Annotated in this window: 60 protein-coding genes, 1 other RNA gene and 2 pseudogenes (2 of these 63 only partly in view); 31 read left to right on the forward strand and 32 right to left on the reverse strand. The window is 42.4% G+C overall.

Annotated features, from left to right (window positions below; translation table 11 throughout):
- The 14 genes from C3007_RS06305 to C3007_RS06375 form a co-directional block, all read right to left on the reverse strand.
- On the reverse strand, positions 1-38 hold the 5' end (the start) of the coding sequence (locus C3007_RS06305) for a hypothetical protein (protein WP_103853642.1). It extends 607 nt beyond the left edge of the window; 38 of the gene's 645 nt are visible here — the first part of the coding sequence; it begins with the start codon at positions 36-38; its stop codon lies beyond the left edge, outside the window.
- Positions 39-43: 5 nt separating this feature from the next.
- A complete protein-coding gene (locus C3007_RS06310; RefSeq protein ID WP_103853643.1) occupies positions 44-1,102 on the reverse strand; it encodes a beta-ketoacyl synthase N-terminal-like domain-containing protein in 1,059 nt (352 codons plus the stop codon).
- 2 nt (positions 1,103-1,104) lie between these two features.
- The gene (locus C3007_RS06315) at positions 1,105-1,389 is read right to left on the reverse strand and encodes an acyl carrier protein (RefSeq protein ID WP_103853644.1); all 285 of its coding nucleotides are present in this window, start codon (positions 1,387-1,389) and stop codon (positions 1,105-1,107) included.
- Positions 1,389-2,633, reverse strand: a complete 1,245-nt coding sequence (locus tag C3007_RS06320) for an ABC transporter permease (RefSeq protein ID WP_103853645.1) — start codon at positions 2,631-2,633, stop codon at positions 1,389-1,391. Before C3007_RS06320 ends, C3007_RS06315 begins: the two co-directional genes overlap by 1 nt.
- On the reverse strand, positions 2,633-3,349 hold the full coding sequence (locus tag C3007_RS06325) for an ABC transporter ATP-binding protein (protein WP_103853646.1): 717 nt from the start codon (positions 3,347-3,349) through the stop codon (positions 2,633-2,635). The genes C3007_RS06320 and C3007_RS06325 overlap by 1 nt, the downstream gene beginning before the upstream one ends.
- 4 nt (positions 3,350-3,353) lie before the next feature.
- A complete protein-coding gene (locus tag C3007_RS06330; RefSeq protein WP_103853647.1) occupies positions 3,354-4,457 on the reverse strand; it encodes a Shedu anti-phage system protein SduA domain-containing protein in 1,104 nt (367 codons plus the stop codon).
- A 35-nt stretch (positions 4,458-4,492) separates the two neighbouring features.
- Complete coding sequence (gene darH, locus C3007_RS06335) at positions 4,493-5,494, reverse strand: BtrH-related acyltransferase DarH (RefSeq protein WP_103853648.1); 1,002 nt, start codon at positions 5,492-5,494, stop codon at positions 4,493-4,495.
- 233 nt (positions 5,495-5,727) lie between these two features.
- Entirely contained in the window at positions 5,728-6,165 is a 438-nt protein-coding gene (locus C3007_RS06345) for a hypothetical protein (RefSeq protein WP_103853649.1), read from the reverse strand.
- Positions 6,152-6,712 carry a DUF4747 family protein gene (locus C3007_RS06350; protein ID WP_103853650.1) on the reverse strand — a complete coding sequence of 187 codons (561 nt, stop codon included), beginning with the start codon at positions 6,710-6,712 and terminating at the stop codon, positions 6,152-6,154. Before C3007_RS06350 ends, C3007_RS06345 begins: the two co-directional genes overlap by 14 nt.
- A gap of 12 nt (positions 6,713-6,724) precedes the next feature.
- Positions 6,725-7,048, reverse strand: a complete 324-nt coding sequence (locus C3007_RS06355; RefSeq protein WP_103853651.1) for a hypothetical protein — start codon at positions 7,046-7,048, stop codon at positions 6,725-6,727.
- 25 nt (positions 7,049-7,073) lie between these two features.
- A complete protein-coding gene (locus C3007_RS06360) occupies positions 7,074-7,466 on the reverse strand; it encodes a DarG family dialkylresorcinol biosynthesis protein (RefSeq protein WP_103853652.1) in 393 nt (130 codons plus the stop codon).
- The gene (locus C3007_RS06365) at positions 7,453-8,616 is read right to left on the reverse strand and encodes a beta-ketoacyl-ACP synthase III (RefSeq protein ID WP_103853653.1); all 1,164 of its coding nucleotides are present in this window, start codon (positions 8,614-8,616) and stop codon (positions 7,453-7,455) included. Before C3007_RS06365 ends, C3007_RS06360 begins: the two co-directional genes overlap by 14 nt.
- Before the next feature lie 2 nt (positions 8,617-8,618).
- Positions 8,619-9,545: a hypothetical protein gene (locus C3007_RS06370; RefSeq protein ID WP_103853654.1), complete on the reverse strand. Its 927-nt coding sequence runs from the start codon at positions 9,543-9,545 to the stop codon at positions 8,619-8,621.
- A 137-nt stretch (positions 9,546-9,682) separates the two neighbouring features.
- Positions 9,683-10,108: an excinuclease ABC subunit A gene (locus C3007_RS06375; RefSeq protein ID WP_103853655.1), complete on the reverse strand. Its 426-nt coding sequence runs from the start codon at positions 10,106-10,108 to the stop codon at positions 9,683-9,685.
- A 148-nt stretch (positions 10,109-10,256) separates the two neighbouring features.
- Between C3007_RS06375 and C3007_RS06380 the strand changes: the two genes are divergently transcribed.
- The 19 genes from C3007_RS06380 to C3007_RS06470 all read left to right on the forward strand — a co-directional run bounded on the left by C3007_RS06380 (position 10,257) and on the right by C3007_RS06470 (position 26,912).
- Positions 10,257-10,670 carry a putative periplasmic lipoprotein gene (locus tag C3007_RS06380; protein WP_103853656.1) on the forward strand — a complete coding sequence of 138 codons (414 nt, stop codon included), beginning with the start codon at positions 10,257-10,259 and terminating at the stop codon, positions 10,668-10,670.
- Positions 10,671-10,676: 6 nt separating this feature from the next.
- Positions 10,677-11,429, forward strand: coding sequence for a beta-ketoacyl synthase chain length factor (locus C3007_RS06385; RefSeq protein ID WP_103853657.1), 753 nt, complete (start codon positions 10,677-10,679; stop codon positions 11,427-11,429).
- Positions 11,414-12,175 (forward strand): lysophospholipid acyltransferase family protein, encoded by a 762-nt coding sequence (locus tag C3007_RS06390; protein WP_103853658.1) that lies wholly within the window; start codon positions 11,414-11,416, stop codon positions 12,173-12,175. The genes C3007_RS06385 and C3007_RS06390 overlap by 16 nt, the downstream gene beginning before the upstream one ends.
- A 5-nt stretch (positions 12,176-12,180) precedes the next feature.
- Positions 12,181-12,438: a phosphopantetheine-binding protein gene (locus C3007_RS06395; RefSeq protein ID WP_103853659.1), complete on the forward strand. Its 258-nt coding sequence runs from the start codon at positions 12,181-12,183 to the stop codon at positions 12,436-12,438.
- 8 nt (positions 12,439-12,446) lie between these two features.
- Positions 12,447-12,725: an acyl carrier protein gene (locus C3007_RS06400; protein WP_103853725.1), complete on the forward strand. Its 279-nt coding sequence runs from the start codon at positions 12,447-12,449 to the stop codon at positions 12,723-12,725.
- A complete protein-coding gene (locus C3007_RS06405) occupies positions 12,718-14,379 on the forward strand; it encodes an ApeI family dehydratase (RefSeq protein WP_103853660.1) in 1,662 nt (553 codons plus the stop codon). Before C3007_RS06400 ends, C3007_RS06405 begins: the two co-directional genes overlap by 8 nt.
- Positions 14,380-14,383: 4 nt before the next feature.
- Positions 14,384-14,947, forward strand: a complete 564-nt coding sequence (locus tag C3007_RS06410; protein WP_103853661.1) for a COG4648 family protein — start codon at positions 14,384-14,386, stop codon at positions 14,945-14,947.
- Positions 14,937-16,262 carry an AMP-binding protein gene (locus C3007_RS06415; RefSeq protein WP_103853662.1) on the forward strand — a complete coding sequence of 442 codons (1,326 nt, stop codon included), beginning with the start codon at positions 14,937-14,939 and terminating at the stop codon, positions 16,260-16,262. The genes C3007_RS06410 and C3007_RS06415 overlap by 11 nt, the downstream gene beginning before the upstream one ends.
- Positions 16,255-16,995, forward strand: coding sequence for a glycosyltransferase family 2 protein (locus C3007_RS06420; protein ID WP_103853663.1), 741 nt, complete (start codon positions 16,255-16,257; stop codon positions 16,993-16,995). The genes C3007_RS06415 and C3007_RS06420 overlap by 8 nt, the downstream gene beginning before the upstream one ends.
- Positions 16,992-17,924, forward strand: coding sequence for an LpxL/LpxP family acyltransferase (locus C3007_RS06425; RefSeq protein ID WP_103853664.1), 933 nt, complete (start codon positions 16,992-16,994; stop codon positions 17,922-17,924). The genes C3007_RS06420 and C3007_RS06425 overlap by 4 nt, the downstream gene beginning before the upstream one ends.
- Entirely contained in the window at positions 17,921-18,367 is a 447-nt protein-coding gene (locus C3007_RS06430) for an acyl-CoA thioesterase (protein WP_103853665.1), read from the forward strand. The genes C3007_RS06425 and C3007_RS06430 overlap by 4 nt, the downstream gene beginning before the upstream one ends.
- A gap of 18 nt (positions 18,368-18,385) precedes the next feature.
- Positions 18,386-18,970: a LolA family protein gene (locus tag C3007_RS06435; RefSeq protein ID WP_103853666.1), complete on the forward strand. Its 585-nt coding sequence runs from the start codon at positions 18,386-18,388 to the stop codon at positions 18,968-18,970.
- A 15-nt stretch (positions 18,971-18,985) separates the two neighbouring features.
- Positions 18,986-21,316 carry an MMPL family transporter gene (locus C3007_RS06440; RefSeq protein WP_115261432.1) on the forward strand — a complete coding sequence of 777 codons (2,331 nt, stop codon included), beginning with the start codon at positions 18,986-18,988 and terminating at the stop codon, positions 21,314-21,316.
- 26 nt (positions 21,317-21,342) lie between these two features.
- Positions 21,343-22,578, forward strand: coding sequence for an NAD(P)/FAD-dependent oxidoreductase (locus C3007_RS06445; RefSeq protein WP_103853667.1), 1,236 nt, complete (start codon positions 21,343-21,345; stop codon positions 22,576-22,578).
- 134 nt (positions 22,579-22,712) lie between these two features.
- A complete protein-coding gene (locus C3007_RS06450) occupies positions 22,713-23,261 on the forward strand; it encodes a DUF3261 domain-containing protein (protein WP_243397670.1) in 549 nt (182 codons plus the stop codon).
- 8 nt (positions 23,262-23,269) lie between these two features.
- Positions 23,270-24,490, forward strand: a complete 1,221-nt coding sequence (locus tag C3007_RS06455) for a beta-ketoacyl-ACP synthase (protein WP_103853668.1) — start codon at positions 23,270-23,272, stop codon at positions 24,488-24,490.
- The gene (locus C3007_RS06460) at positions 24,483-24,938 is read left to right on the forward strand and encodes a hotdog family protein (protein WP_103853669.1); all 456 of its coding nucleotides are present in this window, start codon (positions 24,483-24,485) and stop codon (positions 24,936-24,938) included. The genes C3007_RS06455 and C3007_RS06460 overlap by 8 nt, the downstream gene beginning before the upstream one ends.
- Positions 24,935-25,663, forward strand: a complete 729-nt coding sequence (gene fabG / locus C3007_RS06465) for a 3-oxoacyl-ACP reductase FabG (protein WP_103853670.1) — start codon at positions 24,935-24,937, stop codon at positions 25,661-25,663. Before C3007_RS06460 ends, fabG begins: the two co-directional genes overlap by 4 nt.
- A gap of 10 nt (positions 25,664-25,673) precedes the next feature.
- Positions 25,674-26,912 (forward strand): beta-ketoacyl-ACP synthase, encoded by a 1,239-nt coding sequence (locus tag C3007_RS06470; RefSeq protein WP_207763691.1) that lies wholly within the window; start codon positions 25,674-25,676, stop codon positions 26,910-26,912.
- Between the two features lie 351 nt (positions 26,913-27,263).
- Here C3007_RS06470 and C3007_RS06475 read toward each other — a convergent pair whose 3' ends face one another.
- Together C3007_RS06475 and iolB are read right to left on the reverse strand one after the other, a co-directional pair.
- On the reverse strand, positions 27,264-28,727 hold the full coding sequence (locus C3007_RS06475; protein WP_103853672.1) for a catalase: 1,464 nt from the start codon (positions 28,725-28,727) through the stop codon (positions 27,264-27,266).
- 200 nt (positions 28,728-28,927) lie between these two features.
- Positions 28,928-29,761, reverse strand: a complete 834-nt coding sequence (gene iolB / locus C3007_RS06480) for a 5-deoxy-glucuronate isomerase (RefSeq protein WP_103853673.1) — start codon at positions 29,759-29,761, stop codon at positions 28,928-28,930.
- A 240-nt stretch (positions 29,762-30,001) separates the two neighbouring features.
- Here iolB and C3007_RS06485 point away from each other — a divergent pair, with 240 nt between their 5' ends.
- Together C3007_RS06485 and C3007_RS06490 are read left to right on the forward strand one after the other, a co-directional pair.
- Entirely contained in the window at positions 30,002-31,510 is a 1,509-nt protein-coding gene (locus tag C3007_RS06485) for a CoA-acylating methylmalonate-semialdehyde dehydrogenase (protein ID WP_103853674.1), read from the forward strand.
- Between the two features lie 60 nt (positions 31,511-31,570).
- Positions 31,571-32,707, forward strand: a complete 1,137-nt coding sequence (locus C3007_RS06490) for a Gfo/Idh/MocA family protein (RefSeq protein ID WP_103853675.1) — start codon at positions 31,571-31,573, stop codon at positions 32,705-32,707.
- Positions 32,708-32,779: 72 nt separating this feature from the next.
- On the opposite strand, the gene pnuC is transcribed toward C3007_RS06490, so the two are convergent.
- The gene (gene pnuC / locus C3007_RS06495; RefSeq protein ID WP_103853676.1) at positions 32,780-33,460 is read right to left on the reverse strand and encodes a nicotinamide riboside transporter PnuC; all 681 of its coding nucleotides are present in this window, start codon (positions 33,458-33,460) and stop codon (positions 32,780-32,782) included.
- Between the two features lie 246 nt (positions 33,461-33,706).
- Between pnuC and rapA the strand changes: the two genes are divergently transcribed.
- From rapA to C3007_RS06535, 8 genes are all read left to right on the forward strand, one after another.
- Positions 33,707-36,601 carry an RNA polymerase-associated protein RapA gene (rapA, locus tag C3007_RS06500; protein WP_103853677.1) on the forward strand — a complete coding sequence of 965 codons (2,895 nt, stop codon included), beginning with the start codon at positions 33,707-33,709 and terminating at the stop codon, positions 36,599-36,601.
- The gene (rluA, locus tag C3007_RS06505; protein WP_103853678.1) at positions 36,601-37,260 is read left to right on the forward strand and encodes a bifunctional tRNA pseudouridine(32) synthase/23S rRNA pseudouridine(746) synthase RluA; all 660 of its coding nucleotides are present in this window, start codon (positions 36,601-36,603) and stop codon (positions 37,258-37,260) included. The genes rapA and rluA overlap by 1 nt, the downstream gene beginning before the upstream one ends.
- A gap of 93 nt (positions 37,261-37,353) precedes the next feature.
- Entirely contained in the window at positions 37,354-37,920 is a 567-nt protein-coding gene (yihI, locus tag C3007_RS06510; RefSeq protein ID WP_103853679.1) for a Der GTPase-activating protein YihI, read from the forward strand.
- A 3-nt stretch (positions 37,921-37,923) separates the two neighbouring features.
- The gene (locus C3007_RS06515) at positions 37,924-38,358 is read left to right on the forward strand and encodes a DUF2489 domain-containing protein (RefSeq protein WP_103853680.1); all 435 of its coding nucleotides are present in this window, start codon (positions 37,924-37,926) and stop codon (positions 38,356-38,358) included.
- 10 nt (positions 38,359-38,368) lie between these two features.
- Positions 38,369-39,736, forward strand: a complete 1,368-nt coding sequence (gene hemN / locus C3007_RS06520; RefSeq protein WP_103853681.1) for an oxygen-independent coproporphyrinogen III oxidase — start codon at positions 38,369-38,371, stop codon at positions 39,734-39,736.
- A gap of 185 nt (positions 39,737-39,921) precedes the next feature.
- Positions 39,922-40,704: an amino acid ABC transporter substrate-binding protein gene (locus C3007_RS06525; RefSeq protein WP_103853682.1), complete on the forward strand. Its 783-nt coding sequence runs from the start codon at positions 39,922-39,924 to the stop codon at positions 40,702-40,704.
- A 22-nt stretch (positions 40,705-40,726) separates the two neighbouring features.
- On the forward strand, positions 40,727-41,410 hold the full coding sequence (locus tag C3007_RS06530) for an amino acid ABC transporter permease (RefSeq protein ID WP_370445395.1): 684 nt from the start codon (positions 40,727-40,729) through the stop codon (positions 41,408-41,410).
- Positions 41,411-41,419: 9 nt separating this feature from the next.
- Positions 41,420-42,169, forward strand: coding sequence for an amino acid ABC transporter ATP-binding protein (locus tag C3007_RS06535; protein WP_103853684.1), 750 nt, complete (start codon positions 41,420-41,422; stop codon positions 42,167-42,169).
- A 166-nt stretch (positions 42,170-42,335) separates the two neighbouring features.
- Here the strand turns inward: C3007_RS06535 and fis are convergent.
- The 12 genes and pseudogenes from fis to clpB form a co-directional block, all read right to left on the reverse strand.
- Positions 42,336-42,634, reverse strand: a pseudogene (fis, locus tag C3007_RS06540) (DNA-binding transcriptional regulator Fis).
- Positions 42,615-43,613, reverse strand: coding sequence for a tRNA dihydrouridine synthase DusB (gene dusB, locus C3007_RS06545; RefSeq protein ID WP_103853686.1), 999 nt, complete (start codon positions 43,611-43,613; stop codon positions 42,615-42,617). Before dusB ends, fis begins: the two are co-directional and overlap by 20 nt.
- Before the next feature lie 214 nt (positions 43,614-43,827).
- Positions 43,828-44,709: a 50S ribosomal protein L11 methyltransferase gene (gene prmA / locus C3007_RS06550; RefSeq protein WP_103853687.1), complete on the reverse strand. Its 882-nt coding sequence runs from the start codon at positions 44,707-44,709 to the stop codon at positions 43,828-43,830.
- A 17-nt stretch (positions 44,710-44,726) separates the two neighbouring features.
- On the reverse strand, positions 44,727-46,154 hold the full coding sequence (gene panF / locus C3007_RS06555) for a sodium/pantothenate symporter (protein WP_103853688.1): 1,428 nt from the start codon (positions 46,152-46,154) through the stop codon (positions 44,727-44,729).
- A gap of 13 nt (positions 46,155-46,167) precedes the next feature.
- Positions 46,168-46,431: a YhdT family protein gene (locus tag C3007_RS06560; protein ID WP_103853689.1), complete on the reverse strand. Its 264-nt coding sequence runs from the start codon at positions 46,429-46,431 to the stop codon at positions 46,168-46,170.
- A 288-nt stretch (positions 46,432-46,719) separates the two neighbouring features.
- Complete coding sequence (accC, locus tag C3007_RS06565; RefSeq protein ID WP_103853690.1) at positions 46,720-48,066, reverse strand: acetyl-CoA carboxylase biotin carboxylase subunit; 1,347 nt, start codon at positions 48,064-48,066, stop codon at positions 46,720-46,722.
- Positions 48,067-48,123: 57 nt separating this feature from the next.
- Positions 48,124-48,585: an acetyl-CoA carboxylase biotin carboxyl carrier protein gene (gene accB, locus C3007_RS06570; RefSeq protein WP_103853691.1), complete on the reverse strand. Its 462-nt coding sequence runs from the start codon at positions 48,583-48,585 to the stop codon at positions 48,124-48,126.
- Between the two features lie 166 nt (positions 48,586-48,751).
- Positions 48,752-49,204 carry a type II 3-dehydroquinate dehydratase gene (aroQ, locus tag C3007_RS06575; RefSeq protein ID WP_103853692.1) on the reverse strand — a complete coding sequence of 151 codons (453 nt, stop codon included), beginning with the start codon at positions 49,202-49,204 and terminating at the stop codon, positions 48,752-48,754.
- Positions 49,205-49,293: 89 nt separating this feature from the next.
- Entirely contained in the window at positions 49,294-50,286 is a 993-nt protein-coding gene (menC, locus tag C3007_RS06580; RefSeq protein ID WP_103853693.1) for an o-succinylbenzoate synthase, read from the reverse strand.
- A 10-nt stretch (positions 50,287-50,296) separates the two neighbouring features.
- On the reverse strand, positions 50,297-50,755 hold the full coding sequence (locus C3007_RS06585; RefSeq protein ID WP_123772530.1) for a hypothetical protein: 459 nt from the start codon (positions 50,753-50,755) through the stop codon (positions 50,297-50,299).
- A gap of 62 nt (positions 50,756-50,817) precedes the next feature.
- Positions 50,818-51,675: a 1,4-dihydroxy-2-naphthoyl-CoA synthase gene (gene menB, locus C3007_RS06590; protein WP_103853695.1), complete on the reverse strand. Its 858-nt coding sequence runs from the start codon at positions 51,673-51,675 to the stop codon at positions 50,818-50,820.
- Positions 51,676-51,824: 149 nt separating this feature from the next.
- The gene (gene clpB, locus C3007_RS06595) at positions 51,825-54,398 is read right to left on the reverse strand and encodes an ATP-dependent chaperone ClpB (protein ID WP_103853696.1); all 2,574 of its coding nucleotides are present in this window, start codon (positions 54,396-54,398) and stop codon (positions 51,825-51,827) included.
- A gap of 228 nt (positions 54,399-54,626) precedes the next feature.
- Between clpB and dapF the strand changes: the two genes are divergently transcribed.
- Together dapF and xerC are read left to right on the forward strand one after the other, a co-directional pair.
- The gene (gene dapF / locus C3007_RS06600; RefSeq protein ID WP_103853697.1) at positions 54,627-55,451 is read left to right on the forward strand and encodes a diaminopimelate epimerase; all 825 of its coding nucleotides are present in this window, start codon (positions 54,627-54,629) and stop codon (positions 55,449-55,451) included.
- A gap of 59 nt (positions 55,452-55,510) precedes the next feature.
- Positions 55,511-56,401, forward strand: coding sequence for a tyrosine recombinase XerC (xerC, locus tag C3007_RS06605; RefSeq protein ID WP_103853698.1), 891 nt, complete (start codon positions 55,511-55,513; stop codon positions 56,399-56,401).
- Positions 56,402-56,434: 33 nt separating this feature from the next.
- Here xerC and C3007_RS06610 read toward each other — a convergent pair.
- The 3 genes and pseudogenes from C3007_RS06610 to C3007_RS06620 form a co-directional block, all read right to left on the reverse strand.
- Positions 56,435-57,009, reverse strand: a pseudogene (locus tag C3007_RS06610) (5-formyltetrahydrofolate cyclo-ligase).
- Positions 57,010-57,018: 9 nt separating this feature from the next.
- Positions 57,019-57,215, reverse strand: a non-coding RNA gene (ssrS, locus tag C3007_RS06615) — 6S RNA.
- Positions 57,216-57,300: 85 nt separating this feature from the next.
- Positions 57,301-57,379 carry the end of a cell division protein ZapA gene (locus C3007_RS06620; protein WP_103853699.1) on the reverse strand. Its footprint extends 224 nt past the window's final position, so the window shows 79 of its 303 coding nt (coding positions 225-303); its start codon lies off the right edge, out of view; the stop codon is at positions 57,301-57,303.

Genomic DNA, 57,379 nt, shown 5'->3' on the forward strand with positions numbered 1-57,379 from the left:
AATTGGCTTTGGTGCTGGAGATAAATATTTGATTTCATTTTAATTACACTTTCCCTTGCCAGTGAAGAATCCAAGCGATATTGCCGCCACCAAAACCTAAAAAGTAATTCAAATAATAGCCAGTGGGAAGCGGTTTCACTTGCTTTTCTATTACACCTTGTGGCGTGATGAACAGACAATCTGCGTTCTCTTGTTGTAATTGTTGCCAAAGCCACGCGGTTTCCATTGCCCCACTTGCGCCTAAACTATGTCCAAGGTAAGGCTTTGCTAACAAGCAAGGAATAGTCGAAAATTGCTGTTGTAAAAATGCCATTTCCATTTCATCGCTGTTTCCACCCACAGCGTGAACTTTAATGCCAGCCAGTTGGTGAGCTTGCAATCCTGCCTTATGCAAACAATTTCCGATCAGTTGAGCAAATGCGTCTGCGGAGCTATTGGTGAGATTATGGTGATCCGTAATGGTGGTGATGGCAGAAATTTCTAGCTTTTTCTCTGGATTTGGTTGATTTTCCAATGCCACACAAGCGATGCCTTCCCCTAAAATAATACCGTTACTTTGTACAAAAGGCTGATAGGGCAAATCTGCTGCCAGCAAGTGCATTGCGTTGAAATGTTCAAAGGTTAAACGGTTAAACATTTCAAATCCAATCACCAATGCGCGCTCACATTGTCCTTGTGCAATCATTTGATAGGCATAGCCCATTGCCTGTGCAGATGAAGTGCAAGACGTGGCAAAGCTGAAAACCTGTGTTTGATAGCGTGCTTTTAGTCGTTCCGCGATCACCACTAGGCTGTATTCTTGCGGTAAAGGTTGATTGTTTTGCCAACGAAATTCGCAATCACTCATTAAATACGCCGTTGAGCCTAAAAGAATGGGGGTATTGTGCAATCTATCAGCTCGCCAACCCCACTGTATTAATAGGTTGTCAATATGCTGTTCTAAATAAGTGCAGAGCTGATCGAAATTCAGCAACGGTTGCTCAAAAGCGCGAAAATAGGGCAAATCCTGCGTTTGCCCAAGCATTGAAGATTGTTGCCAAGGATTGAGTTTGGCAGTTTGTGCATTTTGCTGGCTGACTGCGGTGATATAAACTTTTTGCATAGTTAAGAATATTGGTTACGAATAAAGCTCGCTAAATCACGAATATTCATCATATGCTTACGCACCATTCGATCGCCATTTAATCTCACTTTAAAATGGGCTTGCAGTGCCACCGCAATTTGTAGCGCATCTAAAGAATCTAACTGGATACGGCTTTGTTCACCAAATAACGGCTCATCATCGCTAATTGTGCTGGGATCGATGTCCATTTTATCGCTTTCTTGCACGATCAAGTTTTTCAATTGTTGTTCTAACTCAGGTTGGCTGAGAGTAAAAATGTAGCTCATTAAAATCTCGCTTGTGTTTTGAGTTGATGGGCGTAAACCAGCACAGCAATCAATAGCATTGCTGCACCAAACCCCGTTAAAAGCCAAAGTTCAGGCTGAATTTGCATTAATGTAGCCTGATTTAATAATAGCTGCTGAAATGCCGTTAATGCCCACCCCATTGGTGAAAATTGGGCGATTTTTTGCATAATCTCAGGCATTACATAAGTTGGCACCATAATGCCACCAATGGCCGCCATAATGATAATGCCACCACCACCTAGCACCACGGCTTGTTCTGTGGTGCGTGCAATCACACTAATGAATAAGCCGTAACCTAACGCAGAAAGACTTACCGCAGCTGACAGCACCGCATAATGCCACCACTCACCATTTAAGCTAAAAGCGGGCATAGCAAGCATTGGTAGCACCCAATAGCCTAGGGCGATCATTCCAATAAATTGGCATTGATTGATAAAAAAATACGGCACTAATTTTGCCAAAATCAGTTGCAAACTTGAGGCTCTTGCCAAACGCAGACGAGTGAGCGTGTTGGTTTGTCGCTCCATCGCCATTACGTTAGAAAGGGGGATCATAATAAAAAACATACCAAAAATTAACCACGCAGGCACGCTATGTTGTACCGCATTAGGCTGATTAACCGTTTCCCCTTGACGGTTAAGATAAATTTCCTGCCAACGCTCTTGTGCCAAATAGGTATTGATTTCATTGAATTTTTTATTCAACGCTTGATTAACTTCTTGCTGAATTTGTTTCATCGGATTGCGTTGATTATTTTTCAACACAATGTGATTATCTTTCGAATAACGCTCAAGCCGCTGCTGGCTATAATGTTTCTGCAAGATACCTTTCACCCCAAGCAACCACGCACGATCCACACTAGGGTTAAGCCAAAGTTGCAAAGGCTGTTCTTCTTTTAGGGCATTTTTATCTTGATTTGGATTAACCACAATCAAAGCAAATTTTTCTTGCTGCAAATCTTGCTGATAAGCCGCTAATTGCGCAATATCCCCTTGTTTTACGAGCAATTCCTCTTGTTGTAGTGCACTAAAAAATCCGTCATTGAGGGGATCATTTGGCGTGCCTAGTAGCAAAATTTCGCCACGATTACCTAATTCCTTTTCACTGCTTAACGCTGCGGACATAATCAACATAAATAAAATCGGCATAATAAATAATACTGCTACACCGTGCAGATCACGGCTTAATAGGCGTAATTCTTTAAACATCGCAGCAATTAGCATTATTTTCCCGCCTGTTGTAAAAAATCCAAATAAAAATGCTCAAGGCTCTGCCCTTCTGCAAGAATGCCTTTTATTTCACCTTGATAAATCAATTTTCCTTCATTTAATAAAACTAATTTATCGCATAATTGTTCGATTTCTTGCAGATAATGCGAGGTGTAAATCACCGTGATGCCTTGCTGAGTTAATTCCGCCACGGAATTTAAAATAAATTGGCGAGATTGGGGATCAATGCCAACCGTAATTTCATCTAAAAAAATGACTTTAGGGCGATTAATTAAACCAATGGCGAAATTTAAACGGCGTTTTAATCCGCCTGATAAATGCTTTGCCAATCTTGATTTATAAGAAGTTAGCCCCACTTTTTCCAATAATTCAGTGAGCCAGTTTTTATCGTTGATATGATAAAGTGCGGCGAAAAATTTTAAATTTTCCCATACCGTTAATAAAGGATAAAACGCAAAATCCTGTGGCACTAAAGAAATTTGATGACGCTGCTTTTTGCTTAACTTGTGAAACGGCACGCCTTCAAAATAAATCTGCCCCTGCTGCACCGCTTGCAACCCACAAAGCAAAGACATCAATGTTGTTTTCCCCGCGCCATTAGGACCAAGCAAACCGATGGCAGAGCCTTGTTTGATAAATAGCTCTACCTCTCGCAAAGCGGAAGATGTTGAATTAGTGTAAATGTGAGTAATGTTTTGAATTTTAATCATTATTCTAATCTCTTATTACCCGATTAAGCCAAGAATCCCACGAGTCTAATTCAATCGGAATTGCATGATCTCTTTCGAACTTGTGTCTTTCTCGACTTTCATCATAATCATTTTGACTTCTTCCCCCTATAATTACGGTTTTTAAGCAAATATCTTTATTTGGATCTACTAGCAATTTTCCTTTAGGGCTTAATAGATGATGAGGTGAATATTTATTATTTTCAATCTTTTCTCGTATAGAATGACACTCTTTTCGAAAGTTATCATAATCATGGTAAACGGATATATCTATTCGATCTCTAAGCTGTTTAGCTGCTTTATGAATATCACTGTGAAAGTCTTTATATCCAGTTGAATTAATAAGATTAAAATTAGCTCCTTTTATTTCTATAAAAATAACATCCATTCGCGATCTTCCTGCAAAAACAACAAAATCAATAAATCCGCTCCCTAAAGGGAATTCGGGTATAACAATATATTCATCCTCAATGTGAGAATACATTTCACCAAGTAATGATAAGTCTGAACGTAAAAAAGGTAATAAATCTTTTCTTTCTTTACCTCCATTTTCTATAATATTTTTTAATGCCGCCTTTGTTTTCTTTTTATTTTCAATATCAAGAAATCTACGAGTGTAATCAGGGTTTTTATGATATTTACTAAATGAGAAATTTTTGTGTTGGGAAATCAACTCTTGTGTTTTTTCAAAAATCTTTCTGTTTTTAAGGCTGTTAGTGATTAAATCATCTTTATAAGAAATTCCTATCATGTCAATTAATTTTTGCAATGATATTCTTTCCCATTCAGGGCTAGTAATATTATTTTCAAAAGTTACTGAATTAAAACTAAATGGAGTATAACTATAACTGTTATATTCTTCATAATGCTCAATAAATTTTGCTGATGAGTCAAGAATAAACCCTTCTTCATACAAGCCTCTTACGATATCCTCAATACAATTAGTTATTGACATTCCATCATTATTATCTAGCTCAGTGAGAATAACTATAACTCCATCCTTTGCGGAAAATATTCTTACTCTACAAAATCCATTATTCGCATTCTTAATATTACTTTGAAAATCAAAAATAAAGTCTGATATTTTCATTTAGCTCTCCTCCTTAGTATATTTATATTATAAAGCTATAAATTCGATAATATTAGTTGCTTCCATAAAAACTTTTCTTTCTCCGCAATTTCACAAAGAGATTTTGCTACATCAAGATATCCCCCTGTAGTCGGCTCGCGACACTGCCTCACACAAAGGCTGGCAAATTGTCGCCATTGATCACCGATTTCGGTCATTTGTTGTGAGGCTTGTTTGAATTTTGACTCTTGGCAGATCTCTGCCGCTTGCTCTAGGAAATAGGCATAAATATAACGAAAGCCTGCACCACCTGTGCCAATTTCTTCTTGCATTCGCACGATATGACCGAGAAATAATTTCTTGTATTTTTCACTTTGTTTGCTATGAGCAAATTTTTCAATTTGCTTTGCAAGAGAGCACATTCCACGCACGCCAACAAACCAAAGTGGTGCGAGCATTTGTTTGGCGTTTTTGCGAATGGCTTTGCGTAAAATTGTGGGTAAATCAAGTGCGGTCAAATTTGGCGAAGTTTTCCAATAATACATCAACCCTTTCGCTGCTAACGCCCCTTTGGCAAAACGCGCACGTTCTAAATCCTGTACAGAACAGCGTTGCACCTGCTCAAACACAGGATCGCTAATTAAATATTCGTTCTCCTGTTTGCCATAAACTAATAAGTTATGTGCATTAAAATGAAAACGCATTTCGGGCGGAAAATAAGGCAACCAAAACACCGAAGTTTGTAACCCCACCAGCTTTCCTTGCACCAAGGCGTTATCTAAAGCCTGTTGCCCTTGTTGCGCCGAACGAAAACGTTTTAACGCAAGTTTCCCTTTTAATATTTTTGACACTTTTTTAAGAATTGACCCCGGCGGCATTCGATAAGAAATTAACGGCATTCCGCCAATTTTAATTTGTGGAATATAAACAAAGGTCAATGCGGAAGCCAAGCCAAATACCATTGCTTCGTTGAAATCAACGCCTTGCGATTTGAGTAAAGTGGACATCACCCCACTTTCGCAATGGGCGGTGTGTTGGTGTTCAAAATCGTGATTCATTTTTTAATTTTTTTGAAAATTGAGTTGTTTCTTTTTGAACTGTCAATTAAAAGTTGACGGTTGAATTTTCATCAAATTCACTTTTATCAAAACGACTTTAATATACTTGCTGATATTCTGTTTAGTGGTTTGACAAAGCTGTGCAATTTCCAACTGATTGAGCCAAAGTTGAGAACCTAATTCTCCTCGGTTATCTAGATTATAATACGGTTTTCTTCCATATTTAGCAGTTTTTAATGAATATCAATCAGCGCTTTTGCCGTATCACGCAAGATGGTTATTGCGTAACAAAATACAGTTATAAATAAGATACTTATAATATGCTTAGCTAATTCTGTAGATTTAGTTAATCCTATACATACTAAATTATCTATCTTTGAAGAGCATATAGATAATATTAATGCAGCAGCTATTAAAACCACTTGCTCATTTATAGACTTCCAAATTTCTTTCTTAGAATTGGCAAAGCATTTCATACTAGGATCGTGCACTGACATCCTAGTTAAAATTATTGATAATACAGCTATATTAATAGCTAACAATGTTGTTAGGATGCTAATTAAATTAGCTTGAAAAAATACTCTCGTAAAATCTACGCCAATCAAATATTCAAATAAATAGAATGCTACCCCAAAGAAAAATGCAATACAAAATATTTTAAATATCTCCATTATTTTCACCTTCAATTATGGATAATATAGTTTTCTTTATATTTTCCGGAGGTCCAATTACCTCCATATAGTCACAACTAAAAAAAGATATTTTAGTATTTAAATCAGTTAGTCTTCTTGCGCCTTTACATTGTACTCTAATACTGCCGCCGCCTTGACGACTATATTCAACAAGATCATTAATAAGTTGATTATCTTTATCTATAATTAAACTTGTATTTTCAGCAGCGTTCAGCCTTAAATCTGTTCTTGCTGTATTGGATGTTTTTGCTAAGTTTTTTAAGTCATCATTTAATGTCTTCGAAATATTAGACATATTTGGGGTAATAAGATTAAACTCAAGTTTCTTTATCGATTTCCCCTGGATGAATTCCCAAAATACTTTTTTATCATATATAGGATTAATATGAACACTTAGGTTATTAATCTCTAAAATTTTATTTAATCTTTCACTTAATTTACTTATTGCATTTTGGGTTTTTGGAAATGCAGTTGTTCTTTTTTCTATTGCGATAATTTGCTCATCAGGCTGATTTAATACAATCACATAAACTTTAGGCTAGTTTTCTAGTTCTTGAGTTGTAAACTCATTTGTTTCCATTGTTATAGACTTAGGTCTAGCCATTAAGTAAATATAAACATCACTTTTATCTAATTCTGTCTTAGGATAAATTTTTTTGAACAGGATCTTCTTGAGTCCTTCTATTTCATCTAAATATGAATTACTACAAAGATTATTAAAAGCCTCTATAAAATATGCATTCTTATTTTCCAATAACTCGTCGATACTCTTTTCTGAGATATTAAATAGATCTAATTGTTTACGTTCAATTGGAATGATTTGATAGCGATATAACTCAAAATTATGAATTTCTCTAAGCATATACATTACCTCAGTAGATGAAATATTACTTAACTAATATAAAACATTCTATTTCAGCCCCAAACACCCTAGCATATTTCTCTAACTTCTTCTGAGAAAGTTTTTCCCAAATCTCTGGTCTAAAATGCCGTTTTATTTGCCATTGCCAAAAGCCGGTGGCTTGGGCGAGGGATTGTTCATCAAAACGGTATTTATACATTAAATAATATAGCACGGACTTTTCCCCTTTTTTAACCGCCTGCAATGCCTGTTCAGTCAGTTCATTTAAGGCATCAACGGCTTGGTGGGTAGCAAATTCTTCCGTTTGCCAGCCTGTGCTAGTGCTAGGCTGGTAATGCCCATTTTGCGTGGCATAGATGATCTTTTTTTGTCCGCGAAAAATGCGGCTATCATCTTGGGGAATTTCATTCAGCTCCATTCACGACCTCAAGCAGCATAAAACACGAAGAAAAACGACCGCTCTCTGGAATATAGCACAGCACTTTCTGCCCATTTTTGAGTGGGAAGGTGCGCATAAACTCTTCTAAAATAATGTAAATGGAAGCGGAGCCTGTGTTTCCTTTTTCGGCAAGGTTGGTAAACCATTTTTCTTGCGGAATATCAAACTGAATGCGCTGTAACCCTTCCGATAATTTGTTACGGAAAAAGCCTGAAGAATAGTGCGGTAGAAAATAATCAATTTTTTCAGCGCTGAGCTGATATTTGTCGATTAAACGCGATAAGGCTTTTTCCACCGTGTAACTAACGATATTTTCATTGAGCAATTTTACATCTTGTTTAATTGCCATTAGGCTGTATTTGTCGCGGTGTTCGTTATCCACCGCTTTCCAGCTAATAAACTTGCCATTGTCGATTTCTGCCCCTGCATACATACAAACAGGCATTTCATTGGCGTAGGAGATGAGATCAATCCAATGAATTTTAAAGCTAATGCCCGTTGGATTAGGACGATGGCTGAGTTGGGCTGCTCCGGCACCGTCTGAAAGCATCCAGCGTAAAAAATCTTTTTCAAAGCCAATTTCCGGTTTCGCATTATCCAGTTGTTTTTGATTTATTTCAGGGCGAAAATTTTCGCTACGCATCACCGCGGAAGCCGCTTCTGAAGCCACTGCGATGGCATTTTGATGTTCTCCTGTGCGAATGGCATTATAAGCGTGTTTCATCGCCGCCATTCCTGCCACGCAAACCCCTGCGGTGGTTAGTACTTCGCAAGCTGGCGCATTGGGAATTAAGCCGTGTACCATCACCCCTTGCCCCGGCATAATTTGATCAGGGTAAGAGGTGCCGCAGGCTAAACAGTCAAGCTGCTGTATATCAAAGCCCTGTTCCACTAATTTTTCAATGGCACAGACTGCAAGTTCTGTGCTGCTGTGCGTAGTTTGCCGTGTTCTCGGATCAAGGGCGTAATAGCGCGTGCGAATAGCATTAGAACGTAAAATTATATTACGGACACGGGAAGGCACATCGCCGACCATTCCCAACACGGCTTCCATTTGATCATTGCTAATGGGATCATTTGGCAAAAAACTTGCCACAGAATTAATATAAACCTCAGAAAGTTGCGACATCATTATTCTCCAGATGGTGCAGCAAAATAGCGTTTTTGGCGTTCAAGTTTTTCTTTTAATAAAGGTTTTAGTAAACGTTTAATTAGGGCGGAAATTGGCACAACGGTAATAATTAATAAGACTAAAAAAGCAATATAAACATACAGCACCGCTTGGCGTAAACGTGGCGAAATTTGACCGCACTTGAGTAATAATTTTCCCCACAAATAAAAGCTGCGGTGCCCCACTTTTTCACTCATCATCAGTTTCTCATCAATTTGCACCGCCCCCATATGTTGAAATAGCGGTTGATCGAGCGAGGCGTTTTCTGCTAACTTTTCTGCAAGTTCTCGACCAAATCGCTGCATATCGGTAATATTTTCTTCACTAATGCCCGCGCTAGGTAAGCATTCATAAGGACGCTTTTTACCTGTAAACAGCCATAATGGCGTGGTGATAAAACTTGCCCACGCATTAGATTGATCGGTTTTAACAATATTACCAACCAGCGTTGCTCCAGCTTGATTTAACAAGGCTTTGACTTTTTCTTGCGCCATTAACCACATATTACGACAGCCGATCAAGGTGATCACAGGTGTGTTGTGCAAGACTTGTTTGCCTTGCTCACTTTGTAAGAACGCAGTAATGGGTTGGGAGGGGGAAAGAAACCAAACGCTATAAGCGATAATCACTAAATCATAGTGAGCACGCTGTAATTGCGGTGGCTGAATTGGCGCAGGTTGCAAGTGAACACTTTCAGGAAAGGTATTAAAAAACGGGGTGAATTTCCACGGAAAGGCATAATCTTGCAGCGGCTTTACCTGATATTCTTCAATGGTGATTTCTTGTTGTGAACGTAGCGGTTGTAGAAAATTTTCTACTAAACGAGAAAGTTGCCCTGTTTGTGAATAAGAAACCACAAGGATATGTTTAGGTGAATGCGTGTCCATAAAGTTAAATGCTAAAAAATGTGTGCCAATAAAATTCGGCGCGAAATTATAAATTTGATAATCTGATTGTCAAGCCAGCTAAAATGTTAAGTGCGGTGTAAAATTTCCAAATTTTCGACCGCACTTAAAGAAATGAATTAGCGAACAATATCGCCTTTTAAGGCAACGCCACTCATTAAATTACCAGCGTGGCATTCGTATTGTGTTGTGCTGCGATAAGGATTTTTCTTATAGAAGCTAATAAGGTTGCCCACTTTGGTTGCACCTTGTTTTTTTGCGGTATCTTGGAATTGTTTCACTACAGTTAGGAACGCCCATTGACAAGATTTTTCATCGCTCTTATTTGCCGCATTGGTTTTACGATTACTCACTAACCCCGCTTTGACAACTTTACCCGGCGCAGGTTTGCCGAAATAAAGTTTAATTTTTGGATCTAACACTTCTTTTGCTTCAGGGGAATTTAATGCTTCCTGAATGGAGTAATAATGGGTGGTATCTCTAGGGGCGCAAGCTGCGAGTAAAAGGGCTGTTAAAGCAATAGCAAGTTTTCCTGAATGTTTCATAGTTTTTCCTTTTTTGTGAGCATTAATAAAATGCGTGAGATTAGGTGATTATTCTATCGTAAACGGTTGCTTTTCCGCTTGGTAATTTAACGTAAATTAAGGTAAACTTCCACAATATTTTTTATTAATAACTAATTAGGTTTTGATAATGAAAAAATTATTTTCCATTTGTTTATGTGCCGCGACTTTAGCGGGCTGCGCCGCTGGTATTAGTGATTCACAACCTGTGCAATTAAGCAGTCTTAAACAGCCATTATGTGTTACCACTGATTTACGAAAAGCCCCTGAGGATTTTGCTGATGCGATTTTAGCGAGCCTAAAAAAACGTGGCATTAAGGCGAATTTTGTTAAATCGCGTGAATTAGCAGGCTGTACATCAATTTTGAAAGCAGGTGTTCGCGGTAATCGCACCATTATTGCCCGTGCGCGTTTAACTGTTGTGCAAGATAAGCAAGTGCTTGGCTCTATCACATACAAAAGACGTGGCGATGAAGCAGAGCGTGTAAAAGAAGTGGGCTTGCAAGGCCAAACAGATTTAATGATTAACGAATTATTTCAATAATAATCAATGAACACCGAAATTTGTCAGTTTAATTTTTCCTTGCGTGGATGGAAAGTGATTACTAACCGTGAACTTTCTCGCCAAGATTGGCAATTAGGCGAAGCTCATTGGGCGAAGAATAGCCATTTATGGCAGCCTTTTGCGCCTAAGTTAGCCTTTCTTCCCCCTTTAAAACGGCGACGTTTAAGTGAGCTGGCTCGCTTATTTTTTGAAGCCGCGTGGGATCTTATGGAAGAACAGCCTAATATCCCTGTGGTTTATGCTTCTGCCAATAGTGAAATCAATCGTAATTTTGCCCTTTGGCATAGCCTTTTAACAGAGGGTGATGTTTCGCCGACTTCATTCAATTTATCTGTGCATAATGCACTGGTGGGGCAATGGTCAGAAATGCGCCAAGTCAAAGCAGAAACCACGGCAATTATGGCGCAACAAGATAATTTGGAAGTGGCATTGCTCGAGGCTTATTTATTGTTGCAAGAAGGGCAAGAACGCGTGCTTGTGGTGGTAGCTGAATCCCCATTGGCAGAACAATATAATGCCGAACCTGTGGTGCGCCAGCCTTTTGGTTATGCGTTAGCCTTAGTAGTAGAAAAAGGCAACCAATATCAACTTAGCTTACATTGTGCTGAAGAACGTGGCAATCTTGCAGAAAAATGTAGCGATAATGCATTATTTTGGGTGCAGCAACAATATTTAGACCAATCTCAGTGGCAAACCCCAAGCTCGCGTGGAGATATTTGGTTATGGCAGAAAAATTAGATTGGCTACGTCGTTTTCTTGCCACTGCCATAGGGTTTGCTTTTTGGGGCGTGGTAGGAACATTATTGCAACTGGTGTTATACCCTTATGCACGTCGCCCACAAAACTTAGCTACGCAATTAAAAGTACGCCGCTTTGTTGGAAAAATTTGGCATTATTTTGTGCGTTTTACTGTTTGGAGTGGCGTGCTAGAAGTCAAATATCAAGGTTTTGAAAAATTAGGGCGAGCTGGGCAATTAGTTATCGCCAATCACCCCTCTTTGCTTGATGTGGTGCTGACCTTAGCGAAAACGCCAGAACTAAATTGCATTGTGAAACAAGATTTATTGCATAATCCGACAATGCGAAATCAAATTTTGGCTTGTGGATTTTTGCCGAACACAGAATCCCTTGAGCTGTTAGAACAATGCGATAACGTGCTGAAAGAACAGGCAATTTTGCTTTTCCCTGAGGGAACTAGAACAGGTTGGGACGGTGTGGTGAAACTTAACCGTGGTGCGGTATCTATTGGTTTGCGTAGCTCAAAAGTGATTACTCCTGTGGTGATCAAAATGCATCCGCTGAATTTCAAAAAAGGGCAACCTTGGTATCAATTACCTAAAAGCCGCATTACTTATGAGCTCTCTGTGGGAGAGGACATTGACCCACAAACTTGGCTTGCTGAAAAACCCTTACCGTTGGCAGCACGTCGCTTAACACAATATTTAAACGATTATTTTAATTCTCAAACTCAACAAAAAGGATAAATAAAATGGAATTAGAACAACAACTTAAAAATATCATTATCGAAAGTTTAGCATTGGAAGACATTAGCCCAGAAGATATTGAAAACGATACATTGCTGTTTAGCGATGAGGGCTTAGGGCTAGATTCTGTTGATGCGTTAGAACTCGGTTTAGCAGTACAAAAAGCCTTTAATTTACAATTAGATAGTGAACAGCACGCATTGCGCGATCACTTCACTAATGTCAATACTTTAGCCGCCTTTATTCGCTCACAACAAGGTTAATGACGATGATGACAGAACAACAAATCCAAGATTTGCTTTCTGAAGCCTTGGTATCTTTATTTGAAATTGATCCCAATAAAGTCACACCAGAAACGAATCTTTATGAAGATCTAGAAATTGATAGCATTGACGCCATTGATTTAATTGACTACATCAAACGCAACACAGGATACAAAGTGAAACCTGAAGATTTCCGCAATGTGCGTACGGTAAATGATGTGGTGCAAGCAGTGTTAAAAATGAGCCAAGAAGCCCAACAAGCCACAGACGACTCTCAGAATGCCTAATTACACGGAACATAGTCTTATCGCCACGCAGCCCGATTGGCGCTATAGCGATTTTGCTTACAAAGCCCTACAAATGGCGCAAGCGTTCAAACAGCAAAAGGTGAAATCCATTGCGGTTTGGTTGGAAGACGGCGCAAACCTTGCCTGCACCTTGCTTGCTGCTTGGGAGGCTGATGTACGCGTGCTTTTTCCACCCAATTTAACCCAAGAAAGCCGTGAATGGGTTGCGCAGCACGCTCAGTTCTGGTTGTGTGATAATGACGCTGAACTCTCACCTTATATGGCGTTTAAGGATTTTGGTGGCGATCAGCAGGTACAAAAACAAGAAAATTTTGCACCGCACTTTGATCGTAACGCACAAACAGAAATTTGGCTGAAAACGTCAGGTAGCACAGGGGAAGCAAAAACCATTGTGAAAACCGCTCAGCAAATGTGGCGAAGTGCACAAGTGTTGGCAGAGGCTCTGCCTTTCCCAGCGGATAATCAATGGCGTGCCATTAGCACGGTGAGCATTCAGCACGTTTATGGCTTAACCGTGCATATTATGATGTCGTTAGCGCTTGGCTGGCAAATTGGGCGTAAGCAATTGTTTTATCCTGAGTGTATCAAATCAGCGCTTAACCAATCAGAAAATGCCGTGTTGGTGAGTAGCCCTGCGATGTTATCAAGTATTGCTTGGGACACAATGGCAATGCCAAAAAGTCTGCGTGGTATTGTTTCTTCAGGTGGTGCATTGGCTGAAGATGTTTCAACTCAAATCCGTGCAGCAACTCACGCCCCTGTGGTAGAAATTTATGGCAGCACGGAAACAGGCCCAATTGCAATTCGTGATGATATTCATCTTTGGAAAAGATTGCCAAATAGCCAGCTTGGGCAAGATGAACAAGATGCCTTATGGATTGAAGCAGACTGGATTTCAGGACGCGAGCAAACCGCAGATGTAGTGGAATTTGAAGAGTCAGGCTTTCGTTTACTTGGACGTTGTGATCGCATTGTGAAAATTGGTGATAAGCGCACATCTTTAGTGAGCATTGAACGCCAGTTATTACAACATCCTTTTGTGGAAGATTGTTATATCGCACGCCACCCCGAGCAAAATCGTTTAGCGGCGTGGGTGGGATTAACGGAAGCAGGCATTAATGCTTTCCGTGAGCAAGGTCGCCGTGCATTAATTGCCGAACTGAAACAAGCTGTCGCTGCAAATCAAGATAAATCCGCCATTCCACGTTTTTGGCGTTTTACTGATAAATTGCCGCGCAATAGTCAATCGAAAATTAATAAATTAGCCTTTAATCAGGTTTGTTTGGAAAGCGTGCTTGATCCTATTTGGTCTAGGCCTGAGCGTGATGGCAATCAATATGTGATCAAAGGCAAAGTGCCGTTGGAATTGCGTTTCTTAAAAGATCATTTTGCTGAATTTCCCTTAGTGCCGGGTGTGATTGAGTTACAATGGATCAGCGAAAAAATGCAGGATTTTTTAGGTAGGGATCTTAATTTTTCGAGCATTGATCGTTTGAAGTTCCAGCATTTTTTACGTCCAAATGATGAATTTGAACTCACGCTTAGTTGGCAGCCTGAAAAGCGGCGAATCGCGTTCCAGCTTAAAGTTGCCGAAGAAACCTGCTGTAGCGGTGTGGCACTTTTAATGGAATAACATAATGAAAGCCTTAATTTCCGTTCTTATCACCTTATTCCTTGCAGTAAGTGCGGTGGCTTTTCCCATTGTTTTTTGGTGGCAAGGGGCAAATAGCCCCATCTTGTTTTATCTGCCGTGGATAATGGCGGCATTATGGGCGGTGAAAGGGCTACTACAAAAGCCCTCACCGCAGCGTTATTTCTCTTTTTGCCTAGCATTAATTTTAGTGGTAATCGCAGGCACACGCGCCTTAGTGGGAATGTTTTGGTATCCCGTGATTATCAATGGATTAATGTTCGCCTTATTTGCAAGTAGCCTATGGCAATCGCAAACTTTTGTAGAGCGTTTAGCCCGCTTGCAAGAACCGAATTTAACAGCAGAAGGTGTGCGTTACACCCGAACCGTAACCCAAGTATGGTGCGTTGTGTTTATTATCAATATCGTGATTACCAGCGCACTCATATTCGGGCAATATTATGATTATTGGGCATTATATTCTGGAGTGATTTCCTATGTGTTCATTGGTTTAGTGATGGGCATTGAATGGATCATTCGACAACAAGTAAAAAAACATCATGCAAATTAATTTTTCAGCAATGAAGGACATCACCTTAAATCCTTCTTGGTCAAAACAAGATTTTACCTTGCGTGCGTGGCAAATTAGTCAGCAATTACAGCAGCAACAGATACATAGCCTAGGTTTATGGCTTGATGATGCAGCACAAATGGCGTGTGTGTTGCTGGCGTGTTTTCAGGCAAAAGTGCGGGTGTTATTGCCGCCAAATTTATTAGCAGAAAACCAACAATGGCTAGCGCAAGAAAATGCGATGTTGATGGATAATGAATGTTTTGCTACCTTTGGTTTAGCACAACAAATTAATGCTGAGACTTTAGCCCAGCCTTTAATCGATCCCCATTGTCAAAGTGAAATTTGGCTTAAAACCTCAGGCAGCAGTGGCGAGCCAAAAATTTTAGTTAAAACCGCAGAAAAAATGTGGCGGGAGGCTCAAGCTATTGCGCAGAGTGTCGCATTTTCAGAGAATACACCGCTATATGTGGTATCAAGTGTATCTGCCCAACATCATTATGGTTTATCTTACCGCATTTTCTTACCGCTCTATTTAGGCTGGCCATTGGCACGCTTGCAATATCATTATCCCGAATATTTGATGAGCGAAAGTTTACACGCAGAAAATGTATTATGGGTAAGTAGCCCTGCCTTGCTGACTCACCTTAATTTAAAAGATCCCAAACTTGCTCGTTGTGGCATTCGTGCTGTTGTTTCCGCAGGCTCGCCCTTACCTTTGGATACGGCACAATGTATTCGTGATACCTTATCTTGCCGAATGATCGAATGTTACGGCAGCACTGAAACAGGGGCAATTGCGTTTCGTGAGCAAGAAACCTTATGGACGCCGACCATATTTACCACAGTAGGATTAACAGAAAATGGCACGCTTTGGGTGAAATCCCCTTGGCTTGATCAGTCAGAAATTATGGCAGACGCGGCGGAAATGCACGGCGAGCGTTTTTTACTGCTTGGGCGTGTGGATCGCATTGTCAAACTAGGCGATAAACGCATTTCGCTGGTCAATATAGAACAAGCCTTGCAGGAGCATTCTTGGGTGGTGGATTGCTTTATTGCGCAGCACCCTAATCAGGCTCGCCCTGCGGCTTGGGTAGCATTAAATGAAGAAGGGGTAAACTTATATCGCACACAAGGGCGTAATGCAGTCATTCATTCACTTCGCCAGCATCTTAGCCAAACTCAAGAAGCCGCAGCGTTGCCACGTTTTTGGCGTTTTACCGAGAAACTGCCACGCAACAGCCAATCAAAAATTTTAAAAGCGGATTTCGAGCAGGTTTTCCTCCGCCAGCAAGAGGAATTAACCAATGCATAATCAGCCAATAAATCAACAAGTGATTGCCCTTATTCCTCATTATAATCATTCCAACACTGTAGGCGCCGTAGCACATCAGCTACGCCAACTTAATTTACCTGTGCTGATTATTGATGATGGCTCAACAGCGGAGCACAAAGTGGCACTTCACGAACTTGCACAACAAGACGGTATTCAAGTTCATTTTTGTCCGCAGAATGGGGGCAAAGGCGCGGCAATGAAAGTGGGATTTAGGCTGGCGTGGGAACAGGGTTTTGCCTATGCTGTACAAGTCGATGCAGACGGACAACATCAACTTTCTGATGTGGCGATCTTTTTACAAAAAAGTGCGGAAAATCCCACCGCACTTATTTGTGGACGTCCTATTTATGGCGATGATGCGCCAAAATCCCGTTTATACGGTAGAAAGATTACCGATTTTTGGAATGCCATTCACACCCATTCACGGGATATTTTAGATGGAATGTGTGGTTTTCGGCTTTATCCTGTGGTGGCAATGATGGATTTGTTGAAACAGGAAAAAATTGGCGATCGAATGGACTTTGACATTGAAATTATTGTCAAAGCACATTGGTATCAAATTCCAATGGTATGGGTGGATACCCCCGTGCGTTATGATAAGAATGGCACATCACATTTCCGTGCTTTTGCGGATAACTGGAAAATCAGCAAAATGCACACCAAACTTTTTTGGCAAATGGTATGGCGAATGATACGAGGCAAACCGTTATGAGCCAACAAGAAAAACATTGGGCAAAGCAACAGGAGCGTGGTACAAGATTCTTTCTCAATCTCACTCGATTGATTGTGGCATATCTGCCTTTGTGGGCGATCCGCTTTGCGACCTTCGTGGTAGTGAGCTATTTTTTTGCCACTTCAAAGAAAGCGCGTCAATATATTGCTGAATATCAGCAACGTTTGTGTCAAACCTTTCCAGAAGTGAAATTACCAACTTGGGCGGTTTTTCGTCAATTTTTGACTTTTGGCGAAGCAATCACGGATCGCTTTGCGGTGTGGCAAAATAAAATTAACTATCACGATTTGCATATTGATGATGCGGATAATCTTTATCACGACATTGATCATCAAAGCCGTGGACAAATTTTATTATGCTCCCATTTTGGCAACATTGAAATTTGTCGTGCGTTAGTTGATAGCGGACATCACCCTAATTTTGTGCTGAACGTGTTAGTGCATAGCCACCACGCAGAGGCTTTTAATGAAGCTTTAGAAAAAGCGGGGGCAAAATCGCTTCCTGTCATTCAGGTAACAGATTTAGATGCACAAAAGATGTTTGAATTGCACCAACGTATAGAACGTGGCGAATGGATTGCCATTGCCGCAGATCGCATTCCTGTGCGTGGCGATAAAACACAAAAAGTCAATTTTCTTGGTAAGCCAGCGGATTTTCCGCAAGGCGCTTGGTTGCTTTCGGCATTGCTCAAAGCACCGCTTAATACGGTGTTTTGTGTGAAATCGCAAGGGCGTTATCAATTAAAATTGCGCCGTTTCAGCACTGCCATTTCAGGGCGAGGTGAAGTGCGCCAGCAACATATTCAACAGGCAATGCAGCAATATGCTGATGTATTGGCGCAAGCCTGCCGTGAGCAGCCATTACAATGGTTTAATTTTTACGATTTTTGGAACGATAACAAAGAATGAAAGCGAAAAAACACGTTTATTGCCAACATCAATCTGATTATGAAATTCCCTTTTTTGATGTGGATTCTGCGCATATTATGTGGCACGGGCATTATATTAAATATTTTGAAATGGCACGTTGTGCGTTGCTAGAAGACATTGGCTACACTTATGATGATATTCGTGCCGACGGTTATGGTTGGCCTATTGTGCAACTGAATGTGAAATATGTTCGCCCTGCACTTTTTCGTCAAAAAATCCGCGTAACCCTTTCCGTAGTGGAATATGATACCTGCCTGCGTATTGATTATGTGATTACTGATTTAGCAACGGGTAAAAAACTCACGGTCGCCAGCACCACACAAGTGGTGGTGGACGCCCAAACAGGCGAAATGCAATTAGAGGCAACGGAAAATTGGCGTAAAGCCTTTGAAGCCTACAAAGGCTTTCAACCGTTAGCCTAAGGTACAGGAAAAACAGAAATGAAAAAATATTTGGTGTTATTGTTATGGGTAATCAGCTTGCCCCTTTGGGCATTCTCTGAGCAAGATCTGATCAAGCAACTTCAACAAAGCCATAATGTGCAAGGGGATTTTGTGCAACAACGCTTTCTCAAAGCATTACCCCAACCGATTGAAAGCAGCGGGCAATTCGCCTTAGTGGCAGAAAAAGGATTACTGTGGAAAATGCAACAGCCGTTTAGCACGGAATTACGCATCACGCCACAAGGCATTGAGCAATGGAATGGGCAGCACTGGGTTTCCAACGGAAATATGGCGCAATCGCAACAAATTCGCTTGTTTTTAGGGTTGTTGTCGGGCGATTTGTCAGGGCTAAAAAGCCATTTTGACGTTGCATTAAGTGGCGATGCAAAACAATGGACATTACACCTTACGCCCAGTTCACTCTTAATGAAACAGATCTTTACGTCAATTATTGTGCAGGGAAATCAAAGTGTTACCGCAATGCAACTGAATGAAGTGCAAGGCGATAGCACCAAAATTCACTTTCAGCACATTCAGCTTAATCAACCCTTACCACCTGCGGTGAAGCAAGCACTAGAATAAAAAGTGAGAGCCAAAATGTCGCACTTGCCAATAAAAACAGCAAAATTTCCCACTGCACTTTTTTCTACATCGGTTCGCCTTGCTTATGTAATAAGCTTGGTGTTTTGTGTAGTTGTACTGGCGGTGTTTATTTGGCGTGGGAATTGGCTACAAACGGATTTACAAGCGCTGCTTCCTAAGGATCAACAATGGCAAGCGGTGCAGCAGCAAGTGGATAAACAACAGGAGCAACAACTTAACCGCAAAATTATTGCCCTTGTCGGCGCACCACAAGCTCACCAAGCATGGCAACTTTCGCAACAAATCGCACAGCGCTGGCGTGAAAGTGGATTGTTCAGCCAAGTGGCGAGCGAATTTCAACCCGATCTTAATCAGCTTCGTGAGGGCGTAAAAGCTCTTGCTTTCGCCACCTTGCCTGCGGATGTTCGCACACAATTAATTCAGCAGCCCCATCAATATTTTCAGCAATATGCCGAGCAAATTAGTAACCCTTTCGCGGCACAAAGTTTATTGCCCTTAGATCAAGATTGGCTTGGCTTCGGACGATTTACACTCGCGCAAGCACAGCCACAAAGCAATGTGCAATGGCAGGCAGAAAGTGGCGCATTGACAGTCAATGAGCAAGGAAAAACTTGGGTATTATTGCAAGGCGAATTACCCCCACAAAACTGGCTTACCCCACCTTTGGCATTGCAGCAACTGATTGCGCAAAATCAGCACCTTGTGCAAGAACAGGGGGCGGAAATGGCGATCACTGGAGCAAGTTTATTTGCGCTGCAAGCCAAACAAGGGGCGGAACGAGAAAGCCAATTAATGAGCGGTTTTGGCATTGGGCTGACTTTAATCTTATTGCTGGTGGTATTTCGATCGTTACGCGTGTTATGGCTATTTTTCCCCATTGCAGCTGGCGTGTTGGTCGGTTTAGTGGCAACCCTTGCTTGGTTTGGACAAGTGCATATTTTAACCCTTGTCATCGGTACGAGCTTAATCGGTATGCTAATTGATTTCCCATTACATTGGCTATCTGGCTCATTGCTTTCTCGCCGCTGGCAACCACAGACTGCAATGCAGAAATTACGCTTAACCTTTAGCGTGAGTTTATTAGTCACCTTGCTTGGCTATGGTTTGCTCGGTTTCACCACCTTGCCCGCGTTACAGCAAACCGCGCTATTTTCAGCGGCGGCACTATTAGCCGCGGTGTTATGCACACAACTTTTATTGCCTTATTTTTTCCGCCATTATCAAACTAAACGCCCAACAAATTTGCTATATGCCTTTTACAAAGTGCGGTGCTTTTTGCAAAAGTTTTTTGTTTATCGAAAAGCCTTGATCGCTATGCTCATTCTTTTTGTAGCAGGCGGAATTATGCAATCTAAGTGGCAAGATGATATTCGCCAATGGGTGGCATTGTCGCCCAACTTAGTCAGCCAAGCACAAAAAATTGGTGAATTAACTGGAATGCAGTTAAGCGGGCAATATTTTTTAGTGCGAGCAGAAAATGATGAAAAATTACTCGAAAAATTGACTGCACTTGATGTTCGATTAAAACAAGCCAAGCAACAGCAGCAGCTAGAAAGTTATCAATCTTTGAGCCAATGGTTAATGAGCGAAAAGCAGCAGCATAATTTTGCCCAACAATTACAGCGTTTATCTGAACAGGATTTCGCACCGCTTACCGCAATGGGCATTCCTGCTGGAATTGTGCAACAGCAACTTAACGCATTGATAACCCAACCTGCGGTATCCTTACAAGCTGCACTAAAAAATCCCTTAGGGCAAGGGTGGCAAAGTTTATATTTAGGGAAAATAAACGGACAATGCGCAGCGATTGTTCCTGTAAATGGTGGGGTTTACCAAGCCTTATCGCAACTTGCGAATGATCAAGATATTTTCTGGCAAGACAAGCGTAGCCACTTAAACGAATCTTTCCAACAAACTCGTAATCAAGCTGCGTGGCTGAAACTGCTTTCTTTCGCGTTGGCGGGATTGTTGTTATGGCGTTATTTCGGGGCGAAAACCAGTGGCAAAATGTTATTTGTGCCAGTTTGTGCGGTGCTTGCCACCTTGGGGATTTTCGGCTGGCTTGGCTTGCCAATCAGTTTGTTTGCGATGTTTGGAATGTTATTGGTCTCCGCCATTGCAGTGGATTATGTGGCGTATTTACAAAGTGTGTCGGCATTGACTGCGCATAAGCAATTCGCCATTTTACTCGCTGCCAGTACCACGTTGATTTCTTTCGGTTTGCTCACGTTAAGCAGCACGCCAGCGGTGGCGTTGTTTGGACTAAGCGTGAGTATCGGCGTGATCTGTGCAGTGGGGATTGCGTTTATAATGTATCGTAAATAATAACTAAACTTTTTAGGGAGAAAAAAATGAGTCAATGTGATGTTGCAATTATTGGTGCAGGGCCTTCGGGTTCAGTGGCTGCGGCATTGTTAGCAAAACAAGGGTTGTCTGTATGCGTGTTAGAGAAACAATATTTCCCACGCTTTGTGATTGGTGAGAGCCTACTGCCTTATTGTATGGAAATTTTGCGTGAAGCAGAGTTGGTGGACGCAGTAAACCGCGAACCGAGTTTCCAATTTAAAAATGGGGCAGCGTTCACTTGGGGCAATCGCTATACTTATTTTGATTTTACCGACAAATTTACCGCTGGTGCTGGCACAACCTTTCAAGTTAGACGGGGAATTTTCGATAAAATTTTAATTGATGAAGTGGCGAAACGTGGCGTTGATGTGCGTTTTGGCAATGAAGTGTTAGCTTTTGAGCCCCAAGACAGTGGTGTGCAATTACAGGTGCGCAACGATAAAGGGGAAAGCTACAATTTGAACGCGAAATTTGTTCTTGATGCAAGTGGTTACGGGCGCGTATTACCACGCTTATTAGATTTGGAGTTACCTTCGCACTTGCCTGCTCGTGTGGCTCGCTTCACCCATATTGATGACAATATTGATGATCCTGAGTTTGATCGAAACAAAATTCTTATTACCACTCACCCAGTGCATCGTGACGTGTGGCTATGGTTAATTCCATTTGCCGATAATCGTTGCTCAATTGGCGTGGTAGGCTTGCCAGAAACCCTTGATGGTGATGATGAACAGGTGCTGAAAAAGTTTGCTTTAGAATGCCCTATGTTAGGGCGGATATTAAAAAATGCAGTGTGGGAAAACGACTTCCCTTATCGCCATATTCAGGGCTATTCTGCGAATGTAAAAACCTTGCACGGCAAAGGCTTTGCTTTATTGGGTAATGCGGCGGAGTTTTTAGATCCCGTATTTTCATCAGGGGTCACCATTGCGTTGCATTCCGCACATCTTGCCGCGCCGTTAATCGTGCGTCAATTAAAAGGCGAACTTGTTGATTGGCAAAAAGAATTTGCCGAACCATTAATGCTTGGTGTTGATACTTTCCGCACTTATGTGAATGGCTGGTATGATGGTTCGTTCCAAGATGTGGTGTATGCCAAAGATCCACAGCCTGAAATTCGCCGTATGATTTCTTCTATTTTAGCTGGCTATGCGTGGGATAGTGCCAATCCATTTGTGGCAAAATCAAAACAGCGCCTTGTTGCGTTAGCTGAGATTTGTGGTGCGGCAAGCCAAGAGTAATGAGAAATCAAAAAAGATAGAAAAATCAAAAGAGAGAAAAATTAAAGTGCGGTGGGATTTTTGCGTGTTTTTTCAAATTTGTTAGTACATAGAATCAGGTTCTCGTTTTTCTGTGAATTGAAATAAAAAGAAATATGCTACAATCGAAAAAATCAAAAAAAACAACCGCACTTAATATGATGATAAAAAGAATGAATCAATGGCGAGCTGGGTTTATTGCTGTTGTGCTATGTGGTTTGGTGGGCTGTCAGAATTTGCCACAACCACAAGATTTTCCAGCTAATACGCCAACGAGCCAATTATTTAAAATTGAACGGCAAGATGAGCAATATCTCTCACAGCAACAAAGTTTACTTGCCTTGCAATATCAGCCTAAACAATGGCGTTGGGTGCAAACCGATCCCCTTGGTGCGCCCTTAGCTCGGGCGATTTTAACGCCGCAAGGTTGGCAAAATGATGGTTTTGTAATGCCAAATCCACAAGCGAAGTGGTTATTTTCTGCGATCGCAACGGCGTTATATCCAGATGCTCCGCTTTTTCCATTTAGCGCAGTGGAAATGCAAGGTAAACAACGAGTTTATTTTATTAATCACAAACCAGTGTGGTCGATTGAAGGGCAATCCCCTGCGTGGAAAATTGATTTAACCGACCACAGCCACTGGCGTGTAACGTTACTAAATTAAGGAATAATGTGAGTAAATTGTATTTATCGCAACCTGCGGTGATGAGTAGTTTAGGCGAGGGGCTGGCAGCCCATATTTCAACCTTATTATCAGGCGCACCTTCTACATTAAGTTTGTGTGATACGCCATTTAGCGAAAATGGGCTGTCAGACAATGCACGAATGTATGGTGCGGTGAATGTGCCACTTCGCCCTTTTCAAGATACTGTTCCCGCCGAACATCGTAGCCGTAATAATCAGCTTTTGTGGCATTGTTTAGCCCAGCTAGAAACGCAGATTGAGCAAGCCATTCAGACGTTCGGCAAACATCGCATTGCGGTGGTGGTGGGGACATCTACCACAGGCGTAGATGAAAATATTGAAGTATTTAAGCAAGCAGCGGAACATCAAGATTGGTCGAAAGTTCCTTTTAAACAGCAACAACAATATTTTTCAGCACCCGCAGATTTTGTTGCGTGGCAATATGGTTTAGATGGCTTATGTTATGGCATTTCCACCGCTTGCACGTCTGGGGCAAGAGCCTTAATGAGTGCGGCACGGTTATTGAAAAATAATCTATGTGATGCGGTGATTTGTGGCGGTGTGGATACTTTATCGCCTTTAACCATTAAGGGCTTTCAATCCTTGTCTGTGTTATCTGATAGCCAAACGAATCCGCTTTCAGCAAATCGTAAAGGGATTAATATTGGCGAGGGCGCAGCAATGTTTGTGCTGTCTAAACAACCTTTAGGACAATCGGTGGAATTGTTAGGTTATGGCGCGAGTAGTGATGCGTATCATATGTCTTCCCCACACCCCGAGGGCGAAGGAGCGATTGCGGCATTTCGTGCTGCTTTAGCAAATAGCCAGCTTGCGGCAGATGAAATCGGTTGGATCAATTTGCACGGCACAGGCACGATCCATAACGATCAAATGGAAATTTTAGCGGTGCATAATGTGTTTGGTGAAAATACCCCTTGCACCACAACGAAACCTTACACAGGGCATGCATTAGGCGCTGCTGGCGCAGTAGAAGCAGCGATTTTGTGGGGAATGATTCATTCTGATTTCAATCCTGAGGGGAAATTGCCTCCACAATTATGGGACGGCGAGCCCGATCCTGCCTTACCAAAAGTTGCGATTACAGACGATAACAGCCGCTGGACGCATAGAAAACGCATTGGTGCAAGCAGCTCCTTTGCTTTTGGCGGCAATAATACGGTGCTTATTTTGGGAGAAAGTGATGTTTGATTTAACCTGCCCGATTACCCATATTGCGCCACTTTTGCCACACAGTGGTGAAATGGTGCTATTACAACAAATTGATGAATTTGGGGAAGATTTTCTCATTGCGCGAGCGCAGGTAAGTGCGGATCATATTTTGCTAAAAAATGGCAAACTAGCAAGTTTTGTAGGGGCTGAAATTATGGCTCAGGGCATTGCGGCTTGGGCGGGTTGTAAATGTGTTCGAGCAGGTCAGCCTATTGGGCTAGGTTATTGGCTTGGCACAAGAAAATTACATATTTATCAGCAAGATATTCCTGTTGGCAGCACATTAGAAATTCGCATTCAGCGCTCTCTTGAAGATGACACTGGCTTTGGCGTATTTGATTGCCAACTGCGAAATAAAAATACGAATGAACTGATTATTGAAGGGACGCTAAATGTATTGCGTCCACCAAAAGAGAAAAAAGTATGACAAATAGCGTATTAATTACAGGCTCTAGCCGGGGTATTGGCAAAGCCATTGCGTTACAGCTGGCGCAATCAGGCTTTGATATTGTATTGCACTGCCGTAGTCGAGTGGCAGAAGCACAAGCAGTGGCAGAACAAATTCGAGCAATGGGACAAAATGTACGCATTTTGCAATTTGATGTGAGTGATCGTGATGACACCGCACAAAAATTACTGGCTGATGTTGAGCAATTTGGGGCTTACTATGGTGTGGTACTCAATGCAGGATTAACCCGAGATAATGCCTTTCCTGCATTAACTGATGAAGATTGGGATATTGTGTTACGCACCAATTTAGATGGCTTTTACAATGTTCTTCACCCCATTATGATGCCGATGATCCGCCGCCGAAAAGCTGGGCGAATTGTGTGTATCACTTCCGTGTCTGGTTTAATTGGAAATCGTGGACAAGTGAATTACAGTGCCTCAAAAGCGGGTATTATTGGCGCTGCCAAAGCCCTTGCCGTGGAATTAGCAAAACGCAAAATCACGGTCAATTGTGTTGCTCCGGGGCTAATTAATACAGAAATTTTAGACGAAAATGTGCCTGTTGAAGACATTCTCAAAGCCATTCCTGCTGCAAGAATGGGCGAACCTGAAGAAGTGGCACACGCAGTAGATTTCTTAATGAATGAAAAAGCAGGCTATATTACTCGCCAAGTGATCGCCGTAAATGGCGGATTATGCTAAGGAACAAATGATGAAACGAGTTGTGGTAACAGGTGTTGGCGGAATTACCGCATTTGGGCGTGATTGGGCGAGCATTAAGCAAGCCTTCGCAAAACAAAAAAATGCGGTGCAAACAATGGATTGGGGCAAGTTAGACGGAGAAATTGAATCTCGTCTTGGTGCACCGATCAACAATTACACACCGCCAAGCCATTGGAATCGTAAGCAGTTACGCAGTATGGGGAAAGTGGCTCAGCTTTGTGTTGATGCTGCTGAAATGGCGCTAACAAATGCCGGTTTATTGCAAAATGGCGAACTGGATCCTTGTGTACTCAATGGCAATATGGGGGTAGCAAGTGGTTCATCATCAGGTAGTACCAAAGATATTCAAGATCTTGGCTTAATGATGGCAGGCTATCCGAACACCAGCAGCGCTAATACTTATGTGCGAATGATGCCCCATACCACAGCGGCAAATATCGGCATTTTCTTTGGCTTAAGCGGACGCATCATTCCCACCTCCAGTGCCTGCTCATCAGGCAGCCAAGGCATTGGTTATGCTTATGAGGCGATCAAATATGGAATGATCCCAATGATGTTAGCAGGCGGCGGTGAAGAATTCTGCCCTTCACAAGTTTATGTGTTTGACTCCCTTTATGCTGCAAGCCGCCGTAATGACCAACCACAGCAAACACCGCGTCCTTATGATCAAGATCGTGATGGCTTGGTGATCGGTGAGGGCGCTGGGATCTTCGTCTTAGAAGAACTTGAACACGCCAAAGCACGTAATGCAACAATCTTAGCGGAAGTCGTAGGCTATGGCGCAAACAGCGATGGTAGCCATATCACGCGTCCGCAAAAAGAAACGATGCAATGCTGCATGGAATTGGCTTTAAAAGACGCAGGCTTACGTCCCGATCAAATTGGTTATGTAAATGGACACGGCACCGCTACAGAGCAAGGCGATATTGCTGAAACCCTTGCCACCGCTGCTTTATTTGGCAACGTACCTCTTAGTTCTCAAAAAAGCTATCTTGGACACACGCTCGGTGCGTGCGGTGCATTAGAATCTTGGTTCTCCATTGAAATGATGCGAGATAACTGGTTTGCCCCAACGCTTAATCTAGACAATATCGATCCACGTTGTGGTGAGTTAGATTATATCCGCCACGCCGCAAGAGAAATTCACACAGATTATGTGATGAATAATAACTTCGCCTTTGGCGGAGTGAATACGTCGCTTATTTTTAAACGCTGGACGGAAGACTAAGCCTGTAGTAGATATTTAGAAATAGAATTTTCTGTAGCTCATAAAAATTCAATGATTTTCAACCGCACTTTATTTTTATGCGAAAAAATAAGTGCGGTTGAATTTTTACGAATTTTTCTCTTTGAAGAAAATATTAAGCAACGGATTAATTCTTTTTATATTAAGTAAAAAATGCCTGTTTATTATCGTGGAAAATATCAGTTTCATTAACATTTCCCACGATAAAAAAATTATTTTATTTAAGAGATACGATACAAGAAAATAAAAAGCACCTAGTTAATCTCCCCCCTTGTGTTAAATTATTTAATTCAACTTTTAGTGGGCAATAAAACAAGGTGCTTTATTGTAGGACTATGCCCAGCCTAACGCTTTCTTAATGCCTTCGCCATAGGCTGGATCGCACTTGGTGCAGTTGTCGATATGACGTTGTTTGATGAAATCAGGGGCATCGCCCAAGGCGCGTGCGGTGTTTTCAAAAAGCACTTGCTTTTGTTCTTCAGTCATTAACTGGAACAACGCACGCGGTTGGCTGAAGTAATCCGCGTCATCTTCGCGATAATCCCAGAAATCCGCATCACCAGTGATTTTCAATGGTGGTTCTTTGTATTGCGGTTGCTCTTGCCATTGGCTAAAGCTGTTTGGCTCATAATGTGGCAGGCTACCATAGTTTGCGTCCACACGTCCTTGACCATCGCGGTGGTTACTGTGTACAGGGCAACGCGCACGGTTTACAGGGATTTGCTGATAATTCACGCCTAAACGATAACGCTGTGCGTCTGCATAGTTGAATAAACGCGCTTGTAGCATACGGTCTGGTGATACGCTAATTCCCGGTACTAAATTGCTTGGTGCGAACGCAGATTGTTCTACATCTAAGAAGAAATTTTCTGGATTGCGATTGAGCTCAAATTCACCCACCTCAATTAATGGATAATCTTTTTTCGGCCATACTTTGGTGAGATCGAAAGGATGATAAGGCACTTTTTCCGCGTCTTTTTCTGGCATAATTTGCACAAACATCGTCCATTTCGGGAAATCACCACGTTCAATGGCTTCATATAAATCACGTTGGTGGCTTTCGCGATCTTTACCGATAATCGCTTCAGCTTCAGCATCGGTAAGATTTTTAATGCCTTGCTGTGTGCGGAAGTGGAATTTCACCCAAAAACGCTCATTTTCCGCATTGATAAAGCTATAAGTGTGCGAGCCATAGCCGTGCATATGGCGATAACTTGCTGGGATACCGCGATCACTCATTACGATGGTTACTTGATGGAGCGCTTCTGGTAACAATGTCCAGAAATCCCAGTTATAGGTCGCTGAACGCATATTGGTGCGTGGATCGCGTTTTACTGCTTTATTAAGATCAGGGAACTTACGCGGATCACGCAAGAAGAACACAGGCGTGTTATTGCCCACCATATCCCAGTTACCTTCCTCGGTATAAAATTTCAGTGCGAAACCGCGAATATCACGCTCTGCATCTGCCGCCCCACGTTCACCGGCTACTGTGGTAAAACGTGCGAACATTTCCGTTTTCTTACCAATTTCACTAAAAATTTTCGCTCGGGTATATTTGGTAATATCGTGAGTAACGGTGAATGTCCCGAATGCACCAGAACCTTTCGCGTGCATACGGCGCTCAGGGATCACTTCACGCACAAAGTTCGCTAATTTTTCTTGCAGCCACACATCTTGGGCTAAAAGTGGCCCACGTGGCCCTGCGGTTAAACTGTTTTGGTTATCTACCACTGGCGCACCAAAATCGGTGGTTAAGTGAGTAACCGGACATTTTTTGATTGAATTGTCAGTCATTTTTGTTTCCTTAGTTTAGTTAGTAGGAGTTAATTGCCGTAAATCATAGCAGTATTGGGCTAAACCTGACTAAATGATAATTTGTATTGATTTAATAGGGAGAAGGGGCAAGAGATAGAGAAAAAGTGTGGTGGAAAATTTGTGATTTTTCATCTGCCGCTCAAATTTACACCACACTTGATTTCAAAGTGATATATTTCTTACTCAAAAAACTTATCAGCATACTCCTGGCTGTTAATCCATTGGTGATCTTTTTCCCAAGTAAACCGCCATTTGCGAACAGGGCCTGCCATAACATTGAGATAATAATTGTTATAACCCGCAATAGTGGCAACTGGGTGATAGCCTTTTGGCACTTGCACTACATCGCCATCATAGACTGCCATGCATTCATCTAAGCTTCGATCATCGGTGTACACTCGTTGCAAGCAGAATCCTTGAGCAGGTTCAAAACGGTGGTAATAGGTTTCTTCTAAATAAGTTTCAGTTTCACTATTTTTTTGATCATGTTTATGGCTTGGGAATGAACTGGTGTTTCCCTCATCGGTAAATACTTCCACAACTAATAAGGAATCAGCGGGTTCTGTTTCAGGTAGAATATTATGCACAAGGCGTTTATTATTGCCGAATCCACGTTGTTCAACGCCCACTTCTGCTGGTGTTATTAAACGTACTGGTAAATTACCCTCGCTTGGCGCACGGCACACGGCTAATTCTAAATAAGTTTCTGCTAGGATTTCAACTTGGTGATGATGTGGCACATAAAGGGAATAAGGCGGAATACGGTCGAAAGGTGATTGGCGGTTACCAATATGTTCGAATATTTGCCCTGCTGTTGAAATGGTGCATTTTCCTGCTAAAACTACAAAACACACTTCGGTATTTTCTGTATCAAAGCTCAAATTTTGATTAGGATGTAAGTGATAGCATTCAAACCCAACATATTCCCAATTGGCGCTCTTAGGGGTTACTTTCTGTACTAAACCATTAGGAGCTGGATTTTGTTTGGCTGACTTTGACAATAAATAGCTCATATTCACCTCTCATTGAATTATTAGGTAGTTTTCGCCCAAATCATAGATCAGATACCGGAATGTTGTCAGAAAAAATTGTCAAATATCCAACGTAGATCACAAAAATGAAATAATTATTTCATTATTTAATAAAGTGAATTGAAAAATTTATTTCATTATTCTAATCTAGTGCACAGCTTAAATTTGTGCAAAGCACAATCAGAGAATCATTCATTTCACTTTTAGGTTAAGGAGCAAAGAATGGAAACTGTTTTAAATTTTATTAATGGAAAACTGGTTGAAAGCCAAGGCGAAAAAGTATGGCCAATTTTTAATCCTGCGACAGGAAAACAAATTCGCCAAGTGCGTATGAGTACTGAAGCGGAAGTGCTGGAAGCTGTTGAGGTGGCACAAAAAGCCTTCCCTGAGTGGGCTGCAACTTCGCCATTACGTCGAGCAAGGGTGCTCTTTAAGTTTAAAGAATTATTACAGCGTGATTGGGATTCATTAGCACGTTTAATCACTGAGGAACATGGTAAAGTTTATTCTGATTCTTGTGGTGAGTTAACTCGTGGTTTGGAAGTGGTTGAATTTGCCTGTGGGATTCCGCATTTGCTTAAAGGTGAGTTCTCGGAGCAAGCAGGGCGAGGTATTGATATTCATTCCACAATGCAACCTTTGGGAGTTTGCGTTGGTATTACGCCATTTAACTTCCCTGCTATGGTGCCAATGTGGATGTTCCCGATTGCACTAGCTTGTGGTAATACCTTTATTTTGAAGCCTGCAAAAACTGACCCTTCACTTTCTATTCGCCTTGCTGAATTATTAAAAGAAGCAGGCTTGCCAGATGGTGTGTTTAATGTAGTACATGGAGATCGTCATGATAATGAAATTTTATTGCGTGAGCCTCGTGTGAAAGCGATAAGTTTTGTGGGATCAACAACAGCGGCAGAATATGTGCATAAAGTTGGTTCTGAGTATGGTAAACGTGTACAAGCACTTGGTGCAGCGAAAAATCACGGTTTGGTAATGCCTGATGTGGATATTAATGCGACCGCAGATGCGTTACTCGGTGCAGCTTTTGGGGCAGCAGGTGAACGTTGTATGGCATTACCAATTGCAGTAACCATTGACGATGAAACAGCAGATAAATTAGTGACTGCGCTAAAACCAAAAGTAGAAGCCTTACGTTATGGACCAGGTATTCCAAAAGAAGGCGAAAAAGAAATGGATTTTGGACCACTCATTACCCAGCAACACCTCAACAACGTAACCAAATATATTGATAAAGGTGTGGAAGAGGGCGCTACTTTAGTCGTGGATGGACGTAATAAGAAACCAGCTGGTTATGAAGAGGGTTTCTTTATCGGAGGTACGTTATTTGATCATGTTACTGAGGATATGGTTATTTATAAAGAAGAGATTTTTGGTCCTGTGCTTGGCATTGCTCGTGCGAAAAATTTTGAAGATGCAATGCGTTTAATCAATGATCACCAATTTGGTAATGGCGCAGCTATTTTCACTAATAGCGGTGCTGCAGCTCGGGAATTTTCATATCGCGTCCAAGCTGGAATGGTTGGGGTGAATATTCCAATTCCAGTTCCGATGGCATTCCATTGCTTTGGCGGTTGGAAAGGTTCAGCTTTTGGGGCATTAAATGTGTATGGTCCAGATGGCGTGCGTTTCTACACAAAAATGAAAACTGTGACAACACGTTGGCCAGAACAAAATATGGATTCTCAAGCAGCATTCAGTATGCCAACCTTATAATAAAAAATAAAAGAGATTTCTGTGATGGAAATCTCTTTTTTCTTGTGTAAGGAAAAAGAAATGAAAAAAGTAAGAATTGGATTAATTGGCACAGGATATATTGGACGTTGCCATGCTATTGCTTATGCTCAGGCACCTACGGTTTTTCCGCTAGAGGCGGAGCTAGAATGCGATTACCTAGCTGAAATCACGCCTGAGTTAGCTGCTCAAAAAGCTAAAGAGTTTGGCTTTAAGCGTTCTACAGGAGATTGGCGTGATGTTGTACAAGATCCCGATATTGATGTAGTAGATATTTGCACCCCAAACTTTCTACATAAAGAAATTGCATTAGCTGCAATTGAGCAAGGTAAACATGTTTATTCGGAAAAGCCTCTTGCTTTAACTGCAGAAGATGCCAAATTAATGTATCAAGCCGCACAAAAAGCAGGGGTAAAAACCCTTGTAGGGTTTAATTATATTAAGAACCCAACTACTCAACTTGCGAAAGAAATCATAGAGCGGGGAGAAATTGGAGAGATTGTTCATTTTTATGGAACGCATAATGAAGATTATCTCGCAGATCCTAATACACCACGAGATTGGCATTGCATTCGTGAAAAAGCAGGGTTAGGGGCGTTAGGCGATCTTTCCGCGCATATTATACAAATGTCGCAATATCTTGTAGGTAGCCAAATTCAACGCGTGGTTGGTGATATGGAAACAGTAATAAAAATGCGCCCTAACCCGCAAAATTTAAATGAACAGCTTCCTGTTGAAAATGAAGATCAAGCTACCGCAATCGTACGTTTTGCTAACGGTTGTATGGGGACAATTGAAACTTCTCGAATTGCGTGTGGACGCAAAATGGGACTAAGTTATGTCATCACAGGAACAAAAGGCACAATCAGCTATACGCAAGAAAGAATGGCAGAACTGAAATTGTATCTCCACACAGATGAACCAGCACGGCAAGGTTTTAAAACCTTACTGACAGGTCCGCACCACCCGGATTATAAGCATTTTTGTGTAAGCGCTGGGCATGGTATTGGCTTCAATGATCAGAAAACGGTGGAAATTCGTGATCTTATTAATGGCATCGCAAATAATCAGCCAATGTATCCTGATTTTGAAGAAGGATTTAAGGTTTCTCGAGTGCTTGATGCAATTGCAATGTCCTGTCAGGAAAAGCGTTGGGTTAATGTGGAGGAGGTAGCTTAATTTCCCGTTAGCTTTAAAAACAAAAAACTTGGCAATTATGCCAAGTTTTTATTTTTAAAGTGCGGTAATTTTTTACGAATTTTTCGCTAACTTTGACCAGTTGTAATAGCCGTATAACGAGTTAAGTAAGTAAGCACCGAACATTAAATACATTGCTGGGGTGTCAGCCCAGAGAATGATAGAAAGGATATTGATGATAATCCATAAGATCCACTGTTCGCTATAACGCAAAATCATTAATAATTGTGCGGCAATAACCAGCACGGTGGTGACGCCATCTAAGCCGATAGAATTGCCGTCTGTTGTTTTTAAAATGCTGATAAAGGCAATAGAACCCAGTACCACAAGGCTGATTAGGGTTACCCAACCTTTTACGGTAAGGAATTTAGCGATTACTGTTTCACTTTGCCCTGCGCTGTTACGCATATTTTCTTTCCATAAGAAATAACCGATAAATTGCGCAGGAATGTAAACATAAAGGGTTGTGGTCATTTCGCCATAAAACTTGTTGTCTAACGACACATAGAAATAGCTATAAGCAAAAATCAAACCGAAGAAATAGTTACTGATTTTCCCTTTGCCCACAAACACCACGCATAAGATACCTGAAATCCCTGCGAGCGCCTCGAGCCAAGACACGGGCGATTGTGCATAGGCGTAAAGCTGTGCAGCAATAAATAAGAAAAGCCAGACGACTTCAAAAGGTTTCCAGCCACCAAAAAATTCATTTTTAAGAGTTTGAGAAAAACGCATAGCATTATCCTTAATAAGTGAAATAAAAACCTTGCGATTTTTGCACCGCCCTTTTAAAAAGTCAAGGATAGGCTACATTTTTCTTTTTATTCTGTGATTAATGTTGTGTTTTTGTTGTATATATTTTCATTTCTTTTTCATTGTAAGATCGTTAAAATAGCCGCCCTTTTTCGTAATAAAATCTTCGCTAAATGGCTTGTTATAAGCATACGCCATTTAGCTATAACAATAATAAGAGTAAATTTTATGTCCTTTATAGTTGGTCAGCGTTGGATTAGTGAAAGTGAAAATGATCTTGGCTTGGGCGTGGTTGCGGAAGTCAATCATCGTACGGTGACGCTAAACTTTCCTGCCGCCGAAGAAATTCGTATTTATGCTTTAGATAATGCCCCATTAGTACGCGTGGTTTTTCAAGTGGGTGATGAAGTTCGTCACAAAGCGGGCTGGCAGGGCAAGGTGCTTGAAGTGTTAGATCATAACGGGCTGGCATTCTATTTGGTACAAAAGGAAGATGGGCAAGAAACCCTATTGCAAGAAGCCGATCTCAGTGCGCAAATTGCCTTTAGTAAGCCGCAGGAGCGTTTATTCGCGGGGCAGATTGATCGCGCAAGCCAATTCGTGCTGCGTTATCGCGCCTTACAACAACGTCAAGCGCAGTATCAATCACCATTGCGTGGCTTACGCGGCATTCGCGGTGGGTTAATTCCCCACCAATTGCATATTGCCAAAGAAGTGGGGCAACGCATTGCGCCGCGAGTGTTGTTAGCTGACGAAGTGGGGCTGGGCAAAACCATTGAAGCAGGAATGATCTTGCAGCAACAATTGTTTGCCGAAAAGGTCGATCGCGTGCTTATTATCGTGCCAGAAACCTTGCAACATCAATGGCTTGTGGAAATGCTACGCCGTTTTAATTTACATTTTTCCCTTTTTGATGAAGAGCGTTGCGCTGATTTTGATGGCCTTGACGGTGGCGTGGCAGCCAATCCATTTAAAACAGAATCCTTAATTATTTGTGCCCTAGATTGGCTGGTGCAAAAGCCTAAGCGCGCTGAACAGCTGATGAATGCGGAATTTGATTTATTGATTGTTGATGAAGCGCATCATCTTGAATGGTCGGAACAAGCGCCAAGTTTGGCTTATCAAATTGTCGAGCAGTTGGCGAGCCATATTCCTGCCGTGTTATTGCTGACGGCAACCCCTGAACAATTAGGGCAAGAAAGCCATTTTGCACGCTTGAAATTGCTCGATCCCGATCGCTTTTATGATTACAGCGCTTTTGTGCAAGAACAGCAGCATTATCAACCCGTGGCAGAAGCCGTGAATGGATTGTTAAGCGAGCAGCCATTAAGTACGCAAGAAGAAAAACATTTAGCGGAATTGCTTTCTGATCAAGATATTAGCGGATTATTAGCGGATCTTCATCATAGCGAGAAAAAAGCGCAAGCGCGTGAAACCTTAGTGGAAAATCTGCTCGATCGCCACGGCACCAGTCGTGTGTTATTTCGTAATACTCGCCAAGGCGTGAAAGGCTTCCCATTGCGTCATTATCACGAAATCACCTTGCTAATGCCAAAGCAATATCGCAATGCGATTGGCGTGCTGAAAATGCTTGGCGAAGTGAAAACCAGCGATTTATTTTACCCCGAGCAGATCTTCCAAAAAATGAACCCTGATGCCGCGTGGTGGGATTTTGATCCGCGCGTGGAATGGTTGATCGACTTCTTACAATCTCACCGCGAAGAAAAAGTGTTGGTGATTTGTCATCAAGCCAAAACCGCCATTCAGCTAGAGAAAGCCTTACGCGAAAAAGAAGCCATTCGCAGCGCCGTGTTCCATCAAAATATGTCCATTGTGGAACGGGATAAAGCCGCGGCTTACTTTGCTCAACAGGAAGACGGCGCGCAGGTGTTGCTCACGTCCAGCATTGGTTCAGAAGGGCGAAATTTCCAGTTTGCCCATCATTTGGTGTTGTTTAATTTGCCAGATAATCCTGATTTATTGGAACAGTGCATTGGACGCTTAGATCGCATTGGGCAAACGCAAGACATTGAAATTTACGCCCCTTGTTTTGCGGATAGTCCGCAAGTTCTGCTGGCAAAATGGTATCATCAAGGGCTAAACGCATTTGAAGAAACCTGTCCGATGGGCGCAACCTTGTTTGAAAAGTGCGGTACAAAATTGCAAGATTTTTTACAGCATAATGAACAGAATGCGGCGTTTGATGATTTTGTCGCTCAGACCCGAACCGAGCGTGATGCTTTAAAAGTACAGCTTGATCAAGGTAGAGATCGCCTATTAGAAATTCATTCTAACGGTGGTGAACAAGCTCAAGCCTTGGCCGAAGCCATTGGCGAGCAAGATGGTTCAAGCGAGTTAATTAATTTCACCTTGAATTTGTTCGATATTATTGGCGTGGAACAAGAAGATCTCGGCGAAAAGAGCATTGTTATTCACCCCACAGGCACAATGCTGGTGCCAGATTTCCCAGGCTTAAAAGAAGAAGGCTTAACGGTAACCTTTGATCGCAATTTAGCCGTGGCGCGCGAAGACGTTGAGTTTCTCACTTGGGATCACCCGATGATCCGCAACGGCATTGATTTGATTACTGATGGCGAGATAGGCAAAACTGCCGTATCATTGCTAATCAATAATGAATTGCCTGTGGGATCGCTGTGGCTGGAACTCATTTACATTGTGGAAGCCCAAGCGCCACGCGGTTTGCAGCTTACTCGTTTCTTACCCCCAACGCCAGTGCGCTTATTAATTGACGGCAAAGGTCATAATTTAGCGGATAAAGTGGGCTTTGAACTGCTACAAAAACAGCTTAAACCAATGGCAAAACAAATGGCAAGCAAGGTAATCAAAATGTTGCGCGCCAATATTGAACAATTATTAAAAGCAGGTGAACGTCAAATTGGCGAACAAGCGCAAGTATTAATTCAGCAAGCAGAGCAGCAAGCTGCACAGCGTTTGGACAGCGAACTAACCCGCTTGCAGGCGTTAAAACAAGTGAATAAAACTATTCGCCAAGATGAAATTGATGCACTTAGTGCCGAGCGCGAGCAAATTTTACAGCACTTGCACAAAGCCACTTGGCGCTTGGATAGCCTGCGTGTGATTATCAGTAATAAGAGTAAATAATGGCATTAATTGACTACAATCCCCCACGCGAACCTTGGTTAGATGTGATCTATCACGACAATCATATTTTATTGGTAAATAAGCCGAGCGGTTTGCTTTCCGTGCCGGGTAACCAACCGCAATATTACGACAGCGCAATGTCGCGCGTAAAAGAAAAATATGGCTTTTGCGAGCCGGCGCACCGTCTTGATATGGCAACCAGTGGGATTTTGCTGTTTGCAATGAGCAAGCTGGCGGATAAAGAACTCAAGCGCCAGTTTCGCGAGCGTGAGCCGAAAAAATCTTATCAGGCGCTCGTTTGGGGGCATTTAGCGCAAGATAGCGGCACGGTGAATTTGCCACTAATTTGCGATTGGGAAAATCGTCCTAGACAGAAAATTTGTTTTGAACTGGGCAAAAGTGCGGTAACAAATTTTGAAATTTTAGAACGCCTACCGAATAACAGCACAAGGGTAAAGCTCACCCCAATTACAGGGCGTTCGCACCAATTAAGGCTGCATATGCTTGCCCTCGGACACCCGATTTTAGGCGATAAGTTTTATGCTCACCCACAAGCGAAAGCGATGTCGCCCCGTTTGTGTTTGCACGCACAATCCTTACAAATTCGCCACCCTTTAACGGGTGAAATAATGAATTTCACGGCAGATGTACCGTTTTAATTCGTTCTAACCAATCACAGAAATAATGCGGAGAATTGGTGATTTAATGCTACAATTCTCCCCAATTCATTTTTACCAAATAGTAGAGAAATTATGTCCCGTCAAAAGAAAACACGCCGTATTACGGATATTATGCCAACCCGCAAGGCGGATAAACCCGCGCAAAGCGCCCCAGCTGGGCGCGGGCGTAAATTGACACGTTATGAATTAGATGCCAAAGCTCGTGAAGAAAAAAGAAAGAAAAAGCACAAAGGTTTAGCGGCGGGGTCGCGTCATAGCAGCCAAGGGGAAAATAAACCCTTGGAGCAAAATCAGGTGCAAGATCCCCGCGTTGGTAGCCGTAAAAAAATCCCGTTAGTGGTGGAATTTGTCAATAAACCTGAAAAAGGAATGACCATTCCGCCCGTGGAAGTTACAAAACCGAAAGCCCTTGATCCTATGGTGGAACTTGAACAGCTAGAAAATAACGAATGTTTAAATGATTTGTTGGATCAGCTTGAAGCAGGCAAAACCTTAAATGCCAAAGATCAAGCCTTTGTAGACGAATGCCTTGATCGCATCGCTCAATTAATGGACGAATTGGGCATTAGTGATGAGGAAGAAAATGCGGAAGATTTATACCGCACTTTTGAAACCATTGATATTAATCAGTTTAAATAATTTATGTGGATTTATCTTTTAATTGCTCTCGGGCTTTTGATTATTGTGGGGATGGCCGCTTATGCGGTGAAATTATTGCGTGCGTTGAAAAACCAAAAGCAGGCGTTAGAAAATGCACGCTTGGCGCGTGTAAAACGCCTAAAAGAGAGTATTGAGATTATCGCCCGTGCAATGCAAAATGGCGATTGCAATTTGTCTGAAGGGGCAATTCGATTAAAAATGTTGCTCGATCCCTTAGGCTTAAAAATCACCACTTATCCTGCACTGGCTGAGCTTTATGATGTGGTGAAAGAAATGCCAACGCATCAAGCGCGTAAGGAATTAAAAAAGAACGAGCGTATGCGTTTAGATCTCACCCGTGAAAGCGCCGAAGCCGATCTTGAAAGCAAAATTTTGTTGGAATTAAATCAATTATTGTTGGATATTGAAAAATTTTAGGGGGAAATTAATGTCTGGAACTATGTGGGATTCCGCGTTAATTCAAAAATATAACTATTCTGGGCCGCGTTACACCTCTTACCCAACGGCGTTAGAATTTAACGAAAATTATACTGAACAAGATTTCCAAGCAGCGGCAGCGCGTTACCCTGACCGTCCGCTTTCTCTTTATGTGCATATCCCGTTTTGCCATAAATTGTGCTATTTCTGCGCCTGTAACAAAATCATTACGCGTCATCAGCACAAAGCAGATATTTATCTTGATTATTTAGAAAAAGAAATTAAAAATCGCGCCGCACTTTTCCGCAATCGCAAGGTAACTCAAGTGCATTGGGGCGGCGGCACACCAACCTATCTCACCGAGCAACAATCCAGCCGTTTAATGGCAATGTTGCGTGAGCATTTTCATTTTGCCGATAACGCCGAAATTAGTATCGAAATGGATCCGCGTAAAATTGAGCTGGAAACCCTTGATCATCTGCGTAAAATCGGCTTTAACCGCATTAGTATGGGCGTGCAGGATTTCAATAAAGCAGTGCAAAAAGCGGTAAACCGTGAGCAAGATGAAGATTTCATTCAAGCCTTGCTAGAACGCGCACGCGCTTTAGGATTTCAATCCACCAATTTGGATTTGATTTATGGGTTGCCATTGCAGAATGTGGAAAGCTTTATGTTCACCCTGCAAAAAGTGATTGAATTAAACCCTGATCGTTTGAGCGTGTTTAACTATGCCCACTTGCCAAGCCGTTTTGCGGGGCAAGCGAAAATTAAAGAAGATCAACTCCCTGCACCTGAAACCAAGCTCACCATTTTACAAAAAACCATTGAAACCCTAAGCGATGCCGGTTACCGTTTCATTGGAATGGATCACTTTGCGAAACCTGATGATGAACTAGCCATCGCGCAACAAAATGGCGTGCTACACCGCAATTTCCAAGGCTACACCACGCAAGAAGATGCGGATTTGCTCGGTCTGGGTGTTTCTGCAATTAGCCTGTTGGGCGATACTTACGCACAAAATCAAAAAGAGCTAAAACATTATTACGCAGATATTGAGCAAAAAGGCACCGCACTTCACAAAGGCTTTGTAATGAGCCAAGAAGATTGCTTGCGCCGTGATGTCATCAAACAACTGATTTGCAACTTCAAACTGGATTACGCTCCATTTGAACAGCAATATGGCATTGATTTCAAAACCCATTTTGCGGAAGATTTAGAATTGCTCGCCCCCCTTGCGGCAGATGGCTTAATTGAAATTGGCGAAAAAGGATTACAGGTTTCCCCTGTTGGGCATTTGCTGATTCGCAATATTTGCTTATGTTTTGACACCTACTCAAGACAACAAGCCAGACGCCAACAGTTCTCAAGAATTATTTAATCTCAAATAATCCGCTCAAAAGATTGTTTTGGGCGGAACAATGGTGGGCTTGAAAGTATTGTGCTAGTCAAAGAAATTCTGCATATTTAACTTTTTTATAACATATTCCTTTAAGTTATTTGTAAATCCTTTTGTTTCTTTTACAATGCCTAGCACTTAACGAAATCTATTCAAAGGAGAATATTATGTTGAAAAAATTAGCATTTTTTTCCACCGCACTTTTCGCTATTACTACTGCAAGCCAAGCCGTTGCAGCGGAAAGTTTGATTGAACGTATTAACAATAAAGGGACGATCACCGTAGGGACAGAAGGCACTTATGCGCCGTTCACTTACCACGATGCAAGCGGAAAATTAACCGGCTATGATGTGGAAGTTACCCGCGCTGTGGCAGAAAAATTGGGCGTAACCGTAGAATTTAAAGAAACCCAATGGGACGCAATGCTTGCTGGCTTAAAAGGCGGTCGTTTTGATTTAGTGGCAAACCAAGTGGCATTAACCACCCCTGAACGCCAAGCCACTTTTGATAAATCTGAGCCTTATAGCTGGTCGGGCGCAATGTTGCTTGCACGCCAAGATGAAGATCGTATTCACAAAGTGGAAGATGTGAAAGGCTTAAAAGCCGCCCAAACCTTGAGTTCTAACTACGGTGAATTAGCGGTAAATTACGGCGCACAAATTGTGCCAATTGATGGAATGGCGCAAGGTTTATTGTTAATTCAACAAAAACGTGCAGATGTTACCTTTAACGATTCTCTCGCGCTGTTGGATTACTTAAAGAAAAACCCAAATTCAGGTTTAAAACCGTTCTGGGAATCTGAAGAAAAAGTGGGCGCGGGCTTAATTGTGAATAAAAATAACGAAGAGGCGTTAGCCAAAATTAACGCGGCAATCGTGGAATTACATAATGACGGCACCCTGAAAAAACTGGGTGAGCAATTCTTTGGAAAGGATATCAGTGTTAAATAATTTCTTAGCTTCCTTACCCTTTATGACCGATGCTCGCGCTGAGCTGGTGATAAACGGGTTTCTCCCAATGGTTAAAGCAGCGGTATTGGTTTCAATACCGCTTGCTGTTGTTTCTTTCTTTTTGGGAATGATTATTGCAGTGGGCGTGGCGTTATTACGCGTTACCCCAGTCAATGGCTGGCTGCCCCGTATTTTGTTGGCGATTGCAAAAGTCTATATTTCGATTATTCGCGGTACGCCAATGTTGGTGCAAATTTCCGTGGTGTTTTACGGCCTGCCAGCGCTGGGCGTGTTTATCGATCCCATTCCTGCGGCGATTATTGGTTTTTCCCTGAATGTTGGGGCTTACGGTTCAGAAACCGTGCGTGCGGCCATTCAATCTGTGCCGAAAGGGCAATGGGAAGCAGGTTACACCATTGGTATGACCTATATGCAAACTTTCCGCCGCATTATTGCCCCGCAAGCTTTCCGTGTTGCCGTTCCGCCGCTGAGCAATAGCTTTATCGGCTTGTTTAAAGATACCTCTTTGGCTTCTGTGGTAACCGTAACTGAAATGTTCCGCGTGGCGCAACAAATCGCCAATTCATCTTACGATTTCTTGCCTGTGTATATTGAAGCAGGTTTGGTGTATTGGTGTTTCTGTTTCGTGCTGTTTATCATTCAAGCGCGGGTAGAAAAACGTTTAGATCGCTATGTGGCACGATAGGGGAAAGCAATGATCAAAGTACGAAATATTCATAAAACCTTTGCTGATAATCCGGTTTTAAAAGGGATTGATCTGGATATTCATAAAGGCGAAGTGGTGGTGATTCTAGGCCCTTCTGGTTCAGGCAAAACCACGTTTTTACGCTGTTTGAACGCCTTAGAATTACCCGAAAAAGGCACGATTGATTTTGCTGAAAAAGATCCGCTTTATGTGGATTTTGCCAGCCCTGATATTCAGAAAAAAATCCTGCCATTGCGCCGCAAATCAGGAATGGTGTTCCAACAATATAACTTATTCCCGCACAAAACCGCGTTGGAAAATATTATGGAAGGCCCTGTGCAGGTGCAAAAGCGCGATGCGAAAATTGTGCGTCAAGAAGCAGAAGCGTTGCTTGCGAAAGTGGGCTTGCTAGATAAGAAAGATCTTTACCCTTACCAACTTTCAGGCGGCCAGCAACAGCGTGTCGGCATTGCTCGCGCCCTTGCCATTCAGCCTGAACTCATGCTATTTGATGAACCCACTTCTGCGCTTGATCCTGAATTAGTGCAAGATGTGTTAAACACGATGAAGGAACTCGCCAATGAAGGCTGGACAATGGTGGTGGTGACCCACGAAATCAAATTTGCACTAGATGTAGCAGATGTGGTTGTGGTAATGGACGGTGGTGTAATTGTGGAACAAGGCTCACCGCAAGAATTGTTCGCTCACCCTAAACACGAACGCACCAAAGCCTTTTTACATCGCTTGAAATCAGAATGATGAGGGCATTACTGTACAACTAAGGTGCGGTGAAAAGTTTTATTAAATATAGCCGATGAGCAATCATCGGCTTTTTCTTCGCTATTTCTAGGGAGAAAAATGTCGCAAAAAAACACCGCACTTTATTTACTAAGTGCGGTGTAATTTTATTCAGAATCTGAAATTATCAGCCCATACCGTATTTTTTAATTTTTTGCGTAATGTGCCACGGTTAATGCCAAGCATTGTTGCTGCACGAGTTTGATTACCGCGAGTGTATTGCATAATCATATCAAGCATAGGGTGTTCAACTTCCGATAAAACTAATTCATAAAGATCGTCCACATCTTGACCATCTAATTGTGCTAAATAATTTCTGATCGCTTGTTTCACAGAATCACGAAGTGGTTTGTTTGTTACTTGAGATTGTGAATTTAATACTGAAACAGTCAGAGCTTCAGCTGGATTACGTTGTTGTTCTAACATTGTTGTCTTTATCCAATAAAATCAAATTAAAAAATTCTTCCAATGCCGTTATTTGTGCTTCCGCATTGGTAATGGCATTAAAAGTCTGTCTAAAACTGGAATTAGGTTGAATTCCCTGTAAATACCAAGCAACGTGCTTGCGTGCAATGCGATACCCTTTTTCTTCGCCATAAAATTGGTGAAGTTCTTGAATATGTCGCAAAATAACACCGCACTTTTCTTTTAAACTTGGTGTTAAAGTTGTTGAGCCGTTTTCCACTAGCCCTGCCACAGATTGAAAAATCCACGGCTGACCTAGCGCGCCACGCCCAATCATTATTGCATCAGCACCGGTGTAATCAAGCACCGCTTGGGCTTTTTGTGCCGATGTAATATCGCCATTGGCAATCACTGGAATAGAAACCTGCTGTTTCACCGCTTTAATGTTGTCGTACTCGGCTTCGCCCTCAAATAAACATTCACGAGTTCGCCCGTGAATGGTGAGCGCTTGCACACCTGCTTGTTCGGCAATTTTAGCGATTTCCACGCAGTTTCGATTTTGTCGATCCCAGCCTGTTCTAATTTTTAGTGTTACAGGCACGTCCACAGCACGCACCACAGCTTCAAGAATTTGTTGCACTAAATCGGGATATTGCAAAAGGGCAGAACCTGCCAATTTACGATTTACCTTCTTTGCAGGGCAGCCCATATTGATGTCAATAATTTCTGCCCCATAGCCCACATTTACTTGCGCAGCTTGTGCCATTTCCTGCGGATCAGATCCAGCAATTTGCACAGCATTAATGCCTACATCTTGATGATAAGCAAGACGTTGTTTCGATTTTTCTGTATGCCATACGCGCGGATTGCTCGCCATCATTTCTGAAAAGGTCAATCCTGCCCCATAGTTCGCACAAAGGCGTCTAAAAGGTTGGTCGGTAATCCCTGCCATTGGCGCGAGCAAAATACGGTTTTTTAATTGATAATCACCAATTCGCACTGCGCTACCCCTAACAAGTTACTACCTTTAACACACAATTTATCGCCAGCCCCAACGGGCAAGGCGTGCTATAATACGCACTTTTCACCCATTTGAAAAGCATATTTTTTGAACAAAATCTATTTTTTTCGCTTTCTTTGACTTTTATTCAAAATAATCCATTTTCCGCATAAAAAAATGCCTTCCTCTCTTGACAAGTGCGGGGGATTTAGGCTTATTTTGCCACACCTGTAATACGACACCATTCTTCGCGCACTGCCACAGGATCGAGTGCAAATTGGCTTTCATAAGCATTACAAACAGATTGTGCTTGGGTTTCTAAAATGCCTGATAACCCGAGTTTACCTTGTGTTTTTACGAGCTGGCTGATGGTTGGTGCGAGTTCTTTTAATGGCCCAGCTAAGATATTGGCCACCACCACATCAGCTTGCAGATCTTGCGGTGCGTCTTTGGCTAAAAAGAGTTGTAGGCGGTCGCTCACGCCATTTTGTTCCGCGTTGTTGCGGCTGGCTAAAATAGCTTGCGGATCAATATCAATGCCGATGGCACTTTTTGCCCCTAATTTCAACGCAGCGATCGCTAAAATCCCCGAGCCACAGCCAAAATCGATGACTGTTTTGCCATTTAGATCTAGGCTATCGAGCCATTCTAAACACAATGCGGTGGTAGGGTGCGTGCCAGTTCCAAAAGCCAAACCGGGATCGAGCATCACGTTCACCGCATTTTTATCAGGCACTTCACGCCAGCTTGGGCAAATCCATAAGCGTTTGCCAAACTGCATTGGGTGGAAATTATCCATCCATTCACGTTCCCAATCTTTATCTTCAATTTGTTCAATTTTATAAGCAGTTTCTTCGCTTAAATGCCCCGCACTTTTCAGCAAGCTGACAATTTGTTGCATATCGGTTTCCGCGTCAAATAAGGCGATAACATCGGTATTGCCCCACAGACGGGTTTCCCCAGGGAGCGGTTCAAAAATCGGGGTGTCTTGGCTATCCATAAAGGTTACCGAAACTGAACCGATTTCTTCTAAATAATCACTGATCGTTTCCGCTTGTTGATTAGTACTATTAATGCGGATTTGAACCCAAGCCATAATTTTTCCTTCTTAATTTATTTTGTTGCGTTTTCGCCAAATTTATTGCCAATCAAAAAGGCAATTAAGCCAAACAATAAAGACGGCACAATGGCGTGAAAATCAAACAGTTTAATACTTGCGGCCGTTAAGCCTACATAACAGCCCAAGCCCACCACCATTGAGAAAATTGCGCCAACGGCATTGGCTTTTTGCCAATATAGCCCCAGCACGATTACCCATAAAAAGGCGGCCTCCAAGCCCCCAAAGGCGAAAAGGTTGAGCCAGATGATCATTTGGGGTGGATTGAGTGCTGCCAAGATCAAAAGTGCGGTCAAAATTAGCGTAATGATTGAAGAAATCCAGCTAATTTTTTTCTGATTTTGTGCCATTTCAGGCTTGGCGCTGAGATATAAATCTTTCACGAAAATTGATGATGATTGAATCAGCTGCGCGTCAATGGTGGACATAATGGCAGACATTGGCGCAGCAAGGAAAATCCCTGCCACAATCGGTGGCAACACTTGCAACATTAAGGTTGGGATCACCTGATCTGGTACCTCTAAGGCGGGCAGAATGGCACGCCCTAATGCTCCCGAAAGGTGCATTCCTAGCATCACTAAAGCCAGCACCACGGTGCCGATTAACATTCCGTTATGCAAGGCTTTGCTGTCTTTAAATGCCATACAACGCACCGCAGTGTGCGGCAAGCCTACCACGCCAAAGCAGACTAAAATCCAGAAAGAGGCCATAAACTGAAAGCCGAGCATATCATTTGGCCCATAAGGGCTGGTTAAGTGCGGGTCAATTTCGTTAAGTTTTTGCACCGCACTTTCTACTCCGCCTGCGGCATAAATGGTCGCACCGAGCAAAATGATCGTGCCGAGAATCATCACCGTTCCTTGAATGGTATCGGTTAGCACCACGGCACGAAATCCGCCAATAAAGGTGTAAAGCCCTACGGTAACGGCAAAAATCAGTAGCGCATTGGTGTAGCTAATGCCAATGGTGGTTTCTAACAAGCGCGCACCACCGATAAATTGCACCGTCATTGCGGCAAAAAAGGCGATGAGCAAGGCGATACAAGAAATCCAAACCAAATATTTATTTTTATAACGATAAAGCAATAAATCATTGATCGTTAAGGCTTTACTTTCACGCGAGAGCAAGGCGAACTTTTTCCCGAGCGCGCCTAATGCCAGCCACACCGCAGGCACTTGAATCATTGCAAGTAGCACCCAGCCTAAGCCAAATTTATACGCCGCACCCGGGCCGCCCACAAAAGAGCTGGCGCTTGCATAGGTGGAAGCGGTGGTCATCGCCAGCACAAAGCCCGTCATTGAGCGATTACCCACATAATATTCTGTTAAAAAATCCCCTTTGGAACGTTTTGTATAAGCATAAATCGCCGCGCCAAACACAAAAGCAAGGTAAATCACTAGGGGGAAAATAATGCCAAGATTCATTGTTCTTATATCCTTATTTAACGTCCTTGTTTTCTGACTCAATATTTTCTAAATCGATCTCTTGATAGACGATTTTTACCACCCAATAAGCCACCACAATAAATAGCACGGGCAAATAAATACAGGCTAGCTCAAACCAAAGCGGAAAGCCCAAAGGCCCTTGCTGCCCTTTTGGCAAATAAGCACATAAACACCAGCCTAGCACATAAAGCAAGGTCAGGCCAAATGCCCAACGTGCTTCTTTTGTCGCTTGCTGATAACGAGAATATTGTTTCATAGTGTGAGTTGCCCTCCTGTATTTTTCACCTTGATTGCTAGCAAAATCGAGGGCGAACCTCGTTGTTCGCCCACGTCTAATCTTAGCAAAATATATCGACAAAAATCACCTTAAATATGCTGAAAATTGTTGGTTAATCCTTATTGCTGTTGAGCAAAAAAAGATTAGTAGGAATATTTCTCGCGAAAAGAATTTCACAATTTTGCACCGCTCTTTTATGCGAAATAAAGAAAAAATGCCGCAATAAAAAAGGCGTTATCTAAAACGCCTTTCGATCAAATAATGCAATTAATCGTGCATTCCTAATTTCTTCTCCAAATAGTGGATATTTGTACCACCGTTTTGGAAGTTTTCATCGGATAGGATCAATTCGTGTAATGGAATATTGGTTTTAATTCCGCTAATAATGGTTTCTGCCAAGGCATTTTGCATACGGCGAATGGCCACTTCACGGGTATCTCCATAGGTGATTAATTTTGCGATCATTGAATCATAATGCGGTGGCACGCTGTATCCTGTGTAAATATGCGAATCCCAGCGCACGCCTAAACCACCCGGTGCGTGTAAATGATCAATTTTACCTGGTGAAGGTAAGAAGCTCTTCGGATCTTCCGCATTGATACGACATTCAATGGCGTGGCCGCGCACTTTAATGTCTTCTTGTTTGATAGAAAGCGGTAGGCCTGAAGCGATTAATAATTGCTCTTTCACCAAATCCACGCCGGTAATCATCTCGGTTACAGGGTGCTCCACTTGAATACGGGTGTTCATTTCGATGAAGTAAAACTCACCGTTTTCATATAAGAATTCAAATGTCCCTGCACCACGATAGCCAATTTCCACACAGGCTTTAGCACAGCGTGAACCAATATCACGGCGCATTTCTTCGGTAATACCTGGTGCTGGCGCTTCTTCCACCACTTTTTGATGACGGCGCTGCATTGAACAATCACGTTCTGCTAAATAAACCGCATTGCCGTGCGTATCTGCTAACACTTGGATTTCAATATGGCGCGGATTTTCTAAATATTTTTCCATATAAACCATATCGTTGTTAAATGCAGCTTTAGCTTCCGCTTTGGTCATCGCGATGGATTCTTCTAAAGAATTTTCATCACGTACCACGCGCATACCACGACCACCGCCGCCGCCAGAGGCTTTGATGATCACAGGATACCCAATGCGTTTAGCGATTTCTTTGTTTTTCTTCATATCGCTGCCAACAGGGCCATCAGAACCTGGTACACAAGGCACGCCAGCTTTTTTCATTGCGTTAATGGCAGAAACTTTATCCCCCATTAAACGGATTACGTCCGCAGTAGGGCCAATAAAGGTGAAGCCTGAGCGTTCAACTTGCTCGGCAAAATCAGCATTTTCAGACAAAAAGCCATAACCTGGGTGAATTGCGTCTGCGCCTGTTACTTCTGCCGCAGCAATAATCGCAGGGATATTCAAATAACTTTTGGTTGAAGGCGCAGGGCCAATACAAACGGTTTGATCTGCCAATAAAACGTGTTTGAGATCGCGATCTGCGGTGGAATGTACCGCCACAGTTTTAATGCCTAGCTCTTTGCAAGCACGCAAAATGCGTAACGCAATTTCTCCACGATTGGCAATAACAACTTTTTCTAGCATAAGAATTATCTCTTAGAATTGTAAGGCGAAGCCACGCTCCGCCTAGATAGAAATGAATTATTCGATAACGATTAACGGCTCATCAAACTCAACCGGTTCGCCGTCATTAATTAAGATCGCTTTTACCACACCTGCTTTGTCAGCTTCAATGCGGTTCATCATTTTCATTGCTTCAACAATACAAAGGGCATCACCCACTTTCACGGTTTGCCCTACTTCAACAAATGGTTTGGCATCTGGGCTTGGGCTACGGTAGAAGGTTCCCACCATTGGTGAACGCACTTGATGACCTGATACTTCCGTAACCGCTGGCACTTCTGCTACTGGGGTAGGCTGTGTCACTGTTGGGGTTGCAGGCTGTGCAACAGGGGCAACACTTGGTACGGTATATTGCACCGCAGTGGCTGAAGGTGAACCACGATTAATGCGAACAGATTCTTCGCCTTCAGAAATTTCAAGCTCCATAATGCCTGATTCTTCAACTAATTCGATGAGTTTTTTAATTTTACGAATATCCATAGTTTTTTCCTAAAATGTGAATATTTTTCACCGCACTTTATGGCTAACACAAAATGAGTAATACAAAGTGCGGTGGTTTTTAAACTTAAATTTCCGTGGCAAAGATTACCTGAAAACGATCCTTTTTGCGACAAAATTCTGTCAATTTCGCGAAATTTTCGGCAAATTATGCCTTATTTGCTAAATATTGTCGCGCATAATGGAAAGCAAATTCATAGCCTTGCGCGCCTAATCCGCAAATCACGCCTTCTGCCACATCGCTAAAATAAGAATGATGACGGAATGGCTCACGCTTATGCACGTTGGACAAATGCACTTCCACAAAAGGAATAGCGACAGCCAGCAAAGCATCACGCAAGGCAACGCTGGTGTGCGTATAAGCTGCGGGATTAATAATAATAAAATCCACCTGTTGGAAACTTTGATGAATTTTATCGATCAATTTTTCTTCGCTGTTCGCTTGAAAGCAGGTCAATTCAATTTGATGTGCGGCTGCAAGATCCTGCATTCGTTGCTCAATGGCGGGCAAAGAAAGACTGCCATAATGCTTTGGCTCACGTTTGCCTAACATATTCAAATTCGGGCCATTAAGTAACAAAATTCGTGCAGATGCTGACATAATTAATCCTTTTCCCTTTAATTTATTGCATTATAATGATTTTTCTAAAAATTGCCGTTGCCTTATGGCTGGTCGAACCAATGCAAATTTTAATCCATATTTACTTTGACGATATTTTCGCTGTTCAGTTCCAATAATGGTAACGTTGAGCCTTGCCACGGGCGAACAAGCTGATATTGCATAAGATCTAGCGTATCCAAGCCCGGCGTGGTATCTGGCGTGTAACGCTGCGCAATGCGAGCCAGTTGCGTTAACCCAAAACTGCTTTCTAAAGATGAGCTGATCACCGCCATAATGCCTTGTTGATGGGCCTGTTCAATCAGTTCAACACAACGCGCAAGGCTGCCCACTAGAGTCGGTTTAATAATAATTGCGGCTAAGTGCGGTTCTTTTTTCACTTGAAAATTTGGCTCGCGCACGCTTTCGTCCCACGCGATAGCAATGCCTGTTTCAGCGGCGAACTGACGGCTTTCTTCAGGGGTTTTGCAAGGCTCTTCCAAAAATTGAATACGCCCACGATGTTCAGGCTTAATATATTTGGCAAACAGCTGCGCTTTCGCAGGTGTCCATGCACGATTGGCATCTAAACGTAATTTAAGATCAGGAATGGCTTCCAAAAACATATCGGCGATTAAACCATCGCGATTGGCTTCGTATAAGCCCACCTTGATTTTTGCGATTTTCTCGCCCTCAATTTGATTGAGTTCAGCGTACAACTCATCAGGATCGCCATAACAGAGCGGGGCGGTGCGATAATTGCCCTCAGCAGGTAATTCCCCTTTCATTTCTGCCAAGGCACAACTTAGCCCAAACGCCACGGAAGGATACAACCCGTCCAAGGACAATTTTTGATTTTGACTGCGTGCTACGTCCCAATCTTTCAACCATTGGATCGCCTGCTCTTGCGCTTGTTCCAAGGTTTCTTGGCTAAATTCGGGCAAGGGCGCAATTTCTCCCCAACCTTCGTGTTCACCACAACGCACCTGCACAAGCAACCCTTCACGCAATTTCAAAAAGCGGTTGCGCAGCACCACTTGCGAATCCATTGGGATTTGATAACGATAAAGCTGATAAGAACGCATAGTTTCTCCTTTATTGATAATTTGCTTTGGCGCGAAGTTTCAGCATAATAAAACATATCAAGCCAAAAAGGGCGAGTAGGGCAGAAAGGGCTAACCCCGTTAGTAATGTAGCCAGGAAGCTGTGTACAAAAAGGGGTAAACTTCCGTGAAATAATACTTCGAGCGTACTCAATGCAACAATGCCGCAGAAAAATTCAATGGAGAAATGTAGCAAGATGGAAAGTTGAGAGAATGCCCTGATGATTCCCCCTTGTCGTAATGCTTTACGGCATAAATATTGTTGTTTTATCAATAACTTGTAATCTAAAAAAGTATAAAAGCCAATAAAACACCCGATACCCGCTAACATTCCTAGGATAGACATTGGGTGGTGCGACACCATTAGCCCACAGAAAAAACACAGTGCGGCATTTAAGAGTACCACCACTGTCCAAAATAGGGTGATTTTTTTGAGAGAGATTTCTTGCATTGGTCTAAAAATAAAAAACAAAGTGCGGTGAAAATTTTGAGATTTTTCACCGCACTTGATGATTATGGATTGCGTTTAAATTTGCTGAAGTCTGGCGCACGTTTTTCATTGAAGGCGTTGCGTCCTTCTTGCCCTTCTTCTGTCATATAGAACAGCATTGTAGCGTTGCCTGCTAGCTCTTGTAAGCCAGCCTGTCCATCACAATCTGCGTTTAATGCGGCTTTTAAGCAACGTAACGCAATTGGGCTGTTACGCAACATTTCACGACACCAGCGCACGGTCTCTTTTTCTAACTCTGCATAAGGCACAACCGTGTTCACTAAGCCCATATCCAAGGCTTCTTGTGCATTATATTGACGACATAAGAACCAAATTTCACGCGCTTTTTTCTGCCCTACAATGCGTGCCATATAGCTTGCGCCCCAGCCACCATCGAACGATCCCACTTTCGGGCCTGTTTGACCGAAAATGGCATTTTCCGCCGCAATCGTCAGATCGCAAAGCATATGTAAAACGTGGCCGCCACCGATAGCATAACCTGCCACCATTGCCACCACAGGTTTCGGGCAGCTACGAATATCACGCTGAAAATCCAACACGTTTAGATGATGTACGCCAGCGTCATCTTTATAACCGCCGTAATCACCACGCACTTTTTGATCGCCACCTGAACAGAACGCTTTTTCCCCTTGCCCGGTTAGCACGATCACCCCCACATTTTCATCAAAACGTGCATCTGAAAACGCGTGGATCATTTCTTTCACGGTCTGCGGACGAAAAGCGTTACGTACTTCTGGACGGTTAATGGTGATTTTGGCAATGCCATCGGTGGATTTGTGATAAAGAATATCCGTATAGCCTTCGCTATGATCAACCCACTCAACAGGGGCATAAAGCACATCATCTTTTGGATTTTGCATAATTAATTCCTTCGCTAAATAAATGTGGCTGGCATTATAGCTTAATCTGGGAATGACTAAAAGCACCGCCCTTTGACAAACAAAAAGCCCCGCTTTCGCGAGGCTTGGGTTACCGCATAAATCAAAGTGCGGTGCTTTTTTGGGAAGAATTACGATTGACTTGCTGTGATTTTACCATCAACGTAATCAAGGGTAATGGTTTTCCCTGGGATTAATTCCCCTGAGAGAATTTGTTGTGCGAGTGGGTTTTCCACTTCTTGTTGAATCGCACGTTTAAGCGGTCTTGCGCCGTAAATTGGGTCATAACCAATTTCGCCGATGAAGTCTAACGCCGCATCTGTGAAGGCTAAGTGATAGCCGTGTGATTCCATACGTTTTTCTAAACGTTTTAATTGGATTTTCGCGATGGTGCGAATGTTTTCTTTATCCAATGGGTGGAATACCACTGTTTCATCAATACGGTTAATAAACTCAGGGCGGAAGTGTTGGCTTACCACCGACATTACCACTTCTTTCATTCCTTCATAGCCAAGATCACGGTTGCCTTGGATTAAGTCTGAACCTAAGTTTGATGTCATAATCACTACGGTATTACGGAAATCTACGGTGCGACCTTGACCATCAGTTAAACGTCCGTCATCAAGCACTTGTAATAAGATGTTGAAAACATCTGGGTGCGCTTTTTCTACTTCGTCCAATAACACGACAGAATATGGACGGCGGCGAACGGCTTCGGTTAAGTAACCACCTTCTTCATAGCCCACATATCCCGGTGGTGCGCCCACTAAGCGAGATACGCTGTGTTTTTCCATAAACTCGGACATATCAATGCGTACCATTGCGTTTTCATCATCAAACAAGAAGTTGGCAAGAGTTTTACACAATTCTGTTTTACCTACCCCTGTTGGCCCTAAGAATAAGAATGAACCAATCGGACGGTTTGGATCAGACAATCCTGCACGGCTACGGCGAATGGCGTTCGCAACGGCAACCACGGCTTCATTTTGTCCAACTACACGTTTGTGTAATTCTTTTTCCATACGCAATAATTTTTCTTTTTCCCCTTCCATCATACGAGAAACAGGGATACCAGTGGCACGCGAAAGCACTTCTGCAATTTCTTCATCAGTTACACGATAGCGTAACAAGTGCATTTCTTTGCCCTCTGCACTTTCTGCTTGAGCAAGTTGTTTTTCAAGCTCTGGAATGCGTCCGTATTGCAATTCAGACATTTTGTTTAAATCGCCCACGCGGCGCGCTTGTTCCATTTGGGTGCGTGCATTTTCTAATTCTGCTTTAATATGCTGTGTGCCAGAAAGCGCTGCTTTTTCGCTTTTCCACACTTCTTCTAATTCCGCATATTCACGCTCTTTTTCAGCTAATTCTTTTTCAAGCATTTCTAAGCGTTTGCGGCTGGCGTTATCGTCTTCTTTTTGTAACGCTTGTTGTTCCAATTTTAATTGGATAATACGGCGTTCAAGTCTATCTAACGGCTCTGGTTTTGAGTCAATTTCCATACGGATACTCGATGCCGCTTCGTCAATTAAATCAATGGCTTTGTCTGGTAATTGACGATCTGAAATATAACGATGCGAAAGTGTCGCCGCCGCAACGATTGCAGGGTCTGTAATTTGAACGTGATGGTGAATTTCGTAACGTTCTTTCAAACCACGCAAGATAGCAATGGTGTCTTCAACACTTGGTTCGTCCACAAAAACTTTTTGGAAACGGCGCTCAAGTGCGGCATCTTTTTCAATATATTGACGATATTCATCAAGGGTGGTTGCGCCCACACAGTGCAATTCACCACGCGCAAGGGAAGGTTTTAATAAGTTACCTGCATCCATTGCACCGTCAGTTTTACCTGCACCAACCATTGTATGAATTTCATCAATGAATAAAATCACACGGCCTTCTTCTTTGGCGATTTCGTTAAGCACGGCTTTTAAGCGCTCTTCAAACTCACCACGGTATTTTGCACCCGCAATTAATGCGCCCATATCAAGGGAAAGTACGCGTTTATTTTTTAATCCTTCTGGCACTTCGCCATTTACAATACGTTGTGCAAGGCCTTCAACAATCGCGGTTTTACCTACACCAGGTTCGCCAATTAACACTGGGTTGTTTTTTGTACGGCGTTGTAACACTTGGATTGTACGGCGAATTTCTTCATCACGTCCAATCACAGGATCTAATTTGCCACTTTCCGCGCGTGCGGTTAAATCAATGGTATATTTTTCTAATGCCTGACGGCTTTCTTCTGCATTTTGGTCGTTCACTGACTGACCTCCTCTAATTTGTTCAATCGCTTGTTGTAAATTCTCTTTTTTTACACCGCACTTGCGTAATATTTCGCTTAAGCTGCCTTTTTCTTCTAACGCGGCTAATAAAAAGAGTTCTGATGAAATATATTTATCTTGTTTTTGCTGTGCGAGCTTGTCGCATAAATTTAATAAATTCAACAAGTTGCGCGAAATCTGCACATCACCACCGTTACCAGAAACTTGCGGTAAGCGGTTGAGTTCAGCATTAAGCTCGTTGCGTAACATTGCAACATTCACGCCACTTGCGGTTAAAATCGGTGCAACGGAACTGCCTTCTTGATTTAACAAGGCCGCCATTAAATGCACGGGTTCGATAAACTGGTTATCTTTGCCTAAGGCTAAAGACTGCGCTTCGCTCAAGGCTTGTTGAAATCTTGTGGTAAATTTTTCTATATTCATAATCTATTCTTCCTCAATATTAAATTCTGTTGCCTAGCCTGTACGGCTCGGCTTGCTTGTTCAAGTAAGTGAGGACTAATTTGGTAATTTCAAGAGTAAAATGAAAAAAATTTTAAAAAAATCTATTAATCATTTTAGAACGATAGGTTGCACTAATGGAGAGTTTACTCAATCTCACTTCACCTTTATAATTGCGCCTAATTAACGATTTTCAATAAGGACGGAAAAATGCAATTTTCCAAAATGCACGGATTAGGCAATGATTTTGTGGTGGTCGATGCCGTTACGCAAAACGCTTACTTCCCCACTGAAACCATCAAAAAACTGGCGGATCGCCACACAGGAATTGGCTTTGATCAGCTTTTAGTGGTTGAGCCACCTTATGATCCTGATTTGGATTTTCACTATCGCATTTTCAATGCAGATGGCAGTGAAGTGGCACAATGCGGCAATGGCGCGCGCTGTTTTGCCCGTTTTGTTACAATGAAAGGTTTGACGGATAAAAAAGACATCGCCGTTAGCACCGCCAAAGGCAAAATGATCCTAACGGTGCAAGATGACGGAATGATCCGCGTGAATATGGGCGAACCTATTTGGGAACCCGCGAAAATCCCATTTATCGCCAACAAATTCGAGAAAAACTACATTTTACGCACCGACATTCAAACCGTGCTATGTGGTGCGGTTTCAATGGGTAACCCACATTGCGTGGTGCAAGTTGAGGACATTACCACCACCAATGTAGAACAATTAGGCCCACTATTAGAAAGCCACGAACGTTTTCCAGAACGCGTAAACGCAGGCTTTATGCAAGTGATTAATCGTAACCACATTAAATTGCGCGTTTATGAACGCGGTGCTGGCGAAACCCAAGCCTGTGGCAGTGGCGCTTGTGCCGCCGCTGCGGTGGGCATTATGCAAGGCCTTTTGGATAACAAAGTGCAAGTGGATCTCCCAGGCGGCAGTTTGACTATCGAATGGCAAGGCGAAGGCCACCCACTTTATATGACTGGCGATGCCACGCATATTTATGATGGGGTGATTAGGTTGTAATTATCCATTATTTTGCACCGCACTTTGTTTTTCACGTTGTTTTTAATAGAGAAATTGAAATGCACCAACAACTCAATAATTATTGGAATTATCTGCGCATTGAACGGCAGGTAAGTCCACATACATTGAGCAATTACCAGCGTCAGCTTGAGGCGGTGGTGGCGTTGTTGCAGGAAAATGAAATTTCTCAGTGGCAGCAGGTAACCCCCAGTGTGGTGCGCTTTGTGTTAGCGCAAAGCAAAAAAGCAGGCTTACACGAAAAAAGTTTAGCCTTGCGCTTATCGGCATTACGCCAATTTTTGAGCTTTCTTGTACAGCAAGGTGAGCTTTCTGTGAATCCTGCGGTTGGCGTATCTGCACCGAAGCAAGGCAAGCATTTACCTAAAAATTTGGATAACGAACAGGTTCAACAATTATTAGCCAACGACAGTAAAGAGCCAATCGATTTGCGGGATAAAGCGATGCTAGAGCTAATGTATAGTTCAGGTTTGCGTTTATCTGAATTGCAAGGGCTGAACTTAAATAGCATCAATCTGCGAGTACGTGAAGTGCGTGTAATCGGGAAAGGCAACAAAGAGCGAATTTTGCCTTTTGGGCGCTATGCTTCGCACGCGCTTCAGCAATGGCTAAAAGTGCGGTTGTTATTTAATCCAAAAGATGATGCCTTGTTTGTTAGCCAGCTTGGTAACCGAATGAGCCACCGTTCAATCCAAAAACGGATGGAAGTGTGGGGCATTAAACAAGGGCTATCTAGTCATTTGAACCCTCATAAACTACGCCATTCTTTCGCCACGCATATGCTGGAAAGCAGCTCCGATTTACGCGTTGTGCAAGAGTTACTCGGGCATAGCAATCTTTCTACCACACAAATTTACACCCACCTTGATTTCCAACATTTAGCACAGGTTTATGATTCTGCACACCCGAGAGCAAAACGAAAAAAATCGTGAAAATTGCACCGCACTTATTATTTTATTAACTTATCACCCCACCAACACCCCAAACAGCGGAATGTCCCAGCTTTCTACGGGTAATGCGTCCACTTGCTGGCATTGGTGGGCTAAGCCGATAGGGAGGAAGTTTTTTTGTTGCCAGTTTTGCAAAGTTCGGTCGTAAAAGCCGCCGCCCATTCCAAGGCGGTTGCCTTGTTTATCGAAGGCGACAAGTGGGGTAAATATGATGTCAAGTTCATTGGTTGGGAGAACATTTCGGACATCTAATTTCGGCTCTAAGATGCCAAATTTGTTTTTTTGCAATGGGCTGTTTGGATGATAGCGGAGAAAGAGCAAATTATTAGCTGAAAAAGGATGCAGAATGGGCAGATAAACAGCGATGTTTTTTTTCCATAATTGCTGAATTAGCTGTTTTGTTGAGATTTCGCCATCAAAAGAAAGATACAATCCGACATGCTTAGCTTGTTTTTTTCTATGAAATCAAGGGCTTGTTGAGTGATTTTTTGTTCAGCAAGGTTTTGCTCAGCTGGGCTAAGAGATTGGCGTAATTGACGAATTTGTTGGCGAATAATTTGGCGTTGTTGATTGCGAGTTGTGAGGTTCATTGTTTTATGGAGGAACCCGAGATGCCGTTGTGAGTGGTCGGTCCTTGAACCCTACGGTTCAAGGGAATCAGTCGTTATCGTTTTTAGGCTTCTTACATCAGGGCTTGCGCCAAGGTAAGCTTGCACACCAACAATAGGAAACCGATTCATAAGATGTTAAGTATCGGCTCAGGGACGTAACCCACTAGCGAACATCTCAGGTAATCTTTAAATTTGTGGTAATACTAACGCAATTTAACTGTATTGACTAGTTTAATTTTTCCAATTCTTAGCTAAGATCATATTATTTCATCAGACATTCGTTTTTTGCGCCAAAATGCCTTCCAAAGAGTTATCTAGTTGTTTGATTTGTGTGCTAACTGCTTGTTCA

The organism is Avibacterium gallinarum, from assembly GCF_002921135.1.
Taxonomy (GTDB): domain Bacteria; phylum Pseudomonadota; class Gammaproteobacteria; order Enterobacterales; family Pasteurellaceae; genus Avibacterium; species Avibacterium gallinarum.

Bases quoted from the DNA above. Each gene is read 5' to 3' on its own strand.
- C3007_RS06310 (WP_103853643.1), bottom strand. From the start codon at position 1,102: ATGCAAAAAGTTTATATCACCGCAGTCAGCCAGCAAAATGCACAAACT.
- C3007_RS06315 (WP_103853644.1), bottom strand. From the start codon at position 1,389: ATGAGCTACATTTTTACTCTCAGCCAACCTGAGTTAGAACAACAATTG.
- C3007_RS06320 (WP_103853645.1), bottom strand. From the start codon at position 2,633: ATGCTAATTGCTGCGATGTTTAAAGAATTACGCCTATTAAGCCGTGAT.
- C3007_RS06325 (WP_103853646.1), bottom strand. From the start codon at position 3,349: ATGATTAAAATTCAAAACATTACTCACATTTACACTAATTCAACATCT.
- C3007_RS06330 (WP_103853647.1), bottom strand. From the start codon at position 4,457: ATGAAAATATCAGACTTTATTTTTGATTTTCAAAGTAATATTAAGAAT.
- darH (WP_103853648.1), bottom strand. From the start codon at position 5,494: ATGAATCACGATTTTGAACACCAACACACCGCCCATTGCGAAAGTGGG.
- C3007_RS06345 (WP_103853649.1), bottom strand. From the start codon at position 6,165: ATGGAGATATTTAAAATATTTTGTATTGCATTTTTCTTTGGGGTAGCA.
- C3007_RS06355 (WP_103853651.1), bottom strand. From the start codon at position 7,048: ATGCTTAGAGAAATTCATAATTTTGAGTTATATCGCTATCAAATCATT.
- C3007_RS06360 (WP_103853652.1), bottom strand. From the start codon at position 7,466: ATGGAGCTGAATGAAATTCCCCAAGATGATAGCCGCATTTTTCGCGGA.
- C3007_RS06365 (WP_103853653.1), bottom strand. From the start codon at position 8,616: ATGTCGCAACTTTCTGAGGTTTATATTAATTCTGTGGCAAGTTTTTTG.
- C3007_RS06370 (WP_103853654.1), bottom strand. From the start codon at position 9,545: ATGGACACGCATTCACCTAAACATATCCTTGTGGTTTCTTATTCACAA.
- C3007_RS06375 (WP_103853655.1), bottom strand. From the start codon at position 10,108: ATGAAACATTCAGGAAAACTTGCTATTGCTTTAACAGCCCTTTTACTC.
- C3007_RS06380 (WP_103853656.1), top strand. From the start codon at position 10,257: ATGAAAAAATTATTTTCCATTTGTTTATGTGCCGCGACTTTAGCGGGC.
- C3007_RS06385 (WP_103853657.1), top strand. From the start codon at position 10,677: ATGAACACCGAAATTTGTCAGTTTAATTTTTCCTTGCGTGGATGGAAA.
- C3007_RS06390 (WP_103853658.1), top strand. From the start codon at position 11,414: ATGGCAGAAAAATTAGATTGGCTACGTCGTTTTCTTGCCACTGCCATA.
- C3007_RS06395 (WP_103853659.1), top strand. From the start codon at position 12,181: ATGGAATTAGAACAACAACTTAAAAATATCATTATCGAAAGTTTAGCA.
- C3007_RS06400 (WP_103853725.1), top strand. From the start codon at position 12,447: ATGACAGAACAACAAATCCAAGATTTGCTTTCTGAAGCCTTGGTATCT.
- C3007_RS06405 (WP_103853660.1), top strand. From the start codon at position 12,718: ATGCCTAATTACACGGAACATAGTCTTATCGCCACGCAGCCCGATTGG.
- C3007_RS06410 (WP_103853661.1), top strand. From the start codon at position 14,384: ATGAAAGCCTTAATTTCCGTTCTTATCACCTTATTCCTTGCAGTAAGT.
- C3007_RS06415 (WP_103853662.1), top strand. From the start codon at position 14,937: ATGCAAATTAATTTTTCAGCAATGAAGGACATCACCTTAAATCCTTCT.
- C3007_RS06420 (WP_103853663.1), top strand. From the start codon at position 16,255: ATGCATAATCAGCCAATAAATCAACAAGTGATTGCCCTTATTCCTCAT.
- C3007_RS06425 (WP_103853664.1), top strand. From the start codon at position 16,992: ATGAGCCAACAAGAAAAACATTGGGCAAAGCAACAGGAGCGTGGTACA.
- C3007_RS06430 (WP_103853665.1), top strand. From the start codon at position 17,921: ATGAAAGCGAAAAAACACGTTTATTGCCAACATCAATCTGATTATGAA.
- C3007_RS06435 (WP_103853666.1), top strand. From the start codon at position 18,386: ATGAAAAAATATTTGGTGTTATTGTTATGGGTAATCAGCTTGCCCCTT.
- C3007_RS06440 (WP_115261432.1), top strand. From the start codon at position 18,986: ATGTCGCACTTGCCAATAAAAACAGCAAAATTTCCCACTGCACTTTTT.
- C3007_RS06445 (WP_103853667.1), top strand. From the start codon at position 21,343: ATGAGTCAATGTGATGTTGCAATTATTGGTGCAGGGCCTTCGGGTTCA.
- C3007_RS06450 (WP_243397670.1), top strand. From the start codon at position 22,713: ATGCTACAATCGAAAAAATCAAAAAAAACAACCGCACTTAATATGATG.
- C3007_RS06460 (WP_103853669.1), top strand. From the start codon at position 24,483: ATGTTTGATTTAACCTGCCCGATTACCCATATTGCGCCACTTTTGCCA.
- fabG (WP_103853670.1), top strand. From the start codon at position 24,935: ATGACAAATAGCGTATTAATTACAGGCTCTAGCCGGGGTATTGGCAAA.
- C3007_RS06470 (WP_207763691.1), top strand. From the start codon at position 25,674: ATGAAACGAGTTGTGGTAACAGGTGTTGGCGGAATTACCGCATTTGGG.
- C3007_RS06475 (WP_103853672.1), bottom strand. From the start codon at position 28,727: ATGACTGACAATTCAATCAAAAAATGTCCGGTTACTCACTTAACCACC.
- iolB (WP_103853673.1), bottom strand. From the start codon at position 29,761: ATGAGCTATTTATTGTCAAAGTCAGCCAAACAAAATCCAGCTCCTAAT.
- C3007_RS06485 (WP_103853674.1), top strand. From the start codon at position 30,002: ATGGAAACTGTTTTAAATTTTATTAATGGAAAACTGGTTGAAAGCCAA.
- C3007_RS06490 (WP_103853675.1), top strand. From the start codon at position 31,571: ATGAAAAAAGTAAGAATTGGATTAATTGGCACAGGATATATTGGACGT.
- pnuC (WP_103853676.1), bottom strand. From the start codon at position 33,460: ATGCGTTTTTCTCAAACTCTTAAAAATGAATTTTTTGGTGGCTGGAAA.
- rapA (WP_103853677.1), top strand. From the start codon at position 33,707: ATGTCCTTTATAGTTGGTCAGCGTTGGATTAGTGAAAGTGAAAATGAT.
- rluA (WP_103853678.1), top strand. From the start codon at position 36,601: ATGGCATTAATTGACTACAATCCCCCACGCGAACCTTGGTTAGATGTG.
- yihI (WP_103853679.1), top strand. From the start codon at position 37,354: ATGTCCCGTCAAAAGAAAACACGCCGTATTACGGATATTATGCCAACC.
- C3007_RS06515 (WP_103853680.1), top strand. From the start codon at position 37,924: ATGTGGATTTATCTTTTAATTGCTCTCGGGCTTTTGATTATTGTGGGG.
- hemN (WP_103853681.1), top strand. From the start codon at position 38,369: ATGTCTGGAACTATGTGGGATTCCGCGTTAATTCAAAAATATAACTAT.
- C3007_RS06525 (WP_103853682.1), top strand. From the start codon at position 39,922: ATGTTGAAAAAATTAGCATTTTTTTCCACCGCACTTTTCGCTATTACT.
- C3007_RS06530 (WP_370445395.1), top strand. From the start codon at position 40,727: ATGACCGATGCTCGCGCTGAGCTGGTGATAAACGGGTTTCTCCCAATG.
- C3007_RS06535 (WP_103853684.1), top strand. From the start codon at position 41,420: ATGATCAAAGTACGAAATATTCATAAAACCTTTGCTGATAATCCGGTT.
- prmA (WP_103853687.1), bottom strand. From the start codon at position 44,709: ATGGCTTGGGTTCAAATCCGCATTAATAGTACTAATCAACAAGCGGAA.
- panF (WP_103853688.1), bottom strand. From the start codon at position 46,154: ATGAATCTTGGCATTATTTTCCCCCTAGTGATTTACCTTGCTTTTGTG.
- C3007_RS06560 (WP_103853689.1), bottom strand. From the start codon at position 46,431: ATGAAACAATATTCTCGTTATCAGCAAGCGACAAAAGAAGCACGTTGG.
- accC (WP_103853690.1), bottom strand. From the start codon at position 48,066: ATGCTAGAAAAAGTTGTTATTGCCAATCGTGGAGAAATTGCGTTACGC.
- accB (WP_103853691.1), bottom strand. From the start codon at position 48,585: ATGGATATTCGTAAAATTAAAAAACTCATCGAATTAGTTGAAGAATCA.
- aroQ (WP_103853692.1), bottom strand. From the start codon at position 49,204: ATGTCAGCATCTGCACGAATTTTGTTACTTAATGGCCCGAATTTGAAT.
- menC (WP_103853693.1), bottom strand. From the start codon at position 50,286: ATGCGTTCTTATCAGCTTTATCGTTATCAAATCCCAATGGATTCGCAA.
- C3007_RS06585 (WP_123772530.1), bottom strand. From the start codon at position 50,755: ATGCAAGAAATCTCTCTCAAAAAAATCACCCTATTTTGGACAGTGGTG.
- menB (WP_103853695.1), bottom strand. From the start codon at position 51,675: ATGCAAAATCCAAAAGATGATGTGCTTTATGCCCCTGTTGAGTGGGTT.
- clpB (WP_103853696.1), bottom strand. From the start codon at position 54,398: ATGAATATAGAAAAATTTACCACAAGATTTCAACAAGCCTTGAGCGAA.
- dapF (WP_103853697.1), top strand. From the start codon at position 54,627: ATGCAATTTTCCAAAATGCACGGATTAGGCAATGATTTTGTGGTGGTC.
- xerC (WP_103853698.1), top strand. From the start codon at position 55,511: ATGCACCAACAACTCAATAATTATTGGAATTATCTGCGCATTGAACGG.